Below are 57,671 nucleotides of genomic sequence, written 5' to 3'. Positions count from 1 at the left end.
TGTTTTTTTCATACGATGACAGAAAAGGCCGGAACGGCACAGTTAAAGTCACCGGCGCTAAAAAAAGTATTAGCCTTTGTGGCGATACTCGTCAGAAACACTAAGACGTTTTCTTCCTTTAGCTCTACGAGACGCTAATACTCTTCTACCATTAGCTGTGCTCATACGCTCTCTAAAACCGTGTTTGTTTCTTCTTTTTCTTTGCGAAGGCTGAAATGTTCTTTTCATGACGCTTTATTATATTTTTTTAATATTCTAACCTGTAATTATCCTTAATAGGAATGCAAAAGTACTGTATTATTTCTAAACTAACAAGGACTAAAATCAAAAAGTTTAGTGTAACAGAACTCTTTATCTGGTTAGCCTATTTATTTTTCAAAATGTCTCTGATTTCAGAAAGTAGAACCTCTTCTTTAGATGGCGCTGGCGGAGCAGCTGGAGCAGCCTCTTCTTTCTTATTAAAAGAATTAATTCCTTTAATCACTAGAAAAATACAGAATGCAATAATCAAAAACTGTATAATCACATTCGCGAAGTTACCATATTTGATAGCAACCTCTGCTACACCAGTAGTCGCATCAGCTTCCGTAATCACATACTTTAAATTACTGAAATCCACCCCTCCTGTGATAAAGCCGATCGGAGGCATAATAACATCGTCCACCAAAGAAGTAACGATTTTACCAAATGCACCACCGATCACAACACCGACAGCTAGATCTAACACGCTACCGCGCATTGCAAATTCTTTAAACTCTTTTAAAAACCCCATAATTATTTAATTTTTGTTTTTCTATATACATACAATTATAATGATAATAATCAAAAATACGACAATATGTGCAAGTTTTTTATTATTAATTAATGTGAACAATCTAAATATATAAATGATTATTTCGTATGTTTGCAAGTAGCAATCACCTATTCAAGCTCACACTAAATAGTTGTTAAATATAAAACGCACATCCCTTTTTATGAAAAAGATACTCATCGCAGATGACCACAGCATAGTCAGATTAGGGGCTGCCGTAGTGATTAACGAAAAATTCAAAGATGTTTCTATAACTAATGCAGTCACGATAAAAGAGGTCTATGATCATCTTAAATTTGAAAAATTCGATTTATTGCTTTTAGACATTAATATGCCCGGAGGTAATAATATAAAAGTAATCGGCGAAATACTCAACTTTCAGCAGGATCTAAAAATCCTAGTTTTCTCTTCTTACGACGAGAACATCTATGCCTTACGTTATATTGAAGCAGGGGCCGCAGGTTATCTCAACAAAAATACCGCTATGGAAGAGCTGGCCAATGCTATTCAAAGCATTAAAGACCGAGGTAAGTATATGTCCAATGAAGTAAAGGATCTGTACGTACAAAAACTGACAAGCACAAAATCTTCAATGGATCGGGTCAATCCGTTGAATAAACTATCCAACAGGGAGATGGATGTCGCAAAACACCTTATAGAAGGTCATGGCATACTCGAAGTATCTAACCTCTTGGCATTAAGCTCATCGACTGTAAGCACCTACAAAAGTAGGATTTTTGAAAAATTAGCGGTCAACAATATACCAGACCTTATCGAGTTATTTAAACTCCACGCTAAGGACTAATTTATGCATCGTGAAGGGAAAGACATCCTTCCCTCCACGATGTCATTAAGCCTCGCTTATTTCTTATTTTTTAGATCCTGTATACCCAATCGCAGATCTTGTGATAGTGTCTTTAGCTCCTGAAGCCCCTTACGGAGTCGCGTCCCAGCAGCTCCATTGCCCTTGGTATAAAACTTTTCCGCTTCAGATTCCAACCCGTGTACTAAAGCTTTCAACTCTTCAAATTTGTTAATACTTGCCATAATTTACTGATTTATAAATTTATAGATTTTAGATTTATTCCTAAAATAGCATCTTTATAACACAAAACAAAATACGCAAAGCAAAAGGTCGGCTGTCTTAGACAGCCGACCTTTCTATACAGCAATAAAAAAAGCGCTCTGATTAATCTACATTATCGTGTAAAAACGAATTATTAGAACGAATCTCCGTCACACCTTCATCAAAAGATAAGGTGAATCGTGACACCTGAGAATCAGCCGAATGAGGCACATCGTCCAATGTCTTTTGTTTTCTTTTGTAAGCAGGCTCGTTTTCCAACTCGGCCAATCCATTCGAAGACTTCAACTTCATACTTAATTCCTTAAGTCTTAAGATGCGTTCTTTTGTCTTTAACAACTGATCTTCGAAGTTAACTTCTTCTTCCACTTTTACAGTAGAACCACCTACATGTGTCGTAGGTATAGAGGAAGTTACAATGTTATTCACTTGGCTAGCCACCTCTTCATCAACCTTCTCTTCATAGGCGTCAAATACAGTTGGCAACTTAAATTCAAACACAGAAGGCGAAGTCTTCAACTCGAAACCATGGTTTTCTTCTTTTTCTTCCACAAAATCATCCTGTACATCCAATGTATGACGGACTATCTGCGGCTCAGCCTGAACCGAAGCATTCGTAAATCCAGCAGATTTAGATGGAGCTGAGAACAAGTCTGCTTGTGGCTTACTAACAACAGGCTGCTCCATGCTATTAGCAACTGTAGGCACTACAGGCTTTATATAGCTATCTACTCTCGCTTCCGATGGACGCTCAGTAAATTGATTCTGTCCTACAGGTTTAACAAAAGAAGGTGTCGGCTCTGGAGTAAGCGGCAATGCTACTTTCTCTTGCTCTTTCTCTTTGATACGCTCTTCCGAAGTTTGGAATCCTGTAGCGATAATAGTTACCGACAGACTATCTTCCAATGCTTCGTCAATACAGTTACCCCAAATCAAGTCAGCAGTCAAACCTGCCTTTTCCTGAATGAAATCTGTAACGATAGCTACCTCGTCCATAGTTACTTCCGTCTTTCCAGAAGTAATATTTAAAAGAATATAACGTGCACCTTCTATCTCATTATCTTTAAGTAACGGAGAAGCTAATGCTCCTGTTACAGCTTTGATCGCTCTATCTTCTCCAGAAGCCACATGGTTACCCATAATAGCCACACCACTATCATTCATAACGGTACGAACGTCTTTAAAATCGACGTTGACATAACCTGGAATAGTGATGATTTCGGCAATACCTTTTGCAGCAGTAGTTAATATATCATCCGCCTTCGCAAATGCTGCAGTCATCGTCAAATTTCCAAAGATTTCGCGTAGACGATCATTAGAAATTACAAGATACGAATCCACATATTTACGAAGTTCACTTAAGCCTTCTTCCGCTTGCGAACGACGTTTCTTACCTTCGAATGTAAAAGGAGTAGTAATAATCGCGACTGTAAGGATTCCCATCTCCTTTGCTGCTTTAGCCAAGACAGGACTAGCACCGGTACCGGTACCACCACCCATTCCAGCAGTAATAAACAACATCTTTGTGTTGGGGCCTAACATTCTCTTGATATCGTCGATACTTTCGATAGCAGAGTTCTCACCCACGTCAGGATCTGCACCAGCTCCCATTCCCTCTGTAAGACTAGCTCCCAATTGTACTTTGTTAGGAATTGGGCTCAACTCCAGCGCTTGCGCATCTGTGTTGCACACAATAAAATCTACACCACTAATCCCTTGCTTGTACATGTGATTGACGGCATTACCACCGCCACCACCTACACCTATAACCTTGATTATAGATGATTGCTCCTTTAACATTTCAAATTGTATCGACATAATATCCTATTTTTATGAACTGCCAAGCGATCAAAACGAAACTCAACAATTCGAATGTAATAATACCAAATTATTAACAACAGTTTTCCACAATTGTTAAAATGTGGAAAAAACTACGTTGTGTTGAAAATTATTTCTTACCTATAAAGGTGTCATCATCAATCTCTTGATTGTCGCGAATGAACTCTGAAATAATTTTCGTAAACCAGCTCTCCTTTTTGCTTTGCTTCTCTGCAATCTCTTTTACCTGCACCTTTTCGGTCTTTCTGCTCGCCATTTCGTGATTTGCAGCTTCCTCATCCTCCAAGATCTGTATACCTTTAATCAAAAGACCAATACTTGTAGCGTACATTGGGCTCTTCATTTCCTCAAATGTCTGCTTGTTCAACATATCCGTTTTTGCCAGGTACTCATTTGGATAACCGATACGGCAATCTATTCCCGTGATATACTCAACCAACTGCACCAAATGCTTCAACTGTGCTCCCCCACCTGTAATAACAATACCTGCGATCAGCTTATCCTCATATCCAGAAGATTTAATTTCGTAGTATACGTGTTCAATGATTTCCTCCATACGCGCCTGAATGATATAAGCCAAATTTTTGACCGATATCTCTTTCGAGTCACGTCCACGGATTCCCGGAACACAGATTACCTCATTCTCTTTATTCTCATCCGCCAATGATGATCCGTATCTCACTTTTAACTGCTCCGCCTGGTTTCTAAGTACAGCACAACCTTGACGAATATCTTCAGTTACAATATTACCTCCTAATGGAATTACAGCAGTATGACGGATGATACCCTCGTGGAAAATAGCCACGTCGGTAGTACCTCCACCAATATCAACAAGAACAACACCAGCCATTTTTTCTTCATCATCCAATACAGCTTCGGAAGATGCTAAAGGCTCCAACACCAGGGATGAAACTTCAAGATCAGCATTATCAACACACTTCTTGATGTTTTTAATATCCGTAACCCGTCCAGAGATGATATGGAAGTTTGCTTCCATACGACGCCCTGCCATTCCGATAGGTTCTTTGATACCTGGTTCATTATCGATTGTAAACTCCTGAGGCAAGACATGGATAATCTCTTCTCCCGGAGGAAGAACCAATTTATACATATCCGAAATCAATCGTTCTACATCGATTCTACCTATTTCATCATCATCGCTTTTGGTCAAAATACCGCGATGTTGGATGCTTTTGATGTGCTGACCTGCAATACCGATATTCACGACCTTAATATCCACATTGGACTGTCCTTCAGCCGAGGAAACTGCTTCCCTGATACTGAACACAGTCTTTTGAATATTAGCGACCACGCCACGGTTTACTCCTGCAGATTCGGCTTTACCAACGCCCAACAACTCAATTTTATTCGAACCACTGCGTCTCCCTACAGTAACACAAATCTTTGTTGTACCGATATCCAATCCTACGATGATTGGATTCTCTCTTTCAATGTCTGTAATTCTTGGTTTCATATGCTGTATTTTATGCTGTATTGTTAATTTTTCATATTTATTTTCATCTGCAAACTGTCGATAAACCAGTTCCCCCTGCGTTCACAGATGATCTGACCGCCATACTTGACGTTCACTTTTTCATAGGCCTCACTGCCTACCTTAGGCAGAATATTCTTGTAATACACCTCTAGCCTTCTCAACTTATAATCTAGAGAATCTGCTGAGCCGATCACCAAGACTTCTCGCCCTACGCGTGGAATCAATTCGATATCCCGCTGTTCATTGACAAAAATCTGTACAATTTGGTTCTCCCAAAGATTATCGCCCCGTACATGTCCTGCAATACGCACCAAATCCTGTACTAACTTGGACTCAACCATCTCTAGTGGCTGCTTATATCCTTCACTGATATTACCATTTGCGACCATCACGTGTGGCACATATTTCAATGTCACCGGGACTTTCTTGCCCAAGCGATCCACATAGTACTCACGTCCGGCTTTGTTGATCACGCGCAATACGACTTCGCGTTGCTGCACTGTAACCTGCATGGTCCCGTCCATATCCAAATGCACCTCCGCATTGGATACATAAGGCAACATTTCGATGGCTTCTTCGATCTGTTGTACTTTTATACCTGCCAAATCTTTTCCGACAACCGACCCGAATTTCTGGTCGATCATCTTCGAAATATCCTGCTGGTCGATAAATGTTTCCTTACCCTCCACAACTACTTTCAACTCTTTACATAGTTGTTGGCTATCCTTCTTCGATACCAGACTCATAAGCATAGCTAAGCCTACAAAGATCACTAGACCTAAGAAAACGTAAAAAACCATGCTCCATCTGATATTTCTCATACTATCTCTCCAATAATTCCTTCAGTGGTTTCACCAGTCGGTCGATATCTCCTGCCCCTACAGTTACCAATAATTCAGGCTGTTCATCCCTAGCGATCTCCAAAACTTCCTGCGGGCTCACCACGCGCTTGTTCGACAAGTCGACCTTTTCCAACAACCACGATGAAGTCACTCCTTCAATAGGTAATTCCCGTGCAGGATATATTTCCATAAGTAACAACTCATCGGCCATACCCAATACCTCTGCAAATCCATCTATAAAATCGCGCGTACGGGTGAATAAATGTGGCTGGAATACAACCGTCAATTTTTTCTCAGGATACAGTTTACGCATAGAGCTCAAAAAAGCCCTTAACTCCTCGGGATGATGCGCATAGTCATCAATGTAAATATGCTTTTCATTCCTAACGATAAATTCAAACCGTCGCTTTGCTCCTTTAAAATTAGCCAGTGCCGCTACGATTTTTTGGTCCTCAATCTTCAACAGCCGCGCTACCGTAATCGCAGCTACAGCATTTTCCACATTATGAAGCCCCGCTATACCCAAAAGAATGTTCGCTATTGTGACTTCATCACTCACATAGTCAAAATAAAACTGACCGTCTTTAACATGTATATTTTTAGCATAAGCATCCGCTTCAGTATGCTGCGAATAGCTAATGTCTCCTTTAAAAGGCAAGCCCTTTTTTACAATCCGTTTTCCACCGTCTACCACCCGATCCAGGTACATCTCAAATGATTCAATCAAATGCGATTCATCCCCATAGATATCCAAGTGATCCGCATCTGCAGAGGTCACGATAGCGATATCCGGATGTAGCGTCAAAAACGAACGATCGTATTCATCTGCTTCGACCACCACTACATTATTTGCTCCAAAAAGCACATTCGTATCATAGTTTGAACTTATGCCTCCTAAGAATGCAGAACAATCATAACCCGAATCTTTCAAAATATGGGCAATCATGGTTGAGGTCGTTGTCTTACCATGCGTACCAGCTACTCCGATAGTAAAGCGGTTAGCACTGATAATCCCCAAGACCTGTGAGCGTTTAAAAAGCTCAAAGCCTTTATCCAGAAAATAGTTCTTTATCTTCAACTCCTTAGGAACCGCCGGCGTATAGATCACCAATGCTTGTTCCGATGGTGCTGAAAAGGATGCATCGATTGTAGTGACGTCATCTTCATACACCACAGGAATACCTTCCTTAGCCAAAGCCTTGGTTAGCTCAGTCTCCGTTCTATCATATCCACTCACCTCACAGCCGAGTTTATGAAAATAACGTGCCAGACCGCTCATCCCGATACCACCGATACCGATTAAATAAACTTTCTTTATCTGATCAATGTTCATATCCCCTATTTCTTGATTAATTTCAACACCTCTCTTGCAATCACCTCATCGGCATCCAACAAGGCCATTTTTTCTATATTCTGCCCCAACGTCTCCGCCGCAGGCGCATCATTCAATAATTCCAATATTTTATCCACCAGCACATCTCTCGCTTCCACATCCTTCACCATCACTGCAGCGTCTCTATTTACCAGTGCCATCGCATTTTTTGTCTGATGGTCCTCGGCCACATTAGGCGACGGCACCAGAATCACAGGCTTGCCCACCACACATAGTTCAGAGATTGTACCTGCTCCCGCACGGGCCACTATCAGATCAGCCGCCGCATATGCATAGTCCATCCTCTGTAAGAAAGCAGACATTTTAATGCTATTGGGAAGTTTCCCACCAAGCTCGGCTGTCAACTTATCCACATAGTATCCCCCGCATTGCCAGATAACCTGTACACCTGCAGCATTCAACTTATCAATATTATTCTTCACGCAGTCATTGAGCGTCCCCGCTCCTAGGCTTCCCCCCGTCACCAAAATAGTTTTCTTGCCCGCTTCTAAACCGAAATCGACCAAAGCCTCCCCCTTTTTACCTTCAATATCTACCGACGCACGACGAATAGGATTTCCGGTCAATAACACCTTTTCTTTTGCAAAGAACTGCTCCATACCCTCATAGGCAACACAGACTTTCTTAGCTTTCTTGCCTAGGCTCTTGTTTGTTTTTCCAGCAAACGAATTCTGTTCCTGGATCAACGTAGGTACCCCCATCATATTTGCCATCATCAACAACGGGCCGGAAGCATAACCACCGACACCTACGGCAACGTCCGCTTTAAAATCCTTAATAATTTTTCTCGCCTTCAACAAACTATCCAGCATCTTAAAGGGCAAAGACAGATTTTTCAGCAAAGACGAACGGTTGAACCCTTGGATATTCAGACCTATGATCGTATAACCTGCGGCTGGCACTTTCTCCATCTCCATCTTTCCTTCAGCTCCAACAAATAGGATTTCAACATCGGGCTCAATACGACGCAAAGCATTAGCAATTGCTATCGCAGGAAAGATATGCCCTCCTGTACCGCCACCACTGATAATTACTTTATGCGCCATTTTATTCGTATTTAGTAATGAGTATTGAGATAGGAGATTTTAATCCCGTAACTCTCCCCTTCTTAACTTTATAACCTTATAACTATATAACCTTGTAACCTTATTAACTTAATAATCAAATTGACCCGACGACAACCCTTTTAGGTTTTATCACCTCATCCAATTCTTCCTTACCTTTTAATTCTTCAATATTCCTACTCACAGACAGAATAATCCCTAGTGCCACTGACGTAAACAAAATGGATGTCCCCCCCATACTTACTAGTGGAAGCGGAACTCCTGTCACCGGCCCCAACCCTACAGCCACCGCCATATTTGCAAGAGCCTGTATTGTTAGGCTAAACCCTAAACCTGCGGCCAAAAATGCCCCGAATGCACGTGGACTCATCGTTACGATACGAATGCAACGGTACATCAAAGCCAAATACAAGAACAACAGAATCACACCACCCATCGTACCATATTCTTCAATTATAATCGCGAATATGAAATCCGAATAAGGGTGCGGTAATACGTTACGTTGCACGCTATTTCCTGGACCTTTACCAAATACTCCACCTGTCGCAATAGCGATTTTCGCATTATTCGCCTGATAGTTTTTATCCTCTTGAAAAGGAACATTCGTTTCGTGTACTTCCTCCGTCTTAAAGAATCCTTCAATACGGCTGAAATAAGTAGCCCGACGTGGACCTATTGAAATTACTATTATCCCCAATACTGCTACACCGGCCGTAACCAAAGCAATCTGCTTAAACGAAATACGACCAATCAACAACAAAAGAACGCTGGTTCCGAAAAGCATTACTGCTGTAGACAAGTTGGCCCAGGCAATCAAAACAAACACCACACACACCGCCCCCATAATAGGGACAAAAGATTTCTTGACATCCTTAATCTCCTCTTGCTTACGGGATAACATACGGGCCAAAAAAGTAATCAAAGCCAGTTTGGCCAAATCCGAAGTCTGAAATGTCTGATTGATAACCGGAATCGTAACCCATCGCGATGCCTCATTCACTGAACTACCGAAAATCAACGTATATAACAGTAAAGGGATTGTAATAACCATCAGTATCTTCGAAATACCCGCGTACCATTTGTAATCCAACTTATGGGACAAATACATCAAAAGCAAACCCACTGCTACAATAGAAAAATGTTTAAACAGATACAGCTCCGTCCCTTTTCCTTCTTTATAAGCCAACGTACCTACAGAACTATAAACAGCAAGCAAAGACCACCCTGATAGAATTATCACGATAATCCAGATCCACTTGTCTCCTTTTAGCTTTGCAAATATCTGTTCCATTATCTTTTTTCCTCTGTTATCGAGTTATCAGATGATCCTGTTATCAAGTTGTCTTGACAATTCAAAACCTTGGTAACTTGTTCACTTGTTAACTACCCAACCTACAACGCCATTACAGCATCTTTAAATTTATCTCCTCGTTCTTCGTAATTTTTAAACCAATCAAAACTTGCGCAAGCAGGTGATAACAATACCGTATCTCCCTTTTTAGCAAGATGCGATGCGATCTGTACAGCATCATCCATTGAAGCACTGTTTACAATTACGTCTACCTCATCTTCAAATGCATCATGGATGCGTGAGGTATCCTTACCTATACAGATAATCGCTTTAACTTTTTGCTTCACTAAATCGCGCAACATATCATAATCATTTCCTTTATCCACCCCTCCTAACAGAAGAACGATATCTGGCGAAAAACTCTCCAACGCGTACCATACCGAATTCACGTTGGTAGCTTTGGAATCATTGATATAATTGACACCTCCTATAAATGCCACATGCTCCAATCGGTGCGGTATATTGACATAAGAGCCCATACTCTCCTTCATCGTCTGATTGCGCAACTCTTGTACTTTAGCGACCAAACCTGACGCCATATTATTGTACACGTTGTGTCTTCCCTGTAATGATAACTCTTCAATATTCATCGCAAATATCTCTCTATTAGGTATGTTAATTATTAAATCTTTCTTCTCGTTTAAATATGCACCTTTCGACACCACATCTTCCTGTGTCATAGGTAGCATCATTGCTTTTATATCAAATCTCGGCAGCGCTTTGACGGTCTCTTCATCATCGCTACAGTAGATAAAGAAATCGTTAGCCGTTTGATTTTGAATCACCCTGAACTTCGAGTTCACATAGTTTTCCATCTTGTAATCGTAGCGATCCAAATGGTCTGGAGTGATATTCAACAATACAGCCACATCGGCTCTAAAATGATACATATCGTCCAGCATAAAACTCGATATCTCCAAGACGTAAACATCAAAATCTGCACGCGCCACCTGTAGAGCGAAACTTTTTCCGATATTGCCCGCCAAGCCCACATTAAGGCCTGCCTTCTCCAACATATAGTGAGTCAACATCGTCGTAGTCGACTTCCCGTTTGACCCTGTAATACAGATTAACCGTGCATCGGTATACTGTGCCGCAAATTCGATTTCCGAGATAAGTGGAATACCAGCTTCTCTCAGCTTTTTTATTAAGGGCGCTTTTTCCGGAATACCTGGGCTCTTGACAACCACATCTGCATTCAAAATAGCTGCCTCAGTGTGCTGACCGCTCTCAAAAGCGATTCCTTCATCTTGCAACTGCTTCTGATAAGATGCAGCTATCACCCCAAGGTCGGACACGAATACATCAAACCCCTTATCCTTACCAAGGATAGCAGCTCCAACACCGCTCTCTCCTGCTCCCAGAATTACTAAGCGACCTTGCTGTGGATAATATGTATCTGCAATATTTGCCATCTTATCTAACTTTCAACGTTACTATGGTTAAAATCGCCAGGATAACACCCACAATTACAAATCGGGTTACAATCTTGGCTTCGTGATATCCTTTCTTTTGGTAATGATGATGCAGCGGAGACATTAAGAAAATCCGTCGCCCTTCACCAAACTTCTTCTTTGTATACTTAAAGTAGGATACCTGTGTAATAACCGAGACCAACTCAATCAGGAACACACCACACAACACCGGAATCAACAGTTCCTTGCGGATCAGGATAGCAAATGCCGCGATATTACCTCCAATCATCAACGATCCCGTATCTCCCATAAATACCTGTGCAGGGTAAGCATTGTACCACAAAAAACCCGTACATGCACCGATAAATGCTCCAGCGAAAATCACCAGCTCACCCGAATTCGGGATGTACATGATATTCAGATAATCCGAGAAGATAATATTACCCGACACATACGCTAGTATTGCGAGGGTAATCCCTATAATCGCCGACGTCCCCGTTGCCAATCCATCTATACCATCCGTTATATTCGCTCCATTCGATACTGCTGTCACGATAAATACGACAACAAATAGGAATAGGAAAAAAGTAGGCCACTTACCTTCTAAACCAACAACATCCAATACCTTGGAATAGTCAAACTCATTATTTTTATAAAATGGAATGTTCGTCTTTGTTGACTTCACATTTTCCGCATATGTCTTTTCGCCAGTCTGTGGATTAATAATCACCTCAACAGGTCGTGATGAACTCGGGTTTGTCACCTGCTCCCGCACGACGATATCCGGATGAAAGTACATTGTTATAGCTATCAGTGTACCTAAGCCCACTTGACCAATAACCTTGAATCGACCAGCCAATCCTTCTTTGTTCTTCCGGAATACCTTGATATAATCATCCAAAAAACCAATAGCACCCATCCAAAGGGTCGTAATGATCATAATGATAACATAGATATTATCCAGCTTAGCAAACAACAATGTCGGGATAAGAATACCTGCTATGATAATCAATCCTCCCATAGTTGGTGTACCTTGTTTCTTTTTCTCCCCTTCTAGCCCTAGGTCACGAATAGTCTCGCCAACTTGCTTTTTGTGCAGTAACCGGATTAAACGGCTACCAAAGACGGTGGTAATAATCAAAGAGACAATAACCGCCATTGCCGTCCTAAACGAGATGTACTGAAACAACCCCGCCCCAGGAATATGCAAGTGCTCTTGTAACCAATTAAATAAGTAATACAACATCGGCTCTTATTATTGTTCGTTAAATGTATTTTCCAATTCTTCACGATCATCAAAATGATGACGCACACCATTGATCTCTTGATATTTCTCGTGTCCCTTTCCGGCAATCAGCACGATATCCCCTGGCGATGCCAAGTGGCAGGCTGCGCGGATAGCCTCTCTCCGGTCCGAGATACTAAATGTATTTTTCTTTTTATCAGCAGGTATACCCGCTTCCATTTCCTTGATAATAGCAAGCGGATCCTCCGTACGCGGATTATCCGAAGTAATGATAACCTTATCACTATACTTCAAAGCTACTTTAGCCATTTCAGGGCGTTTTGTCCGATCACGGTCCCCACCACAACCCAATACCGTAATAATCTGCTGTGTTCCGGTGCGCAGTTGCTGAATTGTCTCCAACACATTCTCCACTGCATCTGGTGTATGGGCATAATCGACCACACCAACAATCCCCTTAGCCGAACGCACCGTCTCAAATCGTCCTTCAGCACCTGTAATCTCGCTCAACGCAGTCAGCACTTTTAAAGTCTCTTGCTCCAACAGAATCGCAGCACCATATACCGCCAAAATATTATAAGCATTAAATCCGCCCACCAATTTGACCCAGACCTCTTGCCCATCAATTTGCAGCAGCATACCATCAAAATGACTTTCTATTACCTTGGCCTTAAAGTCTGCCATACTCTGTAGGCCATAAGTCTTGCGGTGTCCAAAAGTATTTTGCAACATCACTGCTCCATTTTTATCATCGATATTGGTCAATGCAAAAGCATAGCGATCCAACTCGTCGAAAAAGCACTTCTTCGCTTTTATATAGTTGCTAAACGTTTTATGGAAATCCAGGTGATCATGCGTGATATTTGTAAATATCCCACCAGCAAACCGCAGACCTGCTATACGTTGTTGTACCACAGCATGCGAGCTCACTTCCATAAAGCAGTAATCACAGCCCTCTTCCACCATTTCCCGTAGCAACTGATTCAGCGCCACTGGATCCGGTGTCGTATGTGTAGCCGGAATAATACGGTCACCGATTCTATTTTCAACAGTAGACAATAGCCCCACCTGGTACCCCAAATGATCAAATAAATTAAATAACAAGGTAGCTACCGTAGTTTTCCCATTTGTACCCGTCACTCCTACCAACTTCAAATCCTTGGATGGGTTGCCATAAAAATTCCCAGCAACCAGCCCCAGTACATAAGCACTATCATTGACTAATAGGTAGGTTACCCCCTCCAACATTTCGGCAGGCAACTCTTCGACGACAATAGCAGCAGCCCCTGCAGCTCCCACTTTATCTACGAAGAGATGTCCATCTGTATGCACACCACGAACCGCTACAAAGAGCGCCCCATCTTTCACTTCTCGAGAATCAAAGCACACCGAAGCAATCTCCACTTCGAGCGAACCTTCAACCTGTATAACAGGCACCGCATGCAATAATTCTTTTAATATCATATCTAATTCAATTGAAGTGCAACATTAGTCCCTATTTTCAATTTTTCACCCGGCACCAGCGATTGGGAAATCACTTTCCCTTTTCCACCGACCTGGCTTTTGAAGCCCGCATTCTCCATCGTATATAGTGCATCAATCAGTCCCATGCCAACTACATTTGGCACTACCCCTTCACGCACCGATACTTCAATAAAAGGAACCCCTTTTTTGGAAGTATCGGTCGCTGCACCTTGTGCTATTGAATTCCAGTTATAAGACGTAAAGCCCAAAGCTTCGTACACTTTTGTCGAAGCTTCCTTTGAACCTGCTAATGTAAGCGGCGTCTTTACACCTGCAACATTCACATTACGTTTCGCAAATGAACCATGCAACGATAAATCATTTGCGTATACCATATCAGCCAACTCTTTAAATACAGGCCCTGCGACCGAACCTCCATAGTAGCCATTACGTGGATTACGAATCACCACAATCATTGAGTACTTCGGATTTTCAGCTGGGAAATACCCTGCGAAAGAAGACTGATACCTTCTCTGTCCATAGCCTCGTGCATTATCTGCCATTTGTGCCGTTCCCGTTTTTCCGGCCGAAGTATACAGTGGACTCGTCAGTTTCTTACCCGTCCCCTCCGTCATCACCCCTTCCAACATACGCTGCATTTTTGTTATCGCACTTTTAGAAGCCATCTGCTTATTTATAACACGTGCTTCAAACTTCTCCACTGTATTCCCCAAATGTCTTATCTCTTTCACAAACAAAGGCGCTACCATCTTACCATCATTAGCAACACCATTATACAACACCAACGTCTGCAATGGCGTAAGCAACAACTCATATCCATAAGCCATCTGTATCAAGGACAACTTACTCCAACTTCTATTTTTCGGCGTCTTTACCACTGGCTTTCCTTCTCCTGGAATCTGCAGGTGCAAAGGCTCATTCAATCCCCAACTATGCAGTTTTGAAGTAAACTTGGAGGGATTATCTCCGTACTTCAGGTTGATCAACTTCGTTATTGCCACATTGGACGATGCCTCGAAACCTTCTTTGGCCGTCATCATCGATTTCTTTGGAGCATGCGAGTCACGAATCGTATGCGAAGGCACTTTATAGGTACCATTCCCCACATCGACCATAGTGTTTGTATCAATCAAACCGTCATCCAAGGCCACCAAGTAAGAAGCCAATTTAAATGTCGATCCCGGATCTGCAGATTGTGCTATTGCATAATTAAACTTTTCTCGGTACTCGCCATCCGTATCCTTTGTGAAATTAGCAATCGCCCGCACCTCTCCTGTAGCCACCTCCATTAGGATAACACAGCCCTCATCAGCATTCGACGTTTTCATCTGTTTGCCCAGAGCGCGTTGCGCCATATCCTGCATATTGACATCAATAGTCGCAATGATATCTGAACCATCCACAGGAGCGACCTCTACTTCACGATTCAAAGGAACCCACACCCCTCCTGCAATACGTTGCATCATTTGCGCTCCACTCTTTCCTTCAATATAATCACCATAAGCACCTTCCAGTCCTACGCGATATTCATCATTTTTATAACCGATAGTCCGCGCAGCCAAATTAGTAAATGGTAAGATGCGTTTATTTTGCCTTACCGAAACCATACTACTCGAAAACCGAGACTTACCTTCCCTAAAGGTTCGCATCAACGGAAAAGTCTTTAAAACCTTCAAATCCTGATGCGAAACCCCTCGCTTGATCAAGACGTAGCGCTGTTTCTTACTACGCGCTTCTTTCAGCATATTCAAATATTGCCGCGATGACTTATCTTTAAAGAACCCTGCCAGCTTTATAGCCAGAGAGTCCACCTTCAAATTAAACACATCGTTATGCTCGACCGGAATAGCCATCGCATCAAACCGGATTTCATACTCAGGTACTGAAGTAGCCAAAAGACTACCGTCGTTAGAAAAAATATTTCCCCTTGCCGCCTCTACAACACGCTCTTGAATAGTCAAACTGTCCGCAATCGCCTTCCATTCCTTTCCATCCACATATTGCAAGTGAAGCATCTTGGCAAACACAGCCAAGGCCCCAAAGACCATAAGCCCGAAAGCCAGGTACACTCTTACCAATATGGACTTTCTAATATTCATGCTACCTAAGCGTTATTCTATCTTTCTTCTTTTAAAACCTCAAGTTTTATAGGTGGTTCCGTACGCTCTTTCAAGCCTAAGGTATCCGCCCTCTTTGCAATCTCCGTCTGCGTCGTCAGTTTCATCAACTCGGCAGACAGGGACTTATAATCCCAACTCAACTCCTTCACTTCCTTACCCAACCGATCAATCTGTCGCACCGTGCGCTCGGCCAGATGCCGATTTGATATATATATTAATGTCAACAGAACCAAGAAAGCAACAAAGGGCAGATTCTTTGTAACCAAGTAGGTAGAAATTCTACCAGGAGAGAAAATTGTCCGGATAAAATCCTGTGTCTCCTCTACTTTTTCCTCTACCGCATCAGACATTTCTTCTTGAACATCTTCACTCAACTCCTTATTACGTATCGTGTTTTTTCTAGACATCCCTGTTTATTTAATACGTCCGACTTCTGTCAAACACCATTATTACCTCTCACCTAGGTAAGCTTCTCAGCAACCCTCAACTTCGCGCTTCTCGATCTATTATTTTCAGCAAGTTCCGTTTCAGATGCTGTAATCGCCTTACGCGTCACAATCTTAAACGGCTTAATTTCATTTCCAAAAAAATCTTTCTCCACCTCACCCTTAAACTTACCTTTCAGCATAAAATTCTTGACCAGCCTATCTTCCAATGAATGATAAGACATTACAACCAATCTACCCTCAGGCTTCAGCACTGAAATGGTATGCAACAAAAACTCCTGCAATGCCTCCAGCTCTTTATTCACCTCGATACGCAAAGCCTGAAAAACCTGCGCATGATATTTATGTTCCTTTCCACGAGGAACCATCTTCTTTATAACCTCTTTAAGCTCAGCAACAGTCTCAATAGACTTTGTCAAGCGCGCCGTCACAATCGTTTTTGCCAGAGACTTTGCATTCTGCACCTCCCCATACATTCCAAAAATCCGGTGCAGCTCTTCCTCTGGATAGGTATTCAGCACCTTGCGCGCATCCAGATCCGACACCTGATCCATCCGCATATCCAGATCAGCATCAAAACGAATTGAAAAGCCACGTTCGGCATCATCAAATTGATGCGACGAAACACCCAAATCCGCCAATATACCGTCCACCTGCCGAATCCCCTCTAAACGGAGCGAATTTTTCAAAAACCTAAAATTTTGATGAACCAACACAAAACGTTCGTCATCAATTTTATTACGCAATGCATCCGGATCCTGATCAAAAGCAATCAAACGACCATTTGGACCTAGATGCTTCAGAATCTCCTTAGAATGCCCGCCTCCTCCAAAAGTCACATCCACATACACTCCATCCGGCTTAATAGCCAACCCTTCCATACACTCGTGGAGCATAACCGGAACATGATACACCTCTTCGCTAGCCATCTAAACCTCCAAAATCTAAACTTCCCATTACTTCCTCCGCCAACGCAGAGAAATCCTCCCCATCTCCCAAATCCATTTTCTCATCGTAAACCGCTTTCGGCCAAACCTCCACTTTGTCAAACTGACAAGCCAACACCACATCTCCCTCAATATTCGCGTAATCCAAAAGCACTTTTGGCAACAACACACGCCCAGCCGAATCCAAAGACAAAATAGTCGCCCCTCGCATAAACTGACGGACAAACTCCCTGTTCTTCGCATTAAACGTATTCAACTTTGAAATTTTAGCAGCTTGTTTATCCCATTCCTCTCGCGTATAAATAACAAGATTCTTATCGAAACCTCTATTCACAATAAGCCCCTCCTGCTCCACATCCGGCAATTGCCGTTTGAGCGCAGCGGGAACCACCAATCTACCTTTGGCGTCCAACTTACATTCGAATTCTCCGATGAGCTGAATCATTGAGCTAATTATGCTAAATTATATTTCAAATGTAAAAGTATACACTTTCCCCCACAATCCCCCACAATCCCCCACAAAAAAGTTTTCCACATAGAATTTAATCTACAAAGCACCTAAAAAAAGTACGCTGAGCCACAAAAAAAGCACCTAATTACTGATTATCAATAAAATCTAAAAATCCATATTTCATAAGCACCAGCAACACAACAAGTAACACCAATACGCAGAAACCTTAAAAAAAACACACTTTTTTTAAAACTGTGGGGCAAAGTGGTAGGTCCTAAAACTTGAAATTATTAATTGTCCATCATTCGTTATTCTCCTTCAAATCCAATAATTTTGCACATTAGCCATTGGCAATGCGAGATGCTACCCTTGGCATAATTTTAGTTTTTAAGTTTTTACCTTATATAATGTATAGAAGTCATAATTGTGGCGAGCTACGTGTAGCCGATGTCAACAAAGAAATTACGCTTTCGGGTTGGGTTCAAAAGAGCCGGGATAAAGGTTTTATGATCTGGGTAGACCTTCGGGACAGATACGGAATCACACAGCTTATTTTTGATGAAGTACGCACCTCTACTGAAGTAATGAAGTTGGCAAAGTCGTTAAGCCGCGAATATGTTATTCAAGTAAAAGGAACGGTTATCGAGCGTGAATCCAAAAACGCGAATCTCGCAACAGGAGAAATTGAAGTACTAGTCACTGAACTGACAATTTTAAATGAGGCACAGCTTCCCCCTTTCACTATTGAAGATGAAACAGACGGTGGTGAAGATATCCGTATGAAATACCGTTATCTTGATATTCGTCGCAATCCGGTCAAGAATAGTTTATTATTTAGACACAAGGTAACCCAATCGGTCAGAAATTACTTATCCAACCTTGACTTCTGCGAGATCGAAACTCCATACCTTATTAAGTCTACACCTGAAGGTGCTCGCGACTTCGTGGTTCCTTCACGCATGAACCCTGGACAATTCTATGCACTACCACAATCTCCACAAACCTTCAAACAACTATTGATGGTCGGTGGTATGGACAAATATTTCCAGATTGTAAAATGCTTTAGGGATGAAGACCTTCGTGCAGACCGCCAACCGGAATTCACGCAGATTGACTGCGAAATGTCTTTCATTGAACAAGAAGATATCCTGAATGTATTTGAAGGACTGACTAGACATTTATTAAAATCAATTCACAATATTGATATCGACGCTTTCCCACGTATGACTTTTGACGAGGCGATGCGCAAATACGGCAACGACAAACCGGACATCCGTTTCGGAATGGAGTTTGGCGAATTGAACGCTGTAGCACAGCACAAAGAGTTTGCGGTATTTAATAACGCAGAACTTGTTGTCGGTATCGCTGCACCTGGAGCTGCCACCTACACACGTAAAGAAATCGACGGTCTAATCGACTGGGTAAAACGTCCTCAGGTAGGTGCGTTGGGCATGGTTTATGTCAAATGCGAAACTGATGGCTCGTTCAAATCTTCAGTAGATAAATTTTATGACCAAGAGGACTTGAAAAAATGGGCCGAAGCTACCGGTGCAAAAGCCGGAGATCTTATTTTGGTATTGTCCGGACCTGCAAATAAAACACGTGCTCAACTGAGCGCATTGCGTATGGAACTGGGTAACCGTATGGGACTACGTAAGCCTGATGAATTTGCCCCACTATGGGTAGTCGACTTCCCGTTATTGGAATGGGACGAAGACAGCAGTCGCTTTCACGCGATGCACCACCCATTCACCTCTCCTAAAAAAGAGGACATGCACCTGCTCGATACCGACCCGGGTAAAGTCAGAGCTAATGCTTACGACTTAGTATTGAATGGTAACGAAATCGGCGGTGGGTCTATCCGTATCCACGACAAAGAAACGCAAGCCTTGATGTTCAAACACCTTGGTTTTACAGCCGAACAAGCACAAGAACAATTTGGCTTCTTGATGAATGCATTTCAATACGGAGCTCCTCCACACGGTGGTTTAGCTTTTGGATTGGATCGTCTTACAGCTATATTGGGTGGACAGGAAACCATCCGCGACTTTATTGCTTTCCCTAAAAACAACTCGGGTCGAGATGTCATGATTGATGCTCCAGCCCAGATAGACCAGGCCCAGCTCGAAGAATTGAGTCTTGCCTTAAATATTAAAGCATAATAAAAACTCCCGCTGCAATACAGCGGGAGTTTTTATTAATACCCATCAAAACGGGCACGAAAGCGCATTATCGTGTCAATTAAAATATACACTTTCAGAAAAAAAAGAGTAGTTTTACCACATGGCTCAAAACGTTGCAGAGAAATTTTTAAAAGACAGCACGACAAAATCCTTTGACCTCCGTCACCGCGAAATTATCAATAACAACATTGACAAATACGAGGTGGCTTTTGAGAAAGGAAAAAGTAAGTTTATGGATTTAAATAATTCCAGAACTAAAGCAAATCTGATAAAATGGCGCGTAATGGAAAACCTTGATAAGTACCTCTTGGATTTCGAAGCCAATTTTACGCACAACGGGGGCAAGGTCATCTGGGCCAACGATGCCGAGGAAGCGCGTCAGGAAATTTGGAAAATAATGGAGAAGCACAACGCTAAATCCGTAATCAAATCCAAATCCATGGCTACCGAGGAGATTGAACTCAACCACTTTCTCCAAGAGAGAGGCGTAGAGACTATAGAAAGCGATTTGGGTGAGTATATCATCCAATTGCTCGATCAAAAACCGTATCATTTTGTGACTCCCGCCATGCACCTAAGCTTGGAGGACATCGCAAAGTTATTTCACGAAAAATTTGACACCCCGCTAGACGCAACTGCCGAGCAATTGACCATGAAGGCACGCGAGCTACTACGGTCACACTATACGAGCGCAGATATCGGAATTACCGGAGCCAATTTCCTTATCTCTGATACAGGTAGCATTGCTATTACGGAGAATGAAGGCAATGCCCGTCTCACCACCACATTTCCGAAGATACATATTGCCGTTGTCGGCATAGAGAAGGTAATCCCCAGCATTTCGGATCTCGATTTATTCTGGCCTTTACTTGCTTCACATGGAACAGGCCAAAATCTCACCGTATACAACAGCATCCTGAGCGGTCCAAGAATGGATACCGACACAGATGGCCCCGATGAGATGTATGTAATCCTTCTGGACAATGGTCGTACTGACCTTTTAGAAAAGAAAGAACAACGTCAAGGACTATACTGCATACGCTGTGGCTCCTGCCTGAATGTCTGTCCTGTATATCAAAATATAGGAGGACATAGCTACGAAACGACCTACCAAGGTCCTATTGGCTCATTAATATCACCACACCTGAATGGCATGAAAGAATTCAAACACCTTTCTTATGCCTCCAGTCTATGTGGCAAGTGTACCGAAGTATGCCCTGTAGGCATCGACATACACAATATGCTCTTGCACAACAGAAGAGATGCCGTCCAAGAAAATCTTACTACTGCAAACGAAAAACGTATGTGGAAAGGCTTTGCCTATATGATTCAAAAGCGTCGCCTGCTTGATTTTTTTGGAGGGAAATTCAAAAACTTCTTCATGCGCAATTTCTTCAAGAAAGCTTGGGGCGACAAACGTGCGTTACCGGATTTTCCTAAGAAATCATTTGCACAGCAATGGAAAGATAAAGAAAAGCATTCATAAAAAAAGCGAGCCTAGGCTCGCTTTTTTTATGAATGCTTTTAATCTATGTATTCAAATCCGGTGTAAGGTACTAACACTGCAGGAATTTTAATCCCCTTATCGGTTTGATTATTTTCTAAAATAGAGGCTACGATACGCGGCAGCGCCAATGCTGAACCATTCAACGTATGCGCCAGTTGCATTTTGCCGTCTTCATTTTTAAAACGCACTTTCAATCGATTGGACTGATAGGTTTCAAAGTTAGAAACCGAAGACACCTCCAACCAACGCTCCTGCGCTGCACTATAAACCTCCATATCATAGGTAAGCGCTGCTGTAAAGCTCATATCTCCACCGCAAAGACGAAGCACGCGGTAAGGCAATTCCAACTTCTGCAATAACCCTTGGATATAATTACTCATTTCCTCGATGACCTCATACGATTTATCTGGATGCACAATCTGAACAGCTTCAACTTTATCAAATTGGTGCAAACGGTTCAAGCCACGCACATGCGCTCCGTAAGAACCCGCTTCTCTACGGAAACAAGGTGTATAAGCACAGTGTCTGATCGGGAACTGCTCTTCCTTTACGATTACATCGCGGTACAGATTCGTTACCGGCACCTCTGCTGTAGGAATCAAATAAAAATCATCGTTTGTCACGTGATACATCTGTCCCTCTTTATCCGGCAATTGTCCTGTTGCGAAAGCAGATGCCTCATTTACTAAAACTGGCACTTCTACCTCCGTATATCCCGCCGCACCTGCCTGATCCAAAAAGTAATTGATCAACGCACGTTGCAAACGCGCTCCCTTACCTTTATACACAGGAAATCCTGCTCCTGTCACTTTTACACCGAGCTCTAAATCGACGATATCATACTTGGTCAACAACTCCCAGTGTGGCAGCTTGGTCTCACCCAAATCAGGAATATCACCATGCGTCAGCACCACCTCATTCTCTTCAGGAGTTATCCCCACCGGCACCGAACTGTGCGGAAGATTAGGCAGCTGTACGATCTTGCTGTTAAGCTCCTGCTCCACTTGAGACAAGCGTTCTGTAAACTCTTTGATCTGTTCTTTATATCCCGAGGATTTTGCTTTAACCGATTCAGCTTCTTCTTTCTTTCCCTGACGCATCAAATCACCAATTTGCTTAGCGGATGAATTTGCTTCTGCAGCGATCGCATCGGATTCACTTTGAATCTGACGGCGTTGTTCATCCAAGCTAATGATCTCATCAACCAAAGCTACATCTTTAAAGTTTTTCACAGCCAATCTTTCGATGACCGTATCCCTGTTTTCGCGGATATAATTTAACTGCAACATATATTTTGAGTTTTATGAGGCAAAGATAAGAAGTCTCTCCGTCAAAAAATTACTTTTTGAGCCTTTTCCTTAAAATCTTTACCTTTGACTATGCTATACTTAGTCCCTACCCCCATCGGCAACTTAGAGGATATGACCTTTAGAGCGATACGTATTCTAAAGGAGTCCGACCTTATTCTTGCTGAAGACACACGCACAAGTGCCCCCCTACTAAAGCACTTTGGCATAGAAAAGAAAGTCTTTGCGCACCATCAACACAATGAGCACAAAGCTGTTGCCGAGATTATTCGTTTTTTAAAAGAAGGACAACAGATCGCATTGATTTCAGATGCAGGAACTCCGGCTATCTCTGACCCTGGTTTTTTACTGGTCCGTGAAGCCATCAAAGAAGGCATCACAGTACAATGCCTACCAGGAGCAACGGCCTTTGTACCCGCACTGGTCAATTCAGGGCTTCCTAATGACAAGTTCTGCTTTGAAGGCTTTCTTCCTGTCAAAAAGGGTAGACAGACACGCATGAAACAACTTGCTGAAGAAAAAAGAACAATGATTTTTTATGAATCACCACATCGCTTACTCAAAACCATCGAAGAGTTTATGACTTACTTTGGAGAAGAAAGACAAGCATCGATATCCCGTGAACTCAGCAAGCTATACGAGGAGACACAACGCGGCACATTAGCTGAGCTAAAAACCTACTTCGAAAATAACCCGATCAAGGGAGAATTTGTGTTTTGCGTAGCCGGATTAGAATAGCGCACGTTCGGCAGGATAAAAGTTTTATTACACATTAGTGAATACAACGCATTTTAGTTAAGTTTACTAATAGATTAGTTTACATATTGATCACGATCATTCGATAAAAAAATGAGTTTAGATAAGTATATACAAGACGGGCAAGACCTTAAAGTTGTAGAGAAAATACACAGCAAGATTGTCGATATGCTGACCCATGGGGAGGCCCTTAGTTACATCGCTTTACAAAAAAAACCTGCTGTAACCTTATTACCCGATAGTATAGCCATCAGCAACAAACGGATTTTCCTATGTGAATTTACGAAATTGGGCTTAGCTACAAACTTCGAAATTTTCTCGTGGAAAGACATCAAAGATATCGCTTTCAAAGAAGAGATATTTGGATCCAAGGTCACTGTTATTCCATTTACAGGAGAGAACCTGAGCATAGATTACATCCCAAAAACACAGGCACGCAAACTGTACCAGTTGATCAAGGAAGCATTAGAAAATGTCAAAATTGAAAATGAGGAGCCTGCAGTCAAACCTATAGTTCCTATCCGCGACCTATACGAGGAGCCTAAGCGAGAAATCCCTGCGCCTATCACACCTGTTTTTGAAACACCGGCACCTGTAGCACAGCCGATCGTCGAGCGCCCAGTAGTTGTCCCTGAAGAAACAAAAGCAGAACCTACTCCTGTATTCGAGAGAACAGAACCGTCGCCAGCAAAAGTCGAGGTAGAAGAGGATGAGTTAACATTAAAACTGAAGAAACTGAAAGGACTCTTTGACAAACAATTGATCTCCCAAGCGGAGTACGAAAGTAAGAAAGCGGAAATTCTCTCTCAGTTATAGTATAGCACGTGAAACAAAACTATTTACTGGCACTACTCAGTGCCTTTATGCTTTGGCTTGCATGGCCACCAGTCCCTTATACCGGACTCCTGCTATTGGTAGCATTCGTTCCCCTATTGGTTGCAGTCGAGAATATCATTCGTGGCAACTACCACAAAAAAGGAACGAAAATATTTCAAGTCAGTTTTTTGACAGGCCTTGTCTGGAATACCGCATCGATTTATTGGGTATTTAATGCGATGAATGCCTTTCTTCCTGCGGTGGTATCTTTAGGCATTGCATTGATTCCCTTTGCACTTGCCCCCCTATTGATGGCCTTAGTCTTTAGATTATACTATCAGTTGCGCAAGCGCCGACATATCGCCGTGAGTTTTGTAGGGCTTGTATCCTTATGGATGGGCTACGAGTACCTGCATCAAAGTTGGGGCCTGGCTTTTCCATGGATGAATCTAGGGAATGGTCTCTCCAATGTACATCAATTGGTACAGTGGTACAGTATTACCGGTGTCTATGGCGGTACGCTATGGATTTGGTTAACGAATATTTTTGCATTCCTATATTATTGGCAATACAAAGAAAAGGTCGCTGCATTTTCTCAAAAGAAGCTAATTATCGGTGTCCTAGCTATCGTATTATTACCAATAGGGATTTCATTGTTCCAATACTTTACCTACGAAGAACACATCAATCCTTCGGAAGTCGTCGTTGTACAGCCTAATATAGACCCGTATCAGAAATTTGGTTCCATCACACCTGAACAGCAATTAGATAAATTGTTTGAACTTTCGGCAAGTGTCGCCAAACCCAATACGGAGTTCTTCCTATGGCCCGAGACCGCTATTTCGGACCGCAACGGTATCAATGAAGAAGATTTCAGGGAGTACCCTGCTTACGAAAAAAGCGTCTCCTTTTTAGAGAAATACCATAATGGTAATATTCTGTCGGGTATTGAGAGCTACCTCATCTACCCGGATCAGAAAACATTAACTGCACGTCCCTTTGGCAACAAATATCTGGATAGCTTCAATGCCGCAGTATTGATCGATGGCTCTAGCAAAGTCCAATTTTACCATAAGTCCAAATTAGTACCCGGTGTAGAGCAAATGCCTTTTGGTCAGGCTCTTTCGTTTATGAAGCCACTTTTCGAACATTTTGGCGGTACCACAGGGGGCTACGGCTTTGATAAAGAACCCTCTGTATTTTACAGCCAAAGTGGTATAGGCGCTGCTCCTGTGATTTGTTACGAATCCATCTGGGGCGAATATGTAGCCGAATACACTAAAAAAGGAGCACAATTTATCGCCATCGTCACCAATGATGGTTGGTGGAAAAACACTTCGGGCAAAGACCAGCATCTCGCCTATGCCAAGCTAAGAGCTATTGAAAATAGACGTTGGGTCGCACGCTCCGCCAATACCGGGATATCGGGATTCATCAATCAACGTGGAGACATTGTACAGCATACCCAATGGTGGGTTCCTGCGGCACTCACACAAGAAATCAATCTGAACGAAGAGCTGACCATCTATACAAAATACGGTGATCTGATTGCTTATTTAGGATTATTGGGCTGTCTAGTTAGTGTCGTATTAATAGCAATTCCAGCGTCTACGCGCAAGAAGCTTTCCTGATTACAGTACGTCACGAACATACTCTTTCAGAAAAAAATATAAATAAATACACTCACAATAGTTAATTTTGTAACTATGCAAGTATATCTAGACAACGCAGCTACTACAGCCATTGACCCAGCAGTCATTGAGGTAATGGTAGCTACCATGCAAAATGACTTTGGGAACCCTTCTTCTATACACACGCACGGTCGTCAGGTAAAGACTATTGTAGAAAAGGCCCGCAAAACTATTGCAAATTTACTACATGCTTCTCCGTCGGAGATTTTCTTCACATCAGGAGGAACTGAAGCAGACAATATGGCCATTGTCCGATCCATAGAAGATTTTGGAATCACGCACGCCATCACGTCTCCTATAGAACATCATGCGGTGCTCCATACGCTAGAAGAGCTAGAGAAAACAGGTAAAATACACCTGGATTTTCTACGTGTAGATAGCGAAGGACACATTGATCTACAGCACCTCGAGGAATTATTAGAAAAAAATCCCCGTAGCTTCGTTTCGATCATGCAGGCCAACAATGAGATTGGTAATCTTACTGATTTACATAAAGTGTCCGAGATTTGCCAACGCTATGATGCGCTGTTACATTCAGACACCGTACAGACGATGGGACATTATCCCCACAATTTGTCAGAACTAAAAATTGACTTCATCACTGGAGCTGGCCACAAATTTCACGGTCCTAAAGGAGTTGGTTTCTTATATATCAATGGTAAGAATAAAATAAAACCATTAATCTACGGGGGAGCCCAAGAACGAAATATGCGTGGTGGCACCGAAAACATATATGGTATTGCGGGTATTGCTAAGGCACTGGAAATTGCCTACAGCAATATGGAAGAGCACCATGCCTATATACAGGAGCTAAAGAGCTACATGATAGACGAATTAACGAAAGCTATTCCCGACATTCGATTCAATGGTTGTATAGATCCTAAACAATCCCTATATACCGTATTGAATGTATCGCTACCGTGCACAGAGATGGCAGATGTCCTATTATTTAACCTCGATATCATGGGCATATCAGCATCAGGCGGTAGTGCTTGTAGCTCCGGATCAGATATAGGTTCGCATGTCCTTACGGGAATTAAAGCCGATAGCGAACGTCCTTCTGTACGTTTTTCTTTTAGCAAATGGAATACCAAGGCAGAAATAGACTATGTCGTCGGTAAATTGAAAGAAATCTGTGAACATGGATAATAAAAAAAGGAATCTAAAATAGATTCCTTTTTTATTATTTCTTCTTTGCTAATTGGTAACTTTCCGCTAGTTCTCCGGTTATCTCATTACCAGAGAGATCCAACTGCACCAGCAACTCACTTTCGATTTTATACTTATAATCGACACCATCCAAAATCAATCTATTTTTATCTATTTCCCACTTCCCTTCTTTCACAAATTGATCATTCGATTTACCATCATAGGTATACACCAACGTATAGGAATGGTCCCGATGCAGCTCCAACATCGTACTTATCGCATCACAGTCTACACAAGGGAGGTTCCCTCCATATACCCCGACAATATTTGCGGCCAATAGCTCTATGTTCTCCAGCTTGTCTTTTGCTGTAGTCCTCTTTTTATTGTTTATACAACCAACAAAAAGAGCAGTTACTATTAAAGCTATTGATATATAGTTAAAAAACCGCATTTGTACTCCTTTGTCCAAAGCTTTCAAAAACAGTACCAAAAAAATACTTTTGGGTCAAATAAGATAGACTACAACCATTGGTTGGGACATCAATCCGTCCCACAGACCAAACAAGTCACTTTTAATCTAAAATTTAAATGGGAATATCTTTTCCAACAGAAAATATCGGGTATAGAAAACGGGGATTAATAATCGTCATCTTCATCGATTCCACGAAGAAGATTCAACGCCGACTGCAGTTCGCCCATCGCATGTCTATTCCGCATTCGACTTGCAACTAATATACCCGCTTCATATATTTTTTCGGCAGACTCTTTCTCATTTTGTTTCTCCAGAAACTTCGCATAATGATAATATGTCCCTACATAATCAGGATATGTCGAAACCATATTCTCAAATCCCTCTCTACTCTTTTGAATATCACCAAGTTTCACGTATTCCATCGTGAGCGCATAGTGCAAGAAAGGATCCTGTGGTGTTTCCTTTATAAAATCTTTAAGCTGCTCAATCCTATCCATTGTTGTTCAAATTTAATAATCCCTGCAAAGAAAACTAAAGCACTCTACAAAACAAAATACAACTTTTTTAACATCGTAAAATATAACGGAAATCCTATTTACCACAACACGTCATTTCGACCGTAGTGGAGAAATCTATGGATAGCTATAAATTTAACCCTTTTTGTCTATAGATTTCTCCACAGGGTCGAAATGACGAGAAGCCTATTCTCAATGCATATCTTAATATTATGCCCGCATAGGATTTTACATAAAATTGACTATATTTGATAAGTAAACTTAAGTGTTAATCAGTAGATTTACTGTAGAGTGACTGACACAAAGCAAAGCGTCACTCAAATCCGTTCTTATCCCATGCATTTTTTAATATAGCATGCGAATAAATTTATTTATGTAAAACCAAAAGATTAGTATATGAAGATATTAGTATGTATAAGTAATGTCCCGGACACTACATCGAAAATAACATTTACCAACGAGAACACCACATTCAACACGACTGGCGTTCAGTACATCATCAATCCTTATGACGAGATTGCCCTTTCCAAAGCTGTTGACCTCGCTGCTGCAGCTAGCGGTTCGGTTACAACGATTACCGTGGGCGATGCAAGTACTGAACCTACCATCCGTAAAGCCCTTGCAATAGGTGCAGACAATGCCGTCCGTGTCGACGCAGCGGCATCTGACGCCTGGTTTGTGGCAAACCAAATTGCAGCGTATGCCAAGAATAATAATTTTGATTTAATCCTAACTGGTCGTGAATCCATAGACTACAATAGCGCACAGATTGCTGCAATGGTAGGCGAGTTATTACATATACCGTCTGTATCCATTGCCAAAGGCATACAGGTTGCCAATGGTCAAGCTAGTGTCGAACGCGAGATTGAAGGTGGCAAAGAAGTCCTTACCGCTTCCCTTCCTATAGTAATCGGTACTGCCGAAGGAGTTGCAGAACCAAAAATCCCGAATATGCGTGGTATCATGGGGGCACGTAGCAAGCCATTAGAAGTTATAGCAGCTACGGCTGTTGAACCACTCACCAAAGTCAAGTCTTATGCCACACCTCCGGCACGAGGTAGTGTGACATTAGTCAATGAGGATCAGGTAGACGAGTTGGTCAGCCTATTACATAATGAAGCGAAAGTAATCTAACAAAGGTTATGTTCAAACTATAAACAAGAATTTTTATGTCAGTATTAGTATATATAGAGAATACAGAAGGCCAATTCAAAAAATCGGCTTTTGAAGCAATATCATATGGCAAAGCCGTAGCCGACCAACTTCAGACCGAGGTTATCGCTATTTCTATAGGGACTGTAAAAGAGGATGAATTACAGAAATTAGGAGGCTATGGAGCCGCTAGAGTACTCAACGTCTCTACCGACAATCTGAGCTCTTTTGTCAACCAGGCTTATGCTTCCATTTTAGCGACAGCCGCTCAAAAAGAAAACGCATCAGTGGTTGTCTTATCGAATACATTTAGCGGTAAAGGACTCGCTCCACGCGTGGCAACCAAGCTTAGTGCAGGTATTGTCTCTGGAGCCTCTGCCTTACCTCAAATCAATGGCGATACATTTGAAGTACAGACTTCCGCTTTTTCAAACAAAGCAATCGCAACGGTATCCATTCAATCCGCTGTAAAGGTATTGACGATCAACCCAAATGCGTTCCCATCCAAAGAAACAGGCGGTTCTGCCACAGTAGAAGCCTACACTCCAGATATTCCGTCTACTGATTTCAGTACTACTGTACAGGAGATTGTACGCGCTACCGATACGATATCACTCCCTGAAGCGGAAATTGTCGTGTCTGCAGGTAGAGGCCTAAAAGGTCCCGAGAACTGGGGTATGATCGAAGAACTGGCAAAGGTTCTTGGTGCGGCGACAGCCTGTTCAAAACCCGTGTCTGATGCAGGCTGGAGACCTCATTCCGAACACGTGGGTCAAACAGGAATCGTAGTGAGCCCCAACCTATATATTGCCATTGGTATTTCCGGGGCAATTCAACATTTGGCTGGGGTATCTTCTTCCAAGACAATCGTTGTAATCAACAAAGATCCTGAAGCTCCTTTCTTCAAAGTAGCGGACTATGGTATCGTGGGTGACGCCTTTGTAGTAGTTCCCAAACTCATTGAAGCTTTAAAAAAGCATAAAGGAAACTAAAAAATAACCAAGCAATGGCACCGCACTTAGGGTGCCATTGTTAATTTCCCGCATTTTATCTAAGTTTGTATCATTGGAAAAGGGATCGCCTAATCCATATCACGGAGTGTATTAGGATGAAGAAATTAAAGTTAGATATTGTCGGCTTATCATATAGTCAGACCCAGTCTGGTGCTTATGCGTTGGTATTGGGTGAAGTTAATGGGAACAGACGCCTACCCATCATTATCGGAGGCTTCGAAGCTCAGGCCATCGCTGTGGAGATTGAGAAGATGACGCCTAGTAGGCCACTCACTCATGATCTTTTCAAGTCTTTTGCGGACGTCTTTAATATTGAACTTGAAGAAGTACTGATCTACAATCTTGTCGATGGTATCTTTTTTGCAAAAATCGTCTGCAAGAATGCCGGAAAATCGGTAGAAATCGACGCCAGGACTTCCGATGCCGTAGCCCTAGCAGTACGTTTCGGCTGCCCTATATACACCTACGACTTTATCATGTCTTCCGCAGGTATTGTAATCGAGAACAATGACTTTGCATTTTTAGAAAATATATCGGCAGCGTCTACTGCCGAAACAGAAAATGCGGCTCCCGAACAAAAGGACGAACAACCTCCAAAAGCAGTATCTCCCTATGCTTCTCTCAGCGATGAACAGTTGGAGAATACCTTGCAAAAAGCTATCGCGAACGAACAATATGAGGCGGCAGCCCGTATCCGCGATGAGATCGAACGAAGAAAATCATAACACACCTATATGTCTATAAAATTAAGACTGACTGTCATGAACTTCCTGCAATTTTTCGTGTGGGGAGCATGGTTGATTACCATTGCCAATTATTGGTTTGGCACCAAACAATGGGACGGCACGCAGTTTGGCGCCATTTTTTCAACCATGGGGATTGCCTCCCTATTCATGCCGACATTGATGGGAATAATCGCTGACAGATGGGTCAATGCAGAGCGCCTCTATATTGGTCTTCATTTACTTTACGCCATCTGTCTGATTTACCTCGCGCAGACCACAAACCCAGATAGCTTCTTTACCGTAATGTTGCTGGCCATGTGTTGTTACATGCCGACCCTCGCACTGTCCAATTCAATTGCCTACAGCTCCTTGACCAAAGGAAACTATGACCTCATCAAAGCCTTTCCTTTGATCCGGGTATGGGGAACCGTAGGTTTTATCGCTGCCATGTGGCTGACCAATCTTACGGGCAATAAAGCAACCGAATATCAGTTTTATATCGCTGCCGGAGGTTCTATATTTCTAGGAATATATGCCATCTTTATGATCCCAAAATGTCCACCACAGCACCTTACAAAAGAGAATGCTAAACTATCAGAGCTCTTGGGATTAGAGGCCTTCAAATTGTTCGGGAACTATAAAATGGCTCTTTTCTTTATATTCTCCATGTTCTTGGGAGCAGCTCTGCAGCTGACCAATGCCTATGGAGACGTCTTCCTAAGTGAGTTTGCCTTTTATCCCAAATACGCAGAATCTTTGGTAGTAGAGCGCTCGACCATAATCATGTCCATATCACAGATATCGGAGACCTTATTCATCTTAGCAATTCCTTTTTTCCTAAAGCGCTTTGGTATTCGTAATGTCATGCTCTTTGCGATGATTGCCTGGGTGCTACGTTTTGGTCTTTTCGCATACGGCGATCCATCTTCTGGACTATGGATGATCATCCTATCCTGTATCGTATACGGAATGGCTTTCGACTTTTTCAACATATCTGGATCACTGTTTGTTGAAACCTCGACCGATTCAAAAATACGTTCTTCGGCACAGGGACTCTTTATGATGATGACCAACGGGATAGGTGCGATCTTAGGTTCTCAGGTATCCGGTTGGATGATTGATAAATACTACACAAAGCCCTTTGACACCTTAGATGGTCTTGCGGCACGTCTTGAGACCAGTGCGGATAATCCAAAACTATTGGATTTTATAGCGGATAAAGGAGTACAAATCACGAATGGCACATTCGATTCTGCTATTTATCTAAAAGACTGGCACCATATATGGTTGGCTTTTGCAATATACACCTTGGTCATCGTAATTGCTTTTTCCATCCTATTCAAACATAAACACGACCCAAAGGACCTGGAGAATACAGGTCACTAACATAAAAAAGGCTCTTCAGAAATTGAAGAGCCTTTTATTTTTTATAGTTTAAATGTCAGTGAAAATTGTCCTGTTTCAAAAAAGTTATTAAATGAGTTCACATTCATGTAAAAATTATTCCTAGACTTGGTACCATCCTCACCGATTTTGGTCGTATTAAATCCTATGACATCTCCAAAAGAATACCCAAGCGCTACATTCTTTGTTAAAAAGAAATTAGCACCTATACCTGCTTTCGCAGCAAAATGATTTGATTTGACATCATCATAACCAGCTGCCATCGTAATCTTTCCATTAAGATAGGCCGCATTCAACTCCGAATAAGCTTTAAAGCGCTCGCCTATGTTCAGGAAATAATATCTTCCAAAAGCTCCTACCTTATATTCATTGTATTTACTCTTAAATATATTATTATTTGCCCCCAGCTCTTCCTTATTGATTTTTAGAATTCCTAAATCAACTCCAATCGCAAATTTATCACTTAAAAAATAGCCTACCTTAGGCGAAAAACCGAAATGACTATTTTTCAAATCAGCATTTTTATCTTTACTACTGTGGATATTGATCTGTCCTTCCAGTAGTATATCGCCTTTGTTTAACCCAAATTCCTGGGCCTGAAGCATAGATGTTAAGCCGGCTGTCACGGCAATAGTTAGTAGAGTTCTTCTCATAGTTTTAATTTTTAAAGTTTATTGACAGCAATAATATTCAAATTAATTTTCATAAAAAATACTTTAACTATTCTTAACTAAAAAAGGCAAGATATAACTACCTTGCCTTTAATAACTTAAAAATATTTTTATTTATCTCGCCTTGACCTCAGCGATCATCGTTAATACCGCATCAATAGTCGATTTGGCAGCGTCTTTCATTTTTTGCGTGCCTGAATAATCGGCATCCAGTGTTACTTCCTTAGATTTCTCTTTATACGTATATTTTAAGATATAGCGTGGCACCTGCTTTCCTTCAGTAGAGTCTTTTCGCGGTGTAGTCATGTTGTCATCAACATTCCAAAATCCCAACTCCATCGCTTTGCGGTGTAAGTACAACAAATCATTATCCCGCATTTTCAATGTATCCGTCAATACTTCATTGTCCTTTGTCAGGTAGTGATAAATCCTTGTCTTAGAATTGTATGTGTTCAACATTTCTCCAGGTGTACCATATGTAATCTCAATGGATTCGAAATCCGAAAACCGGTAAGGAGCATTTTTTATCATGGATGAATAATAAATACCACAATAGACCACAAATGGAACAATGATACAGATTCCTAGAAAAATTTTTCTTGCCTTATCGCTCATAACTAAAAAATATGCACAAAAGTACATATTTAAAATACAACCTGTGTCAGAGAAACGCAATTAGCACACATATCCTGCTATTTAGTCAAAGTTGGATAAATTTTATTTTACTTATGTTTGTAGATAGCGTATATAAAAATCGTTAAGCAAGCAGAAATAATGACACACACACTTCTCTATATCCACAAATCTCTAATAGTACTATTTTTCATAAGCTTAACAAACCTGTTGCAAGCTCAGGAAACCCTTGTCACCTATATAAAAAAAGATGGCAGTTTCACTCCCCTCAAAGACTCTGCAGCATATACTAGCATATTGCAGCTACAGGCAAATGATGCTGGTCTTTACGAGCTTAACGAATACTACCCAAATGGCAACCTGAAGCGCCATGCCTGGGTTAAGACTCCTGACCCTAAACGATTGCGTTTTGAGGGACCTGTCAAGAGCTTTTACGATAATGAAGTGCTCCAGTCCATCTATCAATATAGCAACGACAAAATAGCAGATACCGCAAAAAGATATTACCGCAACGGTGTATTAAAGGAAACTCGATTTTATGTAAAAAATCAGAGCAGCCCAGCTTTAATAGCTGACTATGAATTAGCCAGCCGTTTAGTTTATTATGCAGACTCTCTTAACAATGTACAGGTCAAAAATGGAAATGGTACCGCAACATTTTTTTCAGATGATCAGGATTTCGAACAGGGTAACTATGTTGATGGCCTACGCGCAGGCCACTGGAAAGGTAAAATGACAAAGGGGAAATATCAGTTTGAAGAATGGTACGAAAAAGGGGTATTAACAAAGGGAATTACCACAGATAGTACCGGCCAAGAATACAACTACACCCAAAAAGACGTTGAACCCGAATATCCGGGAGGCATTCAGCAACTAAGAATGTTTATAGGCAACAACTATAGATATCCGACTGAAGCTATCAAAGCCAACATATCCGGACAAATCCTCATCAGCTTTGTTGTTGAAAAAACAGGAAAAACCTCTAGTTACAAAATCATCAATGACTTAGGATACGGCACAGGGCAGCGAGCAATCGACGTACTAAAGAGAGCAAAAGATTTTACCCCTGGCTACAGGCGAGGCATTCCTGTTCGTGTCGCTTACTCCGTCCCCATTCAGCTAAACCTTAGCTAATTGAGCTACGACCCTATCAAAAAAATAAAAGCTTAGAAATACAGGATACATCTTATATTTCTAAACTTAATAGCAGACCATAATAAATCAACGTGCTATTCTGCTCCTTTAGGTGTGACCGGCTTTATAAACTCCAGTATCGTATCATCAAATTCGTCTACCCGATCATATAGACTGTCTATTTTTTCATTTAGGTCTGTATAGGTATCGATGTATTCGTACATCATATCATAGTACTTACCTTCCCGCTTCCGGATGTGTCCCAGTACACCTTTGAAATCATCCAGATCCCGATCAAAGGACACCATATCGACAGCGCAGTTCTCGTAATCATCAAAAATAGTACGAAACTCTTTAAAAGCAATTTCGGTCATCCAGATATCTTCCTCAAGACTATAGTCCTCATATTCGTAAAACTCTCCTGCTTGGTTGATCAGCTCAGGGACATACTCGCACAATAACCTATCCAGATCCTGCGTAAACGTCCTAAGCTGCATCCTAATCCGTGGGCGCTCCGGATTCTCTGGTACCATCACCAACAGATGCTCCAATTTTCGTCGAGCATCCTCATACACCTCTTCGACACGTTCAAGCTTAAAACCAAGACCCGGTATTTTTTCCCTAGCAATACGCAACCGCTCCTCCCACTGCAGCACGCGGTCATGCATTTCATAATATACTTCTATTGCATTTTTTTCAAACTCAGGAGCTACCTTATCTTCATCCACCAGTAAAATGATCCTTCGAAGTGCATGTTCTGTGATAATTTCCTTTATCATTTCCTTATTGATTAATAGGGCAGGCACGCTACTATTCTGTAATGTACCTGCCACTGGTTTTAAACTTTAAACGACCAATGCCGTAACGATATCACTAAAATTGGTCACTGTATCCCGACCTAGATAAGAAACTCGGAACTCATACTCCTGCAATCGCTCCAGCCCGCTGAGTTCTAGCGTCGAACTACTATTCAATATCCCTGTCCATTCCTCCGTCCCCTTCTTACGGTGTTCATACTGATACAGTCTTGCATGCTTCCAGTGATGGACCTTTATCCGTAGAATACCGCTTCCCACTTCCATGTTTTTAACCACTAGACCTGTGGCCTTCGGTGTGCGCCCGATCCGGTTCTGCGTCGATTTTGATGGTCGATATCCTGCTGCGAGAATGATATTCGGATCACCCTGTGCCTGCGCATCGACATAGTGGGACAATCGGTAAATCACCTGATGTAAATCCTTTCCTTTCTGTCCTTTGAGGACCACAGCTCGCATATCCCTGTGTGTTGCCTCTGCATAGGCCGCGCGATAAGCGGACAGACTTGTCTCTAGAGTGGCCAAAGCCGGCTCGGGATCTGCAAACATGGTTGCATTTTCGGTCATCTTTTTTAAGATGTGTTCAGCATAGTTCAACAACTCGGTTGCATCTTTGCTTCTGAAATTTGGTTTAATCATTTTTGTTAAATTTTAAATAAATAATAATTAATAAACTCATTACAAAGATGTGGTACAAAATGACCGAAAAGGTTTGTTTTTCGGCCAAATTCAAGGGGTGCCTAAAAAACTTTTTGCCGTTTTACAAACCTTTTTGTTGACAATAAAACTAATTAAAACGTCAAAAAACCGTGATATTACTATCAAAAACACACATTTTATAGTTAAAAAAACTTCAAATCCCAAGATACTTCGAGCTACATCGTAGTCTCGACACGCTAGCGTGCAGCATCCAATCGCTAACGCGTCGAGGCTACAAATCAGCTTCGAAACAGCTCGCGCTATCGTCTCTCCTCCACCCCCTATCTTGAAAGCTATACAAGCATACCTACAGAGTCCATACGCTAGGGAATACCATCCGTAACCTAAGTCGTCCAAGCAAATCACTAGCGCATCTCCCTGCCTCGATAGCGTACAGCCTTGACGTACAAATTCGTCTCCCCTACTCGTTAGCTCTTTGATAGCCTGCAATAGCATACAGCTTCAGCAAGATAGCGTGGAGCCTACGTACATTAACGCGCTACCCTCATACACTAAGCCCGCACCGCCAAGGCCTAGCGTGTCTATACTTTCCGCTATCTCTCCTTTCTTAACCTATCCTTTATCAATACTGTCCCCGTCTTACGCTCCTCCCTAGGGGTTCGGCAAAAACACTTTTTATACTGTACTGCAAAGTGCTTAGCATCTGGAAAATGAAGCTTTGCAGCTATATCCGCGATAGAAAGATCGGACTGGCTCTTTAACAGTTCTCTCGCTTTATATAGTCTTACCGTAATTATGGTTGCTTTCACTCCTAAAGACCTTCCCTCAAATGCTCTTGTTAGATTCCGTACCGAGCAGCCAAGTACATCGGCAATCTTTTCACTCGTCAAATCATATATTAAATAGTGTTCCTGAACATAAGCCAACGCCCTATGATAAATTTGTATCAGGGTCTCTTCTTTGGAAAGAATCCTAGGTTGCGTCAGCTGAATCGTATAATTACTAAAAAGTCGCCCTATAGCGACACCGGTCTGGTACAGCGCGTTGAATGGCCCTAATGCTTTTTTACACAGCCCCTCAATAATCTGCCGTTCGAGATAAGAAATAGATATAGACCGTAATGTATTATGCTGTTGCTCATCATAAGCCTGTCTCAGAGCGGGCAATTCGGCCAAAAGCTGCAATCTCGAATTCCCTGTAAGCCCCAAAAAGAGTGCCCATTGCCGTTCGGCGGCTAAGGTCAGCGTATAGCGCTCTGATTGTGCAGTAAACGACATTAAACAGTCTGCGTAGTTATTCGCTCCATTCGGAAATACCGTCTTGCCCTGCAGCTGTATAGAGAGCCACAGCACCTCATTGCCGACAGATGGCAAATCAACAGCATGTAAGCCTGCTGACTGACCTTTGACTTCCAAGATGACGATATCATCCATCCGGGATTGAATCAAATGTATTCCTTCAGCAGGGTTGGATAGCATCCCTTGTGAAAATATAGAAAGGTGCATCGTCTTCGCTACATCTCGTGGGCTACGCCTAGACACCACCGCCTCTTTCCATAAATGGGAGAGTTCTCTATGTGACATAGTATCTTAAGTCATAATTGATATAGACCTAAGATAGGAATAAAGGAGCTAAATAGAAAATACACATCCCATTAGATAATCCATAAAGAATCGAACTCAAAGTCGCTTATAAGGAAAAACCTCCTAAAAAGAGGTTTTCCTTCTTGCGCCCATGTTAGTACAATAGTGCATATTAATAGGGAGTGTTCTGTAGGATTCTGATTAAAATTTAAAGGTAACCCCTGCATTCAATATCGAAACACCGTATCCTAGCTCAGCATAGGCTCCTATGCTTTCTGTAAAAAACCATCTTCCGCCAATAAAGCCCGAAAAACCCAGTCCGCTTCCATAGGTATTGGCAAATGAGTCATCTCCGCTATCTGACGAATATTTGGCAATATTATAACCAAGCATCGCACCTCCGTACACATCCAACGATGGGACTTCGCTCAGGCCATTGTAGTGATAGGCACCTCTCAGTCCCACAATGGTATAATTCCATTTAGCCGTATAGCCCAGGTCATTGTATTTATACCCCGTATTGCCGACATAGCCTCCTAGGCTGACGACGCCCGAGCCTCCGACAGCCCACATCCCATGGTCGACAGCTATTGCAATAGCAGGACGGGCCTTGCCGAGACCACCCAAAGCCGTACCCAGTCCGATACCGGCATTGATTGCAGTAGTTCCTTTTTGAAATTGTTGTCCATGAACGGTTATTGTCATAAAAGCCGCGAAAAGGATAAAGAATAGTTTTTTCATTTTTTTGTATATTAAGTAATGCTGAATAAATTTTAGCTCGCTTTCTTGTAGGTAAATACACGTGTCTCTTTCAATACCTTGGTATTCTTGTCATAGACTTCAGCCTTGACAGGGTAGCCCGCGGTATTATAACTGAATACCCAGTTGTCATTTGTTGTGGTGCCTCCACCCACTCCAGATGTAGTCAGGGAATATGAACGGGCATTATTTACGGAGCTTAATTTCCATGCCCATGGATAACTTGTATAGCGGTACGGTTTGTCATCATAATCGCCTAGTATATGAGTCATGGTAAACGAATTATATGCACCAACAGTTTCCCATTTAATAGGGTTGCCTTTTTCATCAGATGTATAGGTAGAGATGTTGACCTGGTTTCCCTCTGTATCGAATGAAGTTTCGGTTACATTCCTCCCGGAATAGTTATACGTCATGGTTGCAATGGTTTCATTCTTGCCATTTTTCAACACTCCAGAGGTGGGTTTATCTCCGGACCCATAGGTATATTCCTCAGTCATAGTAGATTGTCCGCCGGATTTCCGTTCTATTTTGATCATTTTATTTCCATTGTAGGTAAAATTTTCTGTGACCACGGTCCCATCGATGCCATATATATGCCGCACCACTACCTGATTCTTAGCATTGTATTCAAATCTCATTTCAGTTTTACCATTTGTCTTTTCTTCGGTAAGGAGCAACCTGTCGCCAGAACCGACACCTGCGTAGCACGGACTGTTCTCATCTTCCGGATCGCAGTCATCGTCTTTTGAACAGGAAACCAGGGCTACTGCAATGAAAAGCAGCCATATTGTTTTATTGATCATTGTTTTCATTTTCTATCTATTTAAGTTTATATTATTTTTTTAATACCCAATTGCTATAGATGCCGAATTATGACCTCTGTTCGGTGGGTCGGGCAGGAAATCCAGCTGGATCTCGGGCTTCAGACCATCCTGTTTATCCCAGTCTTCGACCTTCAATGGTTGGTCTGTGCCGTTCTTTTTCAATATTGCCTTCACCTTATACCGTCCAATGGGGATGTCCTGTAATTCATAGCGGTTCTGCCATTTGTCCTCACCATAACGGATCGACAATGTACGTCCCGCAGAACCGTCGATGAGCGGTCCGACAGGTGTAAATACCAGCTCGATGTCTTTCTCATCTTCGTAAAAACCATCACCCGACCTCAACATCACGAATCCTCCGTAGTAGTTTTCTGCTTCCCAAGGCATTCGGCCTTCCAGTTTCCAGGTAAAATTGCGGACAGCACCTTCTTCGTTATAAGCATCAGTCTTGTCCGGAAAAAGCTCCATAGTATATTTCTGTCCGTTGTACGTCTTATCCGCATAGGCAAATGTCCGCCACGCCCCCAGTTGTGCTTTAATTTTGTAGATACCGTTCTTATCAGTCGTTCCGTGTATGTAGGAGGCATATAGTATCGTGTTGTCCAGCACTATTCTTGCTCCTGGAATAGGATTACCTGTTCCATCCAACACTTTGCCTGTGGCATAGCCTTTTTCTTCACCTAATTCGTCTGTATCCTCGGCAGACTTTGTACAAGCTAGTAGCATCATCATGAGCAAGCATAGTCCTATTGCCTTTTTTTTAATTGTTGTTTCCATAAGTTTATAGTATTCGTTTATAATTTTTGCCCTATATAAGTTAGCCTGTATTGCAGGCCAACGTTTGCATAGGTCAAAATTACCCGCTATCCGTCATCTATGATACCCCCCAAAGGGGGGTTTTATTCAGCAGGGGTTATGACTATCTTTGTCTTAGATAAACCTGATAAGCAATCTATTATGATGATGAAAATTATATTTAAAAAAATACAACGAATACGGCACCTATGGTTATGTCTGTTAGCTATGTCATTTTCGTCGGGGGTTTTTTGCCAGAATCTTGACTCACTCGAACAGGTATTGCAAACAGGTAAGCTGACGGTTGGAGATCAAATCAAGATATTGGATGACCTCAACTGGTTTTATAACAGTGTTGATGCCGGACGATCTATTCATTACGGAAAACTGGGCCTAGAACTGGCCCAAAAGACTGGGAACAAAAAGATGACAGGCACCTTCCTTAAAAATATCGGGGTATCCTACTATATGGACGGGGTCAATGATACCGCGATGATCTATCTCGAAAAAGCTAAACCGATTGCCGAAAATCTGAATGATTACCGAATGTTGGCGGCTATATATAATACTTATGCTAATATCTATCGAGTCCAGAGTATGTACAATGAAGCAATTGAAAACTACCTAAATGCCGCAAAAACTCTTGAAGCACATCAGGACATTAATGGACTCACCCTTATCTATTCCAATATAGCTGGTATTTACCAAATCATGGCCAATCATCGACAGGCGCTGCCCTACTTAAAAAAAGCAGAACAACTAGCTATCAAAACCAAAGACAATGAAGGGCTAGGGAGTGTTTATATCGCGCTAAGTGATGTTGGTCTGGAATTGGGAGACCCAAAGGACACATCCGTACAATACGCCCAGAAAGCCATGAAGCTTTTTGGGCAAACAGGCAATAGGCTTTTCGAGAACAAAGCGCTCCAGACACTAGCAAAAGTGTATTATCATCATCACGAATACAATGTCGCTGTCCCCCTTGCAAGGCAGGCAGTAGACAGAGCCAAAGATCTGGGCTTTGCACGCAATACTGCTGAAGCGCTAACGATTATGTCCAATACGCTCTTCTATCAGGGGCATTACGCCCGGTCTGCCGAGGTGGCTATTGAAGTATTGGCAACGGATTCTACCGACATCAATATCATTAGGAATATATATTCAAACCTAGTGCTGGCCAATGCCTATCTAGGCCATCCCGATCTCAGTTACAAGTATATGGATAGGTATAGGGAATTTGCCGATCGACATACGACCGAATCTTATCAAAAATCACTATCCGAACTCCAGGTTAGATACGAGACCCAAAAGAAAGAGCTGAAAATAGAAGCATTGGAAAAACAACATCAATTATATATCTGGCTAGGAATCGCGGGAGCACTCCTTTTGCTGATAGCGCTCGCATTTGCGTATATACGCTACCGACTCGCTGTAAGCAGGAGAAAGCTTGCGGAGAAAGAAACGCAACGGCTCGAGCAGGAAAAACAATTGGTAGCCGTACAAGCGACCCTAGATGGCGAAACAGCAGAGCGCACACGTCTAGCCCGTGATCTGCATGACGGTCTGGGCAGTATGCTATCGGCCGTAAAGCTCAATCTGCCTCAAGTACAAGGAAATGCCCTACTCGAATCAGTGGATGTATCGAGATTCCAAAAAGCAATGGGCATGCTCGACGATTCTATACAGGAGCTGCGTCGTGTGGCACACCATATGATGCCCGAGAGCCTATTGCGCTTTGGGCTTAAGGTATCGCTATCCGACTTTTGTGCAGCTATTCCCTTAGCTAGGTTCCATTACTTCGGAAATGAGGCGCGTCTGCCGGAAAAAATGGAAATTATGATTTATCGTTGTATCCATGAGTTGGTCAACAATGTATTAAAACATGCCGAAGCAACCCAGATCAATGTACAGCTGGTTCAGGAGGCCGACCGTGTATCCTTTACCGTACAGGACAACGGAAAAGGCTTCAAACCGGATAGTACAACCGAAGGAATGGGGCTTCAAAATATTCGAAGTCGTGTAGAGGCATTTCAGGGAAAGATGGAAATTCTTTCTTCGGCTCAAGGTACAGAAATCCATATCGAACTGGATCTCACAAAACTTTCATAATATGATTAAGGTAGCCATTGTAGATGACCACAAAATCCTTACCGAAGGATTGCAGGGATTGATTGATGACTCGGGTATAGCGCAAGTTGTGGGCATCGCCCATAGTGCTGCGCAATGCAGGGATTCCGTCAATTTTTGGAAACCCGATGTCCTATTAATGGACGTGGGCCTACCGGATAGGAGTGGCGTAGATCTATGCAAGGAAATAAAAACGCTGAATCCTGATATCAAGATTCTCGCACTGACCACACACAACGAGTACAGTATCGTACGACAGATGCTCGATAACGGAGCATCCGGTTATTTAATCAAAAATGCGATGACCGAAGAGGTGCTGGCAGGCATACAAGCTGTAGCGAATGGAGAGACATTTCTCTGTCACGAAATCGACATGATGATGAATAGACCTAAAGAAAACCACATCTGGCTCAGCGACCGTGAACGAGAAATGCTCCGGCTCGTAGCCGAAGGATTGACTAACGGAGAAATTGCAGAGCGTATTTTCTTAAGCCCCGAAACGATCAAAAGTTATCGAAAAAATCTATTATTGAAACTGGATGCTAAAAATACAGCAGTACTGATAAGAATAGCTATTGAGCAAAAATTGATTTAACTATACTGGTGATTATAGTAGTCTATTATCCCATATATAATCCTCGGAGGAATCAAACCACAATGCATTGGGGTACCGCTCCTTTAACAGACTTGTTTTACCCGTCTGTCGGGCACCCCATAGGAACAAACTTTCAGCACCAGCATCTTGAAACACTTGTTTTCTCTTAAACATAGCATTAATACACCTTAATATTTCATATTATTTTAAAGTAGCACTTTAATATTTTATATTATTTCAAAAATACATATTTGTACGGGTAGATGCAAAAACAACAGAATATCTTTTAAAAATCAATCATTTAGGTTTATACAATCCATATTTCATAGGCCATATGAGTAGGTAGATTTAAAAGGATTTTATTATATCAAAAGTGTTCTATCTGGAGTGACTCACTTTTTAGAGTAGCGGTTACTTCTTCTTCAAATACTTTTTATAATTCCCTTCTTTGATATAGTCCAACCCTCCTTCTTTGCAGTAACCTGTCAGGTAGACAGAGTATTTGTTACTATCGGCCTTATCTGCATTCAGTTCTTTTATCACATCAGAGACACGTCTCGGGGTTTCAAAAAAATCGGAGTCGTATACCAGATGATCTAGCTTCTGATTCTTCTCTACGCGTTTTTGAGATTCGGGAGGCAAAGCAAAAAGTGGGGTGAGTTCGATGTCGCTCTCAAAAAGATCCCGCGGCTGGATTTGTAAAGCGCGACAAATGAGCAAGAAGTTATTAAGGGTAGTACCACGACCTTTTTCTAAGGCGAGTACGGTAATAGTTGTAAGCCCGGTTAAATCAGCAACATCGTTTTGAGAATAGGAAAGTTCTTCACGACGAATACGTATCTTTTCACCTAATACCTTTAATATATCTTTGTTTACTGCTATCACAAAACAAATAGAACTAATATTTGCGCAAACAAAATAAAATATAGTTTTTGTAAAATTTGTTTTTAAAAATAAAAACCCTACATTTGTTTAGAGATAACCAAAGCTTATATAAACATGAAAAACACATTGTATAAGAACATCGTTAAATCTCCTGTTTAATAAAACAGGAAAATTATAGAAAGAGGTAATAATAAAGCAACTGTATTAGCGCCCAATTTTATACAAAAACCAATTATTGCTTAAAAATCCTCCATTATTTTTAGTTCAGGTCATTTATGCTTTTTAAGCATGAAACAGGAACAGTATTGCTCTTTGATATATTGGTATGGGTAAAAAATATTTGAGGCTGCTTGTTCAGCCGTAGAGTGAGGGTATACTGCCACTCACTAAGTACCCTTAATTATTAATGATTGCGGACAGGGGTACCCTATAGACGATCACGGCTTGGAGGGTATTCACAACCAAGGAAATGAATCAAGGTGATATAGATTCCTTCCTGTAGATAATCTCAGTTTGTAGGGTATTCACAACGTTAAGTTTTATGTTGTATTGCCCGCTAATCCTGTAGATGATCACATTTTATCTTCTTGCCGTCATCTCGCTACGTCCCGAATCATAGGGGACCGTAGCGGAGAGATCCAACGACATAGTTAACCCTAAAAAGTCTATAGATACCTCAACAAGGTCGGTATGACGAATGAAGTAAGCAAATGCTATTTGTAGGGTATTGACAACTCGTTGTACAATAAAATAATAGCTCTGTTTCCTGTAGATGATCACAGTTTGTATACTATATCGTCACCCTGAGCGGAGTGAAACGGAGTCGAATGGGTCTAAGACATAATAGTTAACCCTATACAGTTAATAGACATCTCCACAAGGTCGATATGACGTAATGAAATAAGCAATTACAATTTGTGGGGTATACACAACCGAGTCTCGTTTCCAAAAACTAAGCATTTAATAAACAGACACCTTAATTACCACTCTTTAACAACCTCCCAGAGGTCGTTCCATTGTGGATTAAGCTTGTTTATAAGCATCTCTTTCTTTGCGCGACTCCATTTCTTGAGCTGTTTTTCTCTGTCGATGGCTTCTTCAATAGCAGGAAAGGATTCATAATAAACACAGAGACAGGAATTATACTTACTTGTAAACGAATTGAGATAATGCTTCTCACGATGCTCAACCAACCTTGAGTATAAATCAGAAGTCACTCCAATATAGAGTACAGTTCGGTTTATATTAGTTAGCATATAGATAACACCTCCTCTTTCCATTGGATTAAAATACTAAAAATTAACCAACATACATGAGGCTGCTTGTTCAGCCGTAGGGTGAGGGCATGTCGCCACTCACTAAGTACCCTTATAATTTAATTTCTAACAGCGTAGGGCGATTTTTTCATTTGTGGTGTAAACAACCTTGCAAGCTCTTTTGGTTAATTAGAAAACCTGTAGATGGTCACAATTTGTAGGGTATTAAAAACGGCTTCTACTGTAACCCTTTTGCTTTAATTATCTTAATGACAATTTATTTGTCCTGTCCCCGTCATCTCGATTGCAGCGCAGCGGAATAGAGAGATCTAGCGAAATAACATTTAACCCTAGACAGTCCATAGATATTCCGATACTCGGAACAGGCACTCGACTGCGCTCGGTATGACAAAGGGAAGTAGGCAAATGCAATTTATAGGGTATTCACAGCACACAGCCTAAGACTAAGCTTGAACAAAAGTCAACCCTCGAACGTTCTTAGATATCTCCACAAGGTCGATATGACGTAACGAAATAAGAAATTACAGATTAATAAAGTACTTACAACAGACGTCAGAAACTTTTATCTCCCATACCAATACGTCTAGCAAATAAAACACAACTGCGATAGCCTTGGCAACAAAAGATAAAACTAGCAAAACGCTGAGGTTATCCGCAGTTATTTGACAACAAGCAAAAAACCAAATCATGAAACTAAACAACACACAGCTACACCTCTCTTTCCTAAAAGAAGGAAAAGAGAAAGGCCTAGACTACTTCTACAAAAAGTACTTCGACACCTTCTGCTATCGGGCTGAACGTGCTACCGATGATCGCTGTACAGCAGAAAGTATCGTACAGGAAGCTTTCTTTCGGTTGTGGCTCTTCCGCGAACAGATTGAAGACAGCGAATCACTATTCAACTTTCTAAAAAAGCAAATCCGAGCTGCTATAGGTGTCTACTTTACTAAATCCAGAAATAGATTTCAACGGAGTTTACTTCGGTTAGATGGTATTGAAGACTATCAAGAATTTATGCTTGGCTATGACATGGAAGCCGAGGACGAAATAAATGCAGTATACCTAGAGCAACTTGAGGAGGATAAAAAAGCAAAACTTCAGAAACTGAACAACCTCCTTCCCTATCTATCTGAACAGCAACAGAACTTTATCAAGCTATGCTTACAATACAGCTTCAACTATGAGCGAATCGCTTACTATTTAGGAGGCATATCTGATTATGAAGTCAGCATACAAGTCGAAAAAACAATTGAAACCCTACGTCAGATATTTCAAAGCCAAGACAAGCTCAATATGCTAAACATTCCTATCGCATTGAAACTGGAAGGAGAATTTTCGGAAGAACAAGCCGAAGTGTTGCGTATGCGCTATGAGCTCCAGATGTCATTTGATGAAATTTCCGAGTCACTTCAACTAAGTTCTTCCGCCGTCAAAAAAATATTTATCGAAGCACGAACTAAAGTTAAACCCACTAAAAAGACAGCATAAATCATGGAAAAAGATACTATCGTACTCACTAGAAAAATACAGCTTCATATCGACTCTGACGATAAGGAAAAACGATCTGAATATTATAAAACCCTATTCGAATGGCAAGATGTTGTATTTCGGGGAGCCAATATGGTTATGTCGCATCAATATATCCAAGAGCAGATGAAAGACCTTATCTATCTACAGGATGATGTTAAAGTCAAATTAGCCGACCGCAACAAGGATGAGGAAGGCATTCTAAATACGTCGCGGATGAATACAACCTATAAAATATTATCCCGTTATTTTAAAGGAAAAATCCATTCCGACATCCTATCCTGCATCAACATGACATTGATAAAAACCTTCAACACCGAAAGGTTAGACTATTGGAAAGGCACCAAGTCCCTACGCAACTATAAGAAGGATATGCCTATTCCTTTCTCAGGAACTCAGATCAAACTCAGTAAGGATGAAAACAATCGTGATTTCAAATTCACGTTATTCAAAATCCCCTTCCGAACTTACCTCGGCAAAGATCGCTCAGACAAAAGGGTGCTCCTCCAAAGAGCACTAGTAGGACAAATAAAAATATGCGCCAGTGCATTAAAAATAGTAAAAGGCAAAATCTTCCTGCTACTGGCATTAGAGATGCCCAAGAAACAACAGGAACTCAAAGATCATGTCATTGCCGAGGCATCATTAGCTGTTGAGCATCCCATAACCGTACAGATAGAGAAAGATAACTTTCAAATCGGTAATAAAGAAGAATTTCTGTACCGTCGTATCGCTATACAATCGGCTCGTCACCGTATCCAACGAGCGGCGGCATTCTCAAGAGGTGGGCATGGTCGCAAGAAAAAGCTAAAAAGTCTCGAGCATTATAATCAAAAAGAGAAAAACTACGTTGACAACAAACTACACCTCTACAGTAGAAGACTGATTGATGTCTGTATCAAAGCCCAAGCTGGCACATTACTACTCGTCAACCAAAGCCTAAAAGAAGAAGTCGCCAAAGAAGACGAATTCTTATTGCGTAACTGGTCATACTATGGACTTATCGAGAAAATAAAGTATAAAGCAAATTTGGCTGGAATCCAAGTTATTATTGAATAAATAAAATCCTTGATTATAAAGAAGCACATGGGGCTATATCAAAAGTAGAATTTACCGTCATTTCGACTGTAGCGCAGCGAAATGGAGAACCCCGAAGGGCTCTCGGAACGAAAATCTAAAGATTTTAAATTTAAGTTTTTAGATTTCTCGACTGCACTACGTTTCGCTCGAAATGACGTGAGAGTTTCAATTATGATACAGCCCAATATGAAAGAAAAGGGATTATCTTCGTAAAACAATCCCTTTTTCTAAACTGAATATATTTAAAATTATAAAGACTTTCATGCTCCCATTAAAGGATCTGTGACACTATCTTTACCATTTTCTATTCTACCCGCATATCTTCGGCTAAACTGAAATCCCGGATCAAGGCTCTTGATTTCAAGATCGTACCAACGGTATGTATCTTTTGTCTTGATCTTTATCTCCTTCTTCTTGGATGGAGCAATCAGTATAGGAGCAGAATCGGCATTTTTGTAATGATCCGTAACCTGTACTGTGATTGGCTGCTCATTTCTGTTATGAATAGCCAAGACAATTTCTTCATCGGCAGCTCTATAGGATTGTTCGACTAGGACACCAGCGGATTTGCGGTCTCCTTGATAGGATCTATAATATCCGTTTGGTCCATGTAGCACTAAGTGATACGCCTGCTGTTCAAAATCATCCAAAGACCAAGCGTAAGAAACAGACTGTCCTGCGGATGTAGCAAAGGCCCAATTGGCTTTATCCTTTTTGTAGCCATGTGCATAGACATTGAAGGCTGCCCCTAAGGACTTTTTCTTAAACAAAGATGCAGAAGCTTCCATACGTAGCACCAACTGTCCGTTTTCGATATTCTCTTGAACATATAGTTCGTAGTTAAGCGCATTCGACGGCTTCGTCCCCTGCTCCTGGGCAGGAAGTAAATGTCGGGATTTCCCTTGCTTTATGAGCGTACAGTCTTGCTCCCCGAATTTGCGAAAATTGTTTGGGAGAGGCTTTTCCCGGGCATTATTAATCGCCAGTATCTGCTTATTTCGATCCAAAAACTCTGGTAATGTGAATTTCCCTTTTTGAAAAGGTCTGAATGCGGATGTTAGATCTCCGGTGATCGCCCGTCGCCAAGAACTGATATTGTCCTCGACAAGATTTACCTTAAATTTTTGTTGGACAAAGTGCTCTACAAATTGGATGGTCGATGTGATATCAAAGACCTCAGAATTGACCCAACCGCCACGTGACCAAGGCGAAGCGATGATGAGAGGCACCCGGTATCCTAGTCCCACAGGCCCTTCGGTAGCATAGCTCGGGTCTATGCCGTAAGCCAGCTCTTGCTCTCTGCTGACATACTCTGTACTATAATCTAGATCGGCACTGGTCGCACCGGTACTCGAATCGCCCGGTTTGGGCGCCACAAATGGCGGTACATGGTCAAAGTAACCGTCATTCTCATCATAGTTAAGGATAAAGATGGTCTTCTTCCAGACCTCCGGATTCTCGGTCAGGATCTGTAGTAGTTCGGACACATACCAAGCTCCATACATGGGAGCGCTAGGATGATCCGAAAAGCACTGTGGTGCTACCAACCAGGATACGGTAGGCAGCTGCCCTTGACGTACATCTTTTCTAAACTGATAGAGGACATCACCTTTGGGTGCAATAATCTCTTGCCCATCCACCTCTACAGTCTGCGTACGGTGATAATCAGGGTCTCCCTCATTGGTCTGAAAGGCTCGTTGGTGCAGGGACTTTGTAAACGTATCCAACCGATCAAATTTGTCAGCGCTATAATTTTCAGACTCCTTTTTAAAACTTTCTAGCTGCTGTTCCTTCTGTTCAATTTTCTGCTTTAACTTTTGATCATTGCGATTACCCAATTCATCTTTCATCGCTTGGATTTCGGATGGCAGTTCTTGTATACGTCGGTGGTAAAAGTCAAGATGGCTCTTTTTGAAGCGAACCCGATATTGGCTAAACCATTCGAGATTATTGTCTGTAAAATTGCCTAGCCAGCTTTCGTCTGCACCACTCAAATCATTCTGCACGCTCACTTCATTTTGATATACCTTCCAACTGATGTTGTTTTTCTCCAGTAACTCAGGGAATGTACGCCAATGCGCCTCCTTATTGAAGTATACATCAGAATTTCTAACAAGCGGCTTTGCGCCCTTTTCAGGCACACATTTACCTGTCCAAAAAAAATGTCTGTTGGTCGTAGTACCTGTAATAGAAGAACAGAAGTGTTGATCGCATATCGTAAATGCATCTGCAAAAGCGTAATAGAATGGGATATCTTCACGGGTATAGTATCCCAATGTCAATGGAAGGTCCCGATATTGCTTATTGCCCGAACGTTTGGACTCCAACCAATTGTCAAACCGGCCATTGTTCCATGCCCCTATCTGATTTTCCCAGGAATGAGGCAGGTCCTGTGTCCAAGCTGCATTGGAGTTTTTGATATCAAGGCGAAACGGTGCATAAGTTTCTCCATTATTATTAGACTGTAACCATACTGGATTTCCATTGGCCAAAGTCAAAGCTCTAGGATCATTGAAGCCCCGGACACCGCGGAGACTGCCAAAACTATGGTCGAAAGAACGATTTTCCTGCATGACCATAACGATATGCTCCGCATCCAAATACGTACTACCCTGTGCCGGATCGATACGCAATGCTGCTTGAATAGACGATGGAAGACTATTGAATAATCCAAAAGAACCCGCTAGCATTCCTGCCTTTTTTATAAAATCTCTTCTGCTTTCCATTTAGATTGTTTAAAGTATGAAGGTGCCCATGGCGAGCACCTTCTAATATAGTTTTAATACATTTTATTTCAAAATCCACATCAGTTGATTGATATCGTCAACCCCTCCAAATTGACGCTTGACCGCCTCGTCTACATTTTCGGTATTATAGTTAAACTCCGAACTCGGATACTTCCAACGCACAGGAATTTTGGACGGAGCCTCAGAGTTTAAACTAGATGCCGGATTGATCTTCCATGCAGGATATCCCGTACGGCGATAATCGTAATACGTAGCAAATTCAGATTGTAAATAACTGGCTAGATATTTTTGTGTAATGATTTCTTCGATCTGTGCCTCCTTGCCGACAGGAAATGTGGTTCCTAACCCAACTACATGTGTATCGATATAACTTGTAGTAAGAGGCATATCGTGATGAAATTGCACTGTATTGGGCGTATTGTCGGCAATAAATTGCATAGACGCGGCTACTCCTTTTTTATACCAATCTACACTCTGGTCCGTCACCCAGCCTCTAGCAGCCGCTTCAGCAATAACAAAACACAATTGTGAATATGAAAGTTGTTGAGTGGGTTCTCCAGTAGCAATCTCAGTATATCGGTCGTTGAGCTTCGAATAATCTGTAGAATTTTTAATTGCAGTTACCTTATCATATTCTAATGAAGGATCTATTCCAACATACGAATCGAAATCTGAGGCTAACTTACCATCTTTTATTCGCTTGGCCGATGGATTGGCATAATAAAATAATCGACGGTCGCCTCGTGTTTTTAAACGATCAATGATCTCACTCGATACGATAGGATAGATTGTAAAGTTATTCCCCACTTTATAGAAAGGATAGGTCTGACCACTTTTATCCGAACGGATCAATTGATAATTATCTGCATTCGACACAAAAATTGGCTTATTGCTTAGAATTTGTTGAAACCGGGATTTAATATTAAGATCTGGATCGGACTCTTTTTTGCTCAGCTGAATTAATACGTTAAGCGTATAACTGTTTACCAATTTGCGCCATTTCGATACTGAACCATTATACAAAGGATCTCCAGTAAATGTTTCTCCTGCTTCAAAAGCCTTGTCCGCAAGTTCAAGTTCATTGAGTATGCCTAAAAAAACATCCTTTTGATTATCATACTTAGGAAAATAATTTTTATCCGTTTCGCCCTTTAAAGCATCCTTATAAGGAATATCTCCAAGATCCATAGTCGCTTCGAAAAATTTAGAAGCTCTTGCAAAGTACATCAGTCCTTCATAAGATTTGGCTAGTTTTTCTGTCCCCGCAAACTGAACCATAAAATGCGCATCGTTAATTGAAGCGAAACTTAATCCTCCAGCACCGAATCCATTGTATTGATAGCTCTCAACAAACTCTGTCCATACAATATTTTTGTTCAATAGATAAGGCATCATAAATCCTTTCTGCGTGGATTGATTTGCTAAATTAAGAATGATGCGTGTAGCAAGCATAGCAGAAGTTACTTTTTCTGTTGCTTCTGGGTTACTGTTTATCTCGTCGAATTTCGAACAAGAAGTACCTAACCCCACTAATCCGATCAGTATATAATTGAATATTTTTTTCATCTGTTTAATTGTTTTTTAGAAAGTCAAATTGACATTAAATCCAACATAACGCATGGATGGAGAGTTTAGATCCTCAGATCCTGTATCTGGGTCGGAGAAACGATACTCTTTCGTCCATAAAAATAAATTTTGCCCCGTAACACCAATACTTGCCTTCTTTGCCTTAAACTTATTTGCGATTGTAGCCGGGACAAAGTAGTTGACGGAGACCTCCCTTAACTTGACGAATGTCTCATCCCAAATATTTTGTGTACCAGAGTAAGCTCTCTTCCAATAGTTTTCATAAGAAACTACTTTGTCGTTAGGTGCGAAAACACGATCATCATTAGTAATCTGACCATATTTATCATAAGCTACCGATCCAGATACGATCTTGACCCCCTCTCCTATAAAAGTCTTATTGCCATTAACTACCTCTTCGTACCGCTCCGGTACGTCAGAGTCTGGATGTGCTCCTGTCTGCCATAATCGAGCATTCATACTGGAATAAGACAGCCCCTTTACACGACCATCGAAACTAAGGGACAGTGCAAAATCTTTATATTGAAATTGATTGGTAAGCCCCCAGAACCATTTCGGAGCAGTGTAACCGAACAGACGGGATTCATGCGTAGCACTGATCGGCATACCAGAAGCGTTATGTATGATCTGCCCATCCGGAGTTCGCTCCCAATCTCTAGTGACATAATGATCCGCTCTTTCTCCAACCTTAACATACAAAGCGTCGGCGGAATAGTCTGGATCCAATTTATGGTAATATCTTAAATTCTGTGATAAATTACCACTTACCTCCCATTGGAACTTTTCCTTCTTAACAGGAATACCTCCCAATGAAATCTCGTGTCCGCGTGTCATATACTCTTCTGCTGTATTGATTAGGCGAGCAGTAAAACCCGTCGATCCAGAAATTGTAGTTTCACGTCGTTGATTATGTTCCCAACGGTAATAATAAGTGTAGTTACCAGTCAGTCGTTGGTTTAGTATAGCCCATTCTAAACCAAATTCTGTCAAATCTTCTTGCGAAGGCTTAATCGAATAATCCTTAATAGAATTAGGGTACGAACCAGTGGAAAGACCATCCCAGACATTAGAAGACACCGAAAAAACCTGATTTATATCATAGGGGTTTGGTGGATATTTTGTCACAGCCCAAGAAGACCTCGCTTTTAATAAATTAAGCCATTGCGGTTTGTTAGAAATAAGATCGGATATTACCACGCTACCCGATACTGATGGATAAAAGAAAGACCGACTTTCTTCAGGGAGGGTAGATACCCAATCGTTACGACCTGTAGCTTCTAAAAAAATAGCATTTTTCCACGACAACGATAATCGTCCATACATACCATTCCTCATTTCTTTTGTTTTCCCTTCCACTGCAGAAACGGGGCCTATTGAATTTCGAAGAGAATAGAAACCTGGAATATATATACCATTGACTGTACTCGCTGTTATTGTATTGTCCCGACGATAAAAAATAGATCCACCTGCCAAAGCATCAACTCCGAAATCTCCGAAAGTTTTATTGGCTGTAAAAATAAAGTCATTTGTGGTACTGAAACCGTCCTGCTTTCTGGACCAATATTTTCCTTTATTATCATATCCTGAATATCCTCCTCGAGTACCGTATATTCCCATAGGATTGGTTTGCTCCTGAGTATTGCCATAATAATCATATCCACTTCGTACCATGAACTTACCCCAATCTGTAACTTGGTAATTTAATGTTACGGCAGCATTTAGCTTATTCACTAGTTCAGAACTTATTTTCTCGTAAGCCGATAAATAAGGGTTATCATACCAAGCATTATAATGCCAGTTCTGTTTTTGATCCTTAATTAACCAATAATCTCTATATTGAGAAAGATCATACTCTGGGCCTGTCCATACCAGAATATTATAGATATAACCTTGAGAATTGTAGCCTGCGCCAAAATCATTAGGTGCGGAACGTCTGTTATAAGCAAATCGACTATCTAAACTTATTTTATCAGAAATTTTCGTCTCTCCCGATACCGAAATATTAGTCATGTTCAATTTGGTATTGGGATATTGACCTTTGTTAAGTATATGATTTATAGAGGTACGGATACTTCCATTCTCGTCTTGGTTGGTAAAACTGACTGAATTGTTGGATATAAAGCCTGGTTCCAAAAAGTTTTTAAAGTTGTTTTTCCCTTTAGAGGTCAATTCACTATCTTCCATCTGCTTAGTTATTGGATTCCATTGAGAATATATCTTCCCTATATCGAGCTTATCTCCCCAGACCTCATCATCAGTGTTGTATTTACCACCATAACCAGCAGAATAGGCAGATTGCACATTAGGCAAGGCAAGGTATCCCGAGAAGAACATATTGTTACTACTTGCAGAAATTTCCACCCCTTTCTCTTTTAGGCCCTTTTTGGTGGTAACCATAATAGCACCAGCTGAACCATCAACTCCGTAAAGAGCGGCCGCTGTGGAACCTTTCAATACTGAAATATTTTCAATATTGTCTACAGCAATATCGCGTAAAGTGAGGTTTTCGTAAAGCACTCCATCTATGACCAAAATAGGGCTTTTACCTCTTAAAGTGATACTAGGGGCTCGGTTGAATTCCGTACTATTGAATACCCGAAGTCCTGAGATACGACCTGTTAAAGTCGTACCAACATCAACTCCCTTAACCTTTTGTAGTTGATCTCCTTTAATCTCCTGAACCGAATAACCTAAAGCTTTCTGCTCACGCTTTATCCCCAAAGCCGTAACCACCACTTCGTCCAGTGAATTATCACTTTTTACAAGTTCGATGGTCTGATTAGAGTTTATTGAAATTTCCAATGGACTGTATCCTAGCATAGAGATAACAACACGTTTGCTTTCACCTGCATTTGGAAAATGAAAACGCCCTTGGCTATCGGTTTGAACAGCATGGGACGTACCTAACAAGCGGACTGTAGCTCCTACTATTGGAGTTTTACTTTCTGCATCAGTGACGTTACCTGAAAGCGACTGTTGCAAGATTGCAGTATAGGAATTTATTTCTGTTTTATCTCCAGTAGATCCTTGGGATGATGATTTCCGTATAATATAAGAGTTTTCACCTACCCGATCGATCTGTATCTGATTGAGTGTAACTGTTTTTACAAAGTGTTCGATTTCATTTTTCTTTAGATTTTTTACATCAAATGAATTCTTGATCTTTAGGTTTTTGAGCTTAGACTCGTAGTTGAAACGAACGCCAAATTTATTCTCCAATTGTATCAACAGATCTGTTATACTTCGGTCTTGATCGAGCACAATGCTAGCCCCAAATACTTGCGCCTGATGGAGTGGCCCCACGGTCAAAGTCAGGGCTAACGCCCAGGTTAATAATTGTCTTTTCATACTTTTGCTTATAAAAAAGTTAACTTTTGATTGATAAATGTCTTTTTTAGGATTTCTTTACAATGGTCTATGTTGTTGGTCGGCAGATAACCAGTGAATTGAAGTTCTTTAAACTTCGGATGCATGTGTAGGTTGTTTGTTCCATAAATTGTATTTAATTGATTAATAACTTCATTAAGAGGAGTATCCTTAAAGTAAAGCTGACGATTGGTCCAAGAGGTATACATCAAAGTATCTACCGCGCTGAGTTGAAAAGTATTCGATATTTCAGAATACATAGCTTTATATCCGGGGGAAACAACAACTTTATCCTTGTTGTTAGCAATAGAAAGTCTGCCTTCTGTCAACACGACTTCCTTGTTTTCCTTACCGAAGTTGAGATGGAATCTTGTACCGAGTACCCGGATTTCAAAACCATCGGCCGAATGAACCATAAAGGGTTGCTCGAATCGCTTGGCTATTGAAAAGAAAGCCTCACCTTCTAATCGGATCCTGCGAACGGAATCTTGTTTAAAATCTGTAACCTGAACAAGTTTACTACCAGATTTAAGTATTACTGAAGAGCCATCCTCTAAAAGGATCTTCTTGATGTCTTTTGTGGTATTTGTAAAAGTTTTTCCGGATCCGACCTGACGTTGAAAATAGTTGTAGACTAGGAACGAACTGATCAACAATATCGCTGCGGCAGATGCATACCTAAAATATAGTTTAACATTTAGTTTTCTTTTGGTTACTTGGGCTCCTTTAAGAATAGACTTAAGAATATTTTCTGAAGCCTCTGGATTGAGTCGGAGATCAACCGGAGATTCCTTGACAGCGTCTTCCACTGACAATAGGTTCTCCTTAGTAAACGTATTATCACGTATAGTAACATAGAGTTCGTGGATCTCCTCCCCCGAACAGTTATTGTCTAAATAGCGGCGGTATAAGTAATTGTATCTATCAGGTTCCATTGGATATTAGCCCTTTTATAGATACTACGGACAGGAAGAAAAAAAAGACGATGCTGAGGCGGAAAAAAATTAAATTATTTTTATGAAGATCGCAGCTAATGCTAACAGATCAGATCTCTCTAGGATAAAAGATTTCACAAACTTGTTGCTTTTGACCAATTGGTCTCTGACGGTATTGATTGAGATATCCAACATCTCAGCTATTTCTTCATTACTCAGATTTTCAAGTTTGCTAAGCTGAAAAATTTGACGTCTTTTTTCAGGCAGGAGCGAAATGGCTTCTTGGTAAAGTTTTTCCAACTCATTGAAATAAAGTTGATCTTCATTACTATTGGAATACCCCTCCTTTGTCTTTTGATAGTAAGAAGAATAGCTTTCAAACAATAGCCTTTTCCGTAATTCGTCAAAGACTAGATTTCGTGCGATGGTAAACAGATAGGATTTGATATTTTGGGAGATGTCAATATCGGTTACTTTGTTCCAGAATCTAGTAAATGTCTCTTGTACAATATCTTCAGCTAAATCTGGCTCTTTGATATGTAGACAAGCATATTTGTAAACAGCATCCTTATATTCGTAAAAGAAAACTTTAAAAGCCTCTTTATCCTTATTTTTTAATCTAAATGCTATATTTTCCATAATTCCAGCCAACACATAATTAGAGTTTGCCTCATGTAACTAAAACAGTACAATTATATCAAATGTATTTGGAATTAGAACGGTTTTAATTTTTTAATAACATAGGGTAAATATGGAGAAGGCCATACGACAACCTGTTTTTACCGAATAACTTTCTCCCTCTTTGAGGCAGCCCAGCTTAAGTTAAAACGCTATAAAGTTTGAAATATAAACCTATCAGTTAACAGATCTTCTCACAAAAACATGTCTCCCCTACCTATTGTAAGGGTATTCCTGTATCCAGTTAAAGCCGCGCTTCCTTAGCTCAAAGTCCTCTGGGTTTTGCTTGATCAGCTTGATGACTTCTGTAC

Annotated in this window: 54 protein-coding genes (2 of these 54 cut by a window edge); 16 read left to right on the top strand and 38 right to left on the bottom strand. The window is 41.3% G+C overall.

Translation table 11 applies throughout. The features are described from left to right. The 3 genes from rnpA to mscL form a co-directional block, all read right to left on the bottom strand. Window positions 1-12, bottom strand: partial view of a ribonuclease P protein component gene (gene rnpA / locus CLV99_RS00490; protein WP_133582526.1) — the 5' end (the start) only. 378 nt of this gene lie to the left of the window's left edge; 12 of the gene's 390 nt are visible here — the first part of the coding sequence; the start codon lies at window positions 10-12; its stop codon lies beyond the left edge, outside the window. A gap of 57 nt (window positions 13-69) precedes the next feature. Next, window positions 70-228: a 50S ribosomal protein L34 gene (gene rpmH / locus CLV99_RS00485; protein ID WP_081643199.1), complete on the bottom strand. Its 159-nt coding sequence runs from the start codon at window positions 226-228 to the stop codon at window positions 70-72. 136 nt (window positions 229-364) lie between these two features. After that, on the bottom strand, window positions 365-772 hold the full coding sequence (gene mscL / locus CLV99_RS00480) for a large-conductance mechanosensitive channel protein MscL (protein ID WP_133582525.1): 408 nt from the start codon (window positions 770-772) through the stop codon (window positions 365-367). Between the two features lie 202 nt (window positions 773-974). On the opposite strand from mscL, the gene CLV99_RS00475 reads away from it, so the two are divergent. Continuing rightward, on the top strand, window positions 975-1,616 hold the full coding sequence (locus CLV99_RS00475) for a response regulator (RefSeq protein WP_133582524.1): 642 nt from the start codon (window positions 975-977) through the stop codon (window positions 1,614-1,616). Between the two features lie 56 nt (window positions 1,617-1,672). Here the strand turns inward: CLV99_RS00475 and CLV99_RS00470 are convergent, their stop codons facing one another. The 14 genes from CLV99_RS00470 to mraZ all read right to left on the bottom strand — a co-directional run bounded on the left by CLV99_RS00470 (window position 1,673) and on the right by mraZ (window position 17,983). Continuing rightward, window positions 1,673-1,858, bottom strand: a complete 186-nt coding sequence (locus tag CLV99_RS00470) for a histone H1 (protein ID WP_211348370.1) — start codon at window positions 1,856-1,858, stop codon at window positions 1,673-1,675. 142 nt (window positions 1,859-2,000) lie between these two features. Then, a complete protein-coding gene (ftsZ, locus tag CLV99_RS00465) occupies window positions 2,001-3,713 on the bottom strand; it encodes a cell division protein FtsZ (protein WP_133582523.1) in 1,713 nt (570 codons plus the stop codon). A gap of 130 nt (window positions 3,714-3,843) precedes the next feature. Next, entirely contained in the window at window positions 3,844-5,208 is a 1,365-nt protein-coding gene (ftsA, locus tag CLV99_RS00460; protein ID WP_133582522.1) for a cell division protein FtsA, read from the bottom strand. Between the two features lie 23 nt (window positions 5,209-5,231). Then, window positions 5,232-6,050, bottom strand: coding sequence for a cell division protein FtsQ/DivIB (locus CLV99_RS00455; RefSeq protein ID WP_133582521.1), 819 nt, complete (start codon window positions 6,048-6,050; stop codon window positions 5,232-5,234). Window position 6,051: 1 nt separating this feature from the next. Then, window positions 6,052-7,404 carry a UDP-N-acetylmuramate--L-alanine ligase gene (murC, locus tag CLV99_RS00450; RefSeq protein ID WP_133582520.1) on the bottom strand — a complete coding sequence of 451 codons (1,353 nt, stop codon included), beginning with the start codon at window positions 7,402-7,404 and terminating at the stop codon, window positions 6,052-6,054. Between the two features lie 5 nt (window positions 7,405-7,409). Beyond that, entirely contained in the window at window positions 7,410-8,510 is a 1,101-nt protein-coding gene (gene murG / locus CLV99_RS00445) for an undecaprenyldiphospho-muramoylpentapeptide beta-N-acetylglucosaminyltransferase (protein ID WP_133582519.1), read from the bottom strand. 115 nt (window positions 8,511-8,625) lie between these two features. Beyond that, window positions 8,626-9,819, bottom strand: coding sequence for an FtsW/RodA/SpoVE family cell cycle protein (locus CLV99_RS00440; protein ID WP_133582518.1), 1,194 nt, complete (start codon window positions 9,817-9,819; stop codon window positions 8,626-8,628). Window positions 9,820-9,920: 101 nt separating this feature from the next. Next, entirely contained in the window at window positions 9,921-11,294 is a 1,374-nt protein-coding gene (gene murD / locus CLV99_RS00435; protein WP_133582517.1) for a UDP-N-acetylmuramoyl-L-alanine--D-glutamate ligase, read from the bottom strand. Between the two features lies 1 nt (window position 11,295). Beyond that, the gene (mraY, locus tag CLV99_RS00430; RefSeq protein ID WP_133582516.1) at window positions 11,296-12,540 is read right to left on the bottom strand and encodes a phospho-N-acetylmuramoyl-pentapeptide-transferase; all 1,245 of its coding nucleotides are present in this window, start codon (window positions 12,538-12,540) and stop codon (window positions 11,296-11,298) included. Window positions 12,541-12,549: 9 nt separating this feature from the next. Then, window positions 12,550-14,004: a UDP-N-acetylmuramoyl-L-alanyl-D-glutamate--2,6-diaminopimelate ligase gene (locus tag CLV99_RS00425; RefSeq protein WP_133582515.1), complete on the bottom strand. Its 1,455-nt coding sequence runs from the start codon at window positions 14,002-14,004 to the stop codon at window positions 12,550-12,552. 2 nt (window positions 14,005-14,006) lie between these two features. Next, window positions 14,007-16,124, bottom strand: a complete 2,118-nt coding sequence (locus CLV99_RS00420; protein ID WP_133582514.1) for a penicillin-binding protein — start codon at window positions 16,122-16,124, stop codon at window positions 14,007-14,009. A gap of 17 nt (window positions 16,125-16,141) precedes the next feature. After that, window positions 16,142-16,552 carry an FtsL-like putative cell division protein gene (locus CLV99_RS00415; protein ID WP_133582513.1) on the bottom strand — a complete coding sequence of 137 codons (411 nt, stop codon included), beginning with the start codon at window positions 16,550-16,552 and terminating at the stop codon, window positions 16,142-16,144. Window positions 16,553-16,605: 53 nt separating this feature from the next. Further along, the gene (gene rsmH, locus CLV99_RS00410; protein ID WP_133582512.1) at window positions 16,606-17,520 is read right to left on the bottom strand and encodes a 16S rRNA (cytosine(1402)-N(4))-methyltransferase RsmH; all 915 of its coding nucleotides are present in this window, start codon (window positions 17,518-17,520) and stop codon (window positions 16,606-16,608) included. Beyond that, window positions 17,513-17,983 carry a division/cell wall cluster transcriptional repressor MraZ gene (mraZ, locus tag CLV99_RS00405; RefSeq protein WP_133582511.1) on the bottom strand — a complete coding sequence of 157 codons (471 nt, stop codon included), beginning with the start codon at window positions 17,981-17,983 and terminating at the stop codon, window positions 17,513-17,515. The genes rsmH and mraZ overlap by 8 nt, the downstream gene beginning before the upstream one ends. Window positions 17,984-18,396: 413 nt before the next feature. Between mraZ and aspS the strand changes: the two genes are divergently transcribed. Beyond that, window positions 18,397-20,151: an aspartate--tRNA ligase gene (gene aspS / locus CLV99_RS00400; protein WP_133582510.1), complete on the top strand. Its 1,755-nt coding sequence runs from the start codon at window positions 18,397-18,399 to the stop codon at window positions 20,149-20,151. A gap of 121 nt (window positions 20,152-20,272) precedes the next feature. Continuing rightward, window positions 20,273-21,658, top strand: coding sequence for a LutB/LldF family L-lactate oxidation iron-sulfur protein (locus tag CLV99_RS00395; RefSeq protein ID WP_133582509.1), 1,386 nt, complete (start codon window positions 20,273-20,275; stop codon window positions 21,656-21,658). Window positions 21,659-21,696: 38 nt separating this feature from the next. On the opposite strand, the gene serS is transcribed toward CLV99_RS00395, so the two are convergent. Beyond that, window positions 21,697-22,968, bottom strand: a complete 1,272-nt coding sequence (gene serS / locus CLV99_RS00390; RefSeq protein WP_133582508.1) for a serine--tRNA ligase — start codon at window positions 22,966-22,968, stop codon at window positions 21,697-21,699. A gap of 90 nt (window positions 22,969-23,058) precedes the next feature. On the opposite strand from serS, the gene rsmI reads away from it, so the two are divergent. The 4 genes from rsmI to CLV99_RS00370 all read left to right on the top strand — a co-directional run bounded on the left by rsmI (window position 23,059) and on the right by CLV99_RS00370 (window position 27,398). Further along, window positions 23,059-23,724 (top strand): 16S rRNA (cytidine(1402)-2'-O)-methyltransferase, encoded by a 666-nt coding sequence (gene rsmI, locus CLV99_RS00385; protein WP_133582507.1) that lies wholly within the window; start codon window positions 23,059-23,061, stop codon window positions 23,722-23,724. 111 nt (window positions 23,725-23,835) lie between these two features. Then, entirely contained in the window at window positions 23,836-24,558 is a 723-nt protein-coding gene (locus CLV99_RS00380; protein WP_133582506.1) for a PH domain-containing protein, read from the top strand. A gap of 8 nt (window positions 24,559-24,566) precedes the next feature. Beyond that, window positions 24,567-26,189: an apolipoprotein N-acyltransferase gene (lnt, locus tag CLV99_RS00375; protein ID WP_133582505.1), complete on the top strand. Its 1,623-nt coding sequence runs from the start codon at window positions 24,567-24,569 to the stop codon at window positions 26,187-26,189. Between the two features lie 75 nt (window positions 26,190-26,264). Further along, on the top strand, window positions 26,265-27,398 hold the full coding sequence (locus CLV99_RS00370; RefSeq protein WP_133582504.1) for a cysteine desulfurase family protein: 1,134 nt from the start codon (window positions 26,265-26,267) through the stop codon (window positions 27,396-27,398). Between the two features lie 34 nt (window positions 27,399-27,432). Here CLV99_RS00370 and CLV99_RS00365 read toward each other — a convergent pair whose 3' ends face one another. Together CLV99_RS00365 and CLV99_RS00360 are read right to left on the bottom strand one after the other, a co-directional pair. Further along, window positions 27,433-27,849 carry a copper resistance protein NlpE gene (locus CLV99_RS00365; RefSeq protein ID WP_133582503.1) on the bottom strand — a complete coding sequence of 139 codons (417 nt, stop codon included), beginning with the start codon at window positions 27,847-27,849 and terminating at the stop codon, window positions 27,433-27,435. Between the two features lie 185 nt (window positions 27,850-28,034). Then, window positions 28,035-28,367 carry a tetratricopeptide repeat protein gene (locus CLV99_RS00360; protein ID WP_133582502.1) on the bottom strand — a complete coding sequence of 111 codons (333 nt, stop codon included), beginning with the start codon at window positions 28,365-28,367 and terminating at the stop codon, window positions 28,035-28,037. A gap of 414 nt (window positions 28,368-28,781) precedes the next feature. Here CLV99_RS00360 and CLV99_RS00355 point away from each other — a divergent pair, with 414 nt between their 5' ends. From CLV99_RS00355 to CLV99_RS00340, 4 genes are all read left to right on the top strand, one after another. Next, the gene (locus tag CLV99_RS00355; protein ID WP_133582501.1) at window positions 28,782-29,519 is read left to right on the top strand and encodes an electron transfer flavoprotein subunit beta/FixA family protein; all 738 of its coding nucleotides are present in this window, start codon (window positions 28,782-28,784) and stop codon (window positions 29,517-29,519) included. Between the two features lie 35 nt (window positions 29,520-29,554). After that, entirely contained in the window at window positions 29,555-30,529 is a 975-nt protein-coding gene (locus CLV99_RS00350; RefSeq protein WP_133582500.1) for an electron transfer flavoprotein subunit alpha/FixB family protein, read from the top strand. A gap of 116 nt (window positions 30,530-30,645) precedes the next feature. Beyond that, window positions 30,646-31,275: a bifunctional nuclease family protein gene (locus tag CLV99_RS00345; RefSeq protein WP_133582499.1), complete on the top strand. Its 630-nt coding sequence runs from the start codon at window positions 30,646-30,648 to the stop codon at window positions 31,273-31,275. 9 nt (window positions 31,276-31,284) lie between these two features. After that, window positions 31,285-32,661, top strand: a complete 1,377-nt coding sequence (locus CLV99_RS00340) for a nucleoside permease (RefSeq protein WP_133582498.1) — start codon at window positions 31,285-31,287, stop codon at window positions 32,659-32,661. A 41-nt stretch (window positions 32,662-32,702) separates the two neighbouring features. Here CLV99_RS00340 and CLV99_RS00335 read toward each other — a convergent pair whose 3' ends face one another. After that, window positions 32,703-33,332 carry an outer membrane beta-barrel protein gene (locus CLV99_RS00335; RefSeq protein WP_133582497.1) on the bottom strand — a complete coding sequence of 210 codons (630 nt, stop codon included), beginning with the start codon at window positions 33,330-33,332 and terminating at the stop codon, window positions 32,703-32,705. Between the two features lie 132 nt (window positions 33,333-33,464). After that, window positions 33,465-33,965, bottom strand: a complete 501-nt coding sequence (locus CLV99_RS00330; protein WP_246032666.1) for a hypothetical protein — start codon at window positions 33,963-33,965, stop codon at window positions 33,465-33,467. A gap of 228 nt (window positions 33,966-34,193) precedes the next feature. Here CLV99_RS00330 and CLV99_RS00325 point away from each other — a divergent pair, with 228 nt between their 5' ends. Next, window positions 34,194-35,117 carry an energy transducer TonB gene (locus CLV99_RS00325; protein ID WP_162849967.1) on the top strand — a complete coding sequence of 308 codons (924 nt, stop codon included), beginning with the start codon at window positions 34,194-34,196 and terminating at the stop codon, window positions 35,115-35,117. Between the two features lie 95 nt (window positions 35,118-35,212). On the opposite strand, the gene CLV99_RS00320 is transcribed toward CLV99_RS00325, so the two are convergent. From CLV99_RS00320 to CLV99_RS00295, 6 genes are all read right to left on the bottom strand, one after another. Next, a complete protein-coding gene (locus CLV99_RS00320; protein ID WP_133582495.1) occupies window positions 35,213-35,950 on the bottom strand; it encodes a hypothetical protein in 738 nt (245 codons plus the stop codon). A gap of 12 nt (window positions 35,951-35,962) precedes the next feature. After that, window positions 35,963-36,571 carry a hypothetical protein gene (locus CLV99_RS00315; RefSeq protein ID WP_133582494.1) on the bottom strand — a complete coding sequence of 203 codons (609 nt, stop codon included), beginning with the start codon at window positions 36,569-36,571 and terminating at the stop codon, window positions 35,963-35,965. A 614-nt stretch (window positions 36,572-37,185) separates the two neighbouring features. After that, entirely contained in the window at window positions 37,186-38,175 is a 990-nt protein-coding gene (locus tag CLV99_RS00310; protein WP_133582493.1) for an AraC family transcriptional regulator, read from the bottom strand. Window positions 38,176-38,376: 201 nt separating this feature from the next. Next, complete coding sequence (locus tag CLV99_RS00305) at window positions 38,377-38,916, bottom strand: hypothetical protein (protein WP_133582492.1); 540 nt, start codon at window positions 38,914-38,916, stop codon at window positions 38,377-38,379. Window positions 38,917-38,948: 32 nt separating this feature from the next. Next, window positions 38,949-39,749: a hypothetical protein gene (locus tag CLV99_RS00300; RefSeq protein WP_133582491.1), complete on the bottom strand. Its 801-nt coding sequence runs from the start codon at window positions 39,747-39,749 to the stop codon at window positions 38,949-38,951. Between the two features lie 30 nt (window positions 39,750-39,779). Beyond that, a complete protein-coding gene (locus CLV99_RS00295; RefSeq protein WP_133582490.1) occupies window positions 39,780-40,538 on the bottom strand; it encodes a carboxypeptidase-like regulatory domain-containing protein in 759 nt (252 codons plus the stop codon). A 246-nt stretch (window positions 40,539-40,784) separates the two neighbouring features. On the opposite strand from CLV99_RS00295, the gene CLV99_RS00290 reads away from it, so the two are divergent. Continuing rightward, window positions 40,785-42,665 (top strand): tetratricopeptide repeat-containing sensor histidine kinase, encoded by a 1,881-nt coding sequence (locus CLV99_RS00290; RefSeq protein ID WP_162849966.1) that lies wholly within the window; start codon window positions 40,785-40,787, stop codon window positions 42,663-42,665. Between the two features lies 1 nt (window position 42,666). Then, window positions 42,667-43,278, top strand: coding sequence for a response regulator (locus tag CLV99_RS00285; RefSeq protein WP_133582488.1), 612 nt, complete (start codon window positions 42,667-42,669; stop codon window positions 43,276-43,278). Between the two features lie 12 nt (window positions 43,279-43,290). On the opposite strand, the gene CLV99_RS23070 is transcribed toward CLV99_RS00285, so the two are convergent. From CLV99_RS23070 to CLV99_RS00270, 4 genes are all read right to left on the bottom strand, one after another. After that, the gene (locus tag CLV99_RS23070) at window positions 43,291-43,452 is read right to left on the bottom strand and encodes a hypothetical protein (protein ID WP_162849965.1); all 162 of its coding nucleotides are present in this window, start codon (window positions 43,450-43,452) and stop codon (window positions 43,291-43,293) included. Window positions 43,453-43,689: 237 nt separating this feature from the next. Beyond that, window positions 43,690-44,163, bottom strand: a complete 474-nt coding sequence (locus tag CLV99_RS00280; RefSeq protein WP_162849964.1) for a helix-turn-helix transcriptional regulator — start codon at window positions 44,161-44,163, stop codon at window positions 43,690-43,692. Window positions 44,164-44,742: 579 nt separating this feature from the next. Beyond that, window positions 44,743-44,943: a hypothetical protein gene (locus CLV99_RS00275; RefSeq protein WP_133582486.1), complete on the bottom strand. Its 201-nt coding sequence runs from the start codon at window positions 44,941-44,943 to the stop codon at window positions 44,743-44,745. Window positions 44,944-45,143: 200 nt separating this feature from the next. Next, window positions 45,144-45,419 carry a GIY-YIG nuclease family protein gene (locus CLV99_RS00270; protein ID WP_246032665.1) on the bottom strand — a complete coding sequence of 92 codons (276 nt, stop codon included), beginning with the start codon at window positions 45,417-45,419 and terminating at the stop codon, window positions 45,144-45,146. Between the two features lie 708 nt (window positions 45,420-46,127). Here CLV99_RS00270 and CLV99_RS00265 point away from each other — a divergent pair. Both CLV99_RS00265 and CLV99_RS00260 read left to right on the top strand, forming a co-directional pair. Continuing rightward, window positions 46,128-46,928, top strand: a complete 801-nt coding sequence (locus CLV99_RS00265; protein ID WP_133582484.1) for a sigma-70 family RNA polymerase sigma factor — start codon at window positions 46,128-46,130, stop codon at window positions 46,926-46,928. A gap of 3 nt (window positions 46,929-46,931) precedes the next feature. Next, window positions 46,932-48,026 carry a hypothetical protein gene (locus CLV99_RS00260; RefSeq protein WP_133582483.1) on the top strand — a complete coding sequence of 365 codons (1,095 nt, stop codon included), beginning with the start codon at window positions 46,932-46,934 and terminating at the stop codon, window positions 48,024-48,026. A gap of 281 nt (window positions 48,027-48,307) precedes the next feature. On the opposite strand, the gene CLV99_RS00255 is transcribed toward CLV99_RS00260, so the two are convergent. From CLV99_RS00255 to CLV99_RS00230, 6 genes are all read right to left on the bottom strand, one after another. Further along, window positions 48,308-50,773, bottom strand: a complete 2,466-nt coding sequence (locus tag CLV99_RS00255; protein WP_133582482.1) for a phosphocholine-specific phospholipase C — start codon at window positions 50,771-50,773, stop codon at window positions 48,308-48,310. A 63-nt stretch (window positions 50,774-50,836) separates the two neighbouring features. After that, on the bottom strand, window positions 50,837-52,360 hold the full coding sequence (locus CLV99_RS00250) for a SusD/RagB family nutrient-binding outer membrane lipoprotein (RefSeq protein ID WP_133582481.1): 1,524 nt from the start codon (window positions 52,358-52,360) through the stop codon (window positions 50,837-50,839). A gap of 15 nt (window positions 52,361-52,375) precedes the next feature. Then, a complete protein-coding gene (locus CLV99_RS00245) occupies window positions 52,376-55,729 on the bottom strand; it encodes a SusC/RagA family TonB-linked outer membrane protein (protein WP_133582480.1) in 3,354 nt (1,117 codons plus the stop codon). A gap of 8 nt (window positions 55,730-55,737) precedes the next feature. After that, a complete protein-coding gene (locus CLV99_RS00240; protein ID WP_133582479.1) occupies window positions 55,738-56,682 on the bottom strand; it encodes a FecR family protein in 945 nt (314 codons plus the stop codon). A 69-nt stretch (window positions 56,683-56,751) separates the two neighbouring features. Continuing rightward, window positions 56,752-57,321, bottom strand: a complete 570-nt coding sequence (locus CLV99_RS00235) for an RNA polymerase sigma-70 factor (RefSeq protein ID WP_133582478.1) — start codon at window positions 57,319-57,321, stop codon at window positions 56,752-56,754. Between the two features lie 252 nt (window positions 57,322-57,573). Beyond that, window positions 57,574-57,671, bottom strand: partial view of a DoxX family protein gene (locus CLV99_RS00230; RefSeq protein WP_133582477.1) — the 3' end only. 1,138 nt of this gene lie beyond the right edge of the window; the window shows 98 of its 1,236 coding nt (coding positions 1,139-1,236); its start codon lies off the right edge, out of view — the gene reads right to left on this strand; the stop codon is at window positions 57,574-57,576.

Source organism: Sphingobacterium yanglingense, assembly GCF_004363245.1.
Taxonomy (GTDB): domain Bacteria; phylum Bacteroidota; class Bacteroidia; order Sphingobacteriales; family Sphingobacteriaceae; genus Sphingobacterium; species Sphingobacterium yanglingense.
The sequence above is the reverse complement of the archived record's forward strand: the minus strand, read 5'-3'. Positions and strand labels throughout refer to the sequence as shown.

Coding starts and splice junctions, on each gene's coding strand:
- CLV99_RS00235 (WP_133582478.1), bottom strand. CDS start 57,321: ATGGAAAATATAGCATTTAGATTAAAAAATAAGGATAAAGAGGCTTTT.
- CLV99_RS00300 (WP_133582491.1), bottom strand. CDS start 39,749: ATGAAAACAATGATCAATAAAACAATATGGCTGCTTTTCATTGCAGTA.
- aspS (WP_133582510.1), top strand. CDS start 18,397: ATGTATAGAAGTCATAATTGTGGCGAGCTACGTGTAGCCGATGTCAAC.
- CLV99_RS00270 (WP_246032665.1), bottom strand. CDS start 45,419: ATGCTAACTAATATAAACCGAACTGTACTCTATATTGGAGTGACTTCT.
- CLV99_RS00350 (WP_133582500.1), top strand. CDS start 29,555: ATGTCAGTATTAGTATATATAGAGAATACAGAAGGCCAATTCAAAAAA.
- rsmH (WP_133582512.1), bottom strand. CDS start 17,520: ATGGCTAGCGAAGAGGTGTATCATGTTCCGGTTATGCTCCACGAGTGT.
- CLV99_RS00345 (WP_133582499.1), top strand. CDS start 30,646: ATGAAGAAATTAAAGTTAGATATTGTCGGCTTATCATATAGTCAGACC.
- mraZ (WP_133582511.1), bottom strand. CDS start 17,983: ATGATTCAGCTCATCGGAGAATTCGAATGTAAGTTGGACGCCAAAGGT.
- CLV99_RS00265 (WP_133582484.1), top strand. CDS start 46,128: ATGAAACTAAACAACACACAGCTACACCTCTCTTTCCTAAAAGAAGGA.
- CLV99_RS00260 (WP_133582483.1), top strand. CDS start 46,932: ATGGAAAAAGATACTATCGTACTCACTAGAAAAATACAGCTTCATATC.
- ftsA (WP_133582522.1), bottom strand. CDS start 5,208: ATGAAACCAAGAATTACAGACATTGAAAGAGAGAATCCAATCATCGTA.
- CLV99_RS00455 (WP_133582521.1), bottom strand. CDS start 6,050: ATGAGAAATATCAGATGGAGCATGGTTTTTTACGTTTTCTTAGGTCTA.
- rpmH (WP_081643199.1), bottom strand. CDS start 228: ATGAAAAGAACATTTCAGCCTTCGCAAAGAAAAAGAAGAAACAAACAC.
- CLV99_RS00295 (WP_133582490.1), bottom strand. CDS start 40,538: ATGGAAACAACAATTAAAAAAAAGGCAATAGGACTATGCTTGCTCATG.
- CLV99_RS00245 (WP_133582480.1), bottom strand. CDS start 55,729: ATGAAAAGACAATTATTAACCTGGGCGTTAGCCCTGACTTTGACCGTG.
- mraY (WP_133582516.1), bottom strand. CDS start 12,540: ATGTTGTATTACTTATTTAATTGGTTACAAGAGCACTTGCATATTCCT.
- CLV99_RS00475 (WP_133582524.1), top strand. CDS start 975: ATGAAAAAGATACTCATCGCAGATGACCACAGCATAGTCAGATTAGGG.
- murD (WP_133582517.1), bottom strand. CDS start 11,294: ATGGCAAATATTGCAGATACATATTATCCACAGCAAGGTCGCTTAGTA.
- CLV99_RS00285 (WP_133582488.1), top strand. CDS start 42,667: ATGATTAAGGTAGCCATTGTAGATGACCACAAAATCCTTACCGAAGGA.
- CLV99_RS00340 (WP_133582498.1), top strand. CDS start 31,285: ATGTCTATAAAATTAAGACTGACTGTCATGAACTTCCTGCAATTTTTC.
- murC (WP_133582520.1), bottom strand. CDS start 7,404: ATGAACATTGATCAGATAAAGAAAGTTTATTTAATCGGTATCGGTGGT.
- CLV99_RS00255 (WP_133582482.1), bottom strand. CDS start 50,773: ATGGAAAGCAGAAGAGATTTTATAAAAAAGGCAGGAATGCTAGCGGGT.
- CLV99_RS00370 (WP_133582504.1), top strand. CDS start 26,265: ATGCAAGTATATCTAGACAACGCAGCTACTACAGCCATTGACCCAGCA.
- mscL (WP_133582525.1), bottom strand. CDS start 772: ATGGGGTTTTTAAAAGAGTTTAAAGAATTTGCAATGCGCGGTAGCGTG.
- CLV99_RS00315 (WP_133582494.1), bottom strand. CDS start 36,571: ATGATTAAACCAAATTTCAGAAGCAAAGATGCAACCGAGTTGTTGAAC.
- ftsZ (WP_133582523.1), bottom strand. CDS start 3,713: ATGTCGATACAATTTGAAATGTTAAAGGAGCAATCATCTATAATCAAG.
- CLV99_RS00250 (WP_133582481.1), bottom strand. CDS start 52,360: ATGAAAAAAATATTCAATTATATACTGATCGGATTAGTGGGGTTAGGT.
- CLV99_RS00365 (WP_133582503.1), bottom strand. CDS start 27,849: ATGCGGTTTTTTAACTATATATCAATAGCTTTAATAGTAACTGCTCTT.
- CLV99_RS00440 (WP_133582518.1), bottom strand. CDS start 9,819: ATGGAACAGATATTTGCAAAGCTAAAAGGAGACAAGTGGATCTGGATT.
- murG (WP_133582519.1), bottom strand. CDS start 8,510: ATGGCGCATAAAGTAATTATCAGTGGTGGCGGTACAGGAGGGCATATC.
- CLV99_RS00240 (WP_133582479.1), bottom strand. CDS start 56,682: ATGGAACCTGATAGATACAATTACTTATACCGCCGCTATTTAGACAAT.
- CLV99_RS00420 (WP_133582514.1), bottom strand. CDS start 16,124: ATGAATATTAGAAAGTCCATATTGGTAAGAGTGTACCTGGCTTTCGGG.
- CLV99_RS00310 (WP_133582493.1), bottom strand. CDS start 38,175: ATGTCACATAGAGAACTCTCCCATTTATGGAAAGAGGCGGTGGTGTCT.
- CLV99_RS00360 (WP_133582502.1), bottom strand. CDS start 28,367: ATGGATAGGATTGAGCAGCTTAAAGATTTTATAAAGGAAACACCACAG.
- CLV99_RS23070 (WP_162849965.1), bottom strand. CDS start 43,452: ATGTTTAAGAGAAAACAAGTGTTTCAAGATGCTGGTGCTGAAAGTTTG.
- CLV99_RS00330 (WP_246032666.1), bottom strand. CDS start 33,965: ATGAGCGATAAGGCAAGAAAAATTTTTCTAGGAATCTGTATCATTGTT.
- CLV99_RS00305 (WP_133582492.1), bottom strand. CDS start 38,916: ATGAAAAAACTATTCTTTATCCTTTTCGCGGCTTTTATGACAATAACC.
- CLV99_RS00380 (WP_133582506.1), top strand. CDS start 23,836: ATGAGTTTAGATAAGTATATACAAGACGGGCAAGACCTTAAAGTTGTA.
- CLV99_RS00335 (WP_133582497.1), bottom strand. CDS start 33,332: ATGAGAAGAACTCTACTAACTATTGCCGTGACAGCCGGCTTAACATCT.
- CLV99_RS00395 (WP_133582509.1), top strand. CDS start 20,273: ATGGCTCAAAACGTTGCAGAGAAATTTTTAAAAGACAGCACGACAAAA.
- CLV99_RS00470 (WP_211348370.1), bottom strand. CDS start 1,858: ATGGCAAGTATTAACAAATTTGAAGAGTTGAAAGCTTTAGTACACGGG.
- CLV99_RS00290 (WP_162849966.1), top strand. CDS start 40,785: ATGTCATTTTCGTCGGGGGTTTTTTGCCAGAATCTTGACTCACTCGAA.
- rsmI (WP_133582507.1), top strand. CDS start 23,059: ATGCTATACTTAGTCCCTACCCCCATCGGCAACTTAGAGGATATGACC.
- CLV99_RS00355 (WP_133582501.1), top strand. CDS start 28,782: ATGAAGATATTAGTATGTATAAGTAATGTCCCGGACACTACATCGAAA.
- CLV99_RS00415 (WP_133582513.1), bottom strand. CDS start 16,552: ATGTCTAGAAAAAACACGATACGTAATAAGGAGTTGAGTGAAGATGTT.
- serS (WP_133582508.1), bottom strand. CDS start 22,968: ATGTTGCAGTTAAATTATATCCGCGAAAACAGGGATACGGTCATCGAA.
- CLV99_RS00425 (WP_133582515.1), bottom strand. CDS start 14,004: ATGATATTAAAAGAATTATTGCATGCGGTGCCTGTTATACAGGTTGAA.